Source organism: Methyloversatilis sp. XJ19-13, assembly GCF_024580155.1.
Lineage (GTDB): Bacteria > Pseudomonadota > Gammaproteobacteria > Burkholderiales > Rhodocyclaceae > Methyloversatilis.
Genome location: NZ_JANINH010000001.1, coordinates 222,026 through 277,922, shown reverse-complemented (window position 1 = coordinate 277,922; position 55,897 = coordinate 222,026). Strand labels below are relative to the sequence as shown.

Below are 55,897 nucleotides of genomic sequence, written 5' to 3'. Positions count from 1 at the left end.
CAGTTCCTGCGTGCCGCCGACCCGGGTCGAAACGATGGGCAGACCACATGCCATGGCTTCGAGAATCGTGTTCGAAATGCCCTCGCCCAGAGAGGGCAGCACGAAAAGGTCGAAGCACTTCATCAGTGCGGGAATATCGCTGCGTTCGCCGGGAAACCACACCTGCGCAGCCCGTCCGGCGTCGTCGACCATGCGCTGGCAGGGCTGGCGAGCAACGCCATCTCCGATGATCACAAGGCGCAAGGCATCACCACCCGGCTGCGCACAGGCACGGATGAAGGCTGACACGAGCGTCGGATAGTCCTTCACGCCCACCATGCGCCCCACACTGCCGATCACGAAGCAGTCCTGCCGGAAGCCTTCCGGCAACAGATCGCGCGATCGGACGGCAGGTGGGCTGAAACGCTGCTTGTCGACACCGTTGTAGATCTGCGTCACGCGCGACGCATCGACGCCGATGGCTTCAACCAGCCAGTTCTGCAGATCGCGGCTGACCGTCAGATATCGGTGCACGAACGGACGGGCGATGCGGCGCAGGCGGTTGTAGCGCGCGTTGCTCCCATCAAGGTCGAATACATCGCGACCGTGTTCGCCATGCACACGTATCGGCACCCCGGCCAGCCAGCCGACAAGAACGCCCTCTATCGCAGACAGGTTGCGGGTATGCAGGATGTCCGGGCGCAGTGCGCGCAGCGTACGCCACAGGCGGAAGTAATGCGCCGGATCCTTGCCCGGCTTTTTCTCCACGTCATGGAAGATCACGCGACCGGGCCGGATGCGCTCGACAAAGTCCGAATGCCCCTGCAGACACACCACATGGTGTTCGAATTCACCTTCGGGGAAGTTGTTGAAAAGGTTGACCATACCGTTCTCCAGGCCACCCATCCCGAAATGATGAACGACATGAACAATACGTGTCATGGCGAAACAACCTTATCGAGCACCGGTTCAAGCAGGGCAGCGAATTCCCGCAGAAGCGCCCGCGACTTTGCCCGGTCTTCCAGCTGCGGCGTGTACAGCACGACGCCGTAGCCTGCGTCGTCACCAGTCAGCAGGAGATTGCGTGCGAACAGCAGCTTCGCGGCGATACCGTTCGCGGTAGGGGTATCGCCTGCCACGTACCAGTCATGGATGAGCAGGCGCAGACGTGACGAGCGCAGTTCCGTCTCGCGCAGAGCATGCGGCGGGTCGGACAGGATGCGTTCGCCGACGTTCGACCACACGTCATGCTCTTGTTCAATCATGTAGTTGCCGGAGTTGATCAGTTCGGCGTCCTGACGCTGCCGTCCGTACCACGCGAGATGCACGACGATCACTTCGTCGCTGCGACGGTACCGCACGGTGGTTTCCCGGTCCGGATTCTGGAATTTCGGGCGCCAGTCGGTCAGCGGCGTGCCCTGATCGAGCGTCCAGCCCGCACCCGGCTCCACTGGCAGAACCAATCCGGGCAGCGGCGGCAGCGGACGCTGAGCGAGCTGGGCCACGTAAAGCAGCGGACCCGCCAACAGCACTGCAGCAGCGATGCCGACGGCTCCGATCCGGAGCGCCGACACCGGACGCCAGGCGGCCGAACCGGCCTCCGGCGGCACATCCTCCGCCTCGCGCTCCTGCCAGAAGGCCCCCACCCAGAAGAGCAGCAGCATGATGACGCCGAAGAACACCCAGCCGTAGATGATGTGGTCAACACCGGTGGCGATCTTCATGTCGGAATAGTGGGCGAGCAGCACGATCATCAGCGCCCGTAAGCCGTTGGCGATAACCGGAACGACAAAGGACGCAACGATGAAGGCTGCACGCCGCCACAGGGAGCAATAACTCACATAGGCGAACAGCGCGCCGACGGTGACCGAGGAGATGAGATAGCGCAGGCCGCTGCATGCCTCGACCACGGACCAACTGCCGGAGGGCAGTTCGAAGAAGGTGCCTTCGCGGTAGACCGGGAAATTCAGCAGCTGCAGCGCGCCGACGGTGAAATCCGCCGTGAAGTTCATCAGCGGCAGCATCAGGCTCTCGCCCATCGGCACGCCCAGAAACAGGAAGGCCAGCGGATAGGCAATCATCCATGCGATGCGCCAGCCCAGCACCGCAATGACCAGCGCCGGAATGGATGCAACGAAAGCGAGCTGGCGCACCACCTGCACGCCGGCGATCTCCGCTGCCAGCCAGCCCGCGAGACACAACGCGAGTGCGGCCAAGCCCCAGAGAAACGGCTGAGGCGACACGTTCGACAACGCCACCCGCTTGCGCCAGACCAGCCAGGCAAAGATCGGCACCACGAGAAGGCCATGCGCGAAAGTCTCGGAGCGCCACCAGATTTCGGCCATGGAACAGGCCGTATCCCAGTAAAGCGCAAACAGGACCGCCAGCAGCAGCAGGAAGACCGGACCCGCGCTGCGCCACGTACCGTTAGCCGGGCGAACTTCAGCCACGGGGGTGGAGGATGCCGGGTTCAGCATTGACATGAATTTCCTTGTTGAGTGATGGCAGCCCCGCGTCGCGCGCGGGCGCGGCGAGGCATGCGTCCAGGGCGGCCAGTGCACTGTCCCAGCGATAGACCTGTTCGATGCGCGCACGGGCGTGCGCCCCGATAGCGGCGGCATGCACCGGATCAAAAAGAGAAAGCACTGCGTCGGCGAACGAGCGTGCATCCGACGCGACGGCGAAATCGCGCTCGGCTTCGGCGTCGAGACTGCCGGCGCAGGTCGTCGATACGACAACCGGCCGCGCCATGGCCATCGCTTCAAGCACCTTGTTCTGGATGCCACGCGCCACACGCAGCGGCGCCACGGCACAGGCTGCGTGTGCAACCCACGGCCGGACGTCGTCCACCCGGCCGGTCACCGTGACATGACCAAGGCGTTCGAGATCACGCACTTCGGCCGCCGGATTCATGCCGACGATGTAGAAACGCGCCGAAGGCTGCACGGCGAGGATGAGCGGCATCACGTCGGTGGCGAACCAGCTCGCAGCGTCGATATTGGGCCAGTAGTCCATTGCGCCGGTGAATACGATCGCTCGCCCCGATGCGGGATACGGGTTGGCACCGACCTGCGACGGGTGGAAAAAATCGACGTCCACGCCATTGGGCACAGCGGTCACGCGTCCTCGCAGCGCCGGGGCAAGCGACTCGAACAAGGCAACCTCGGCCGGCGTCACCAGCAGACTCATGTCCGAAGCATCGACCACCCGCGTCTCATACTGCAGAAGGGTGCGCGCCTCCCGGCGGTAAAGCCAGGACATCGGCCAGCGGTGACGTGCTGCGTACTCGGACCACTTCTCCGAGTCGACATCGACCAGATCGACGATTCGCCGCAATTGCGGATGACGATCGAGGTATTGCGCCATGGTCGAACAGAAGACGACCACCTTGCGGATGTCGTGTCGCGCAATCGTGTCGTCGACCCAGCGCTGCATCGCCGCCGAGCGATAGTAGGCAACGCTAAGAGACTCGCCCGTCGTCAGCGCATGCAGGGATGCAAATTTGCGGGTGCGCGGATGGATCCGCTCTGTGTGAAGCTGGGCACAGGTTGTCGCGAGCGTCGTCACATGCGGAAGGTCTGCCTCGTCATCGACGAACGTACCCGCATGAATTTCGTAACGCCGGGCCAGATGCTTCAACAGATGATACGAGCGGATCTTGTCGCCCTTGTTGGGTGGAAAAGGCAGGCGATGAGCAAGAAAGAGCAGCGCTTCCATGAGGCCGCCCGACTCAGCCGAGATTGCGAACGATGAATGGCCCAAGGACGTTGGCGAAGCTGCGCGGCATGCGGCGCCAGACTTCGATCATCAGCTTGTACTTGGGATTGGACGGGTTGTTGCGCGGCAGGCTGTCGCGCTTGTACAGGCAGTATTCGTAGTGCAGCGGCGCTGGCTCGAAACCCCAGTTCTTCTTGAACGAATAGGAACCGGTGCCCTGCTTGCTGCGGCCGTAGTCGAACACCCTGATGCCGCGCTCGCAGGCGTGGCGCATCAGTTCCCAGTACTTGAAATCGTTCGCGGCCAGATCACGCGCCGCCTCGGCGTCGCCCGCGTAGTAGGGCAGGATTTCGTCGCGGAAGTAAAAGCTCATGACGCTGCTGAGCAAGGCACCGTCCGGCCCTTCGACCGTCATGACCGAGCAGCGCTCGCCGAAGGTGGCGCGCAGCGTGTCGAAGTAGCGACGCGACAGCGCAGGCGTACCGTGACGATGCACGTTGTCGGAGTACAGCTCGAAGAAGCGGGCATTGTCGGCATCGAACTTCGCGACCAGACCGTTCTTGATGCCCTTGCGCACCATCGCGCGCTGCTTGCGCGGAATGGCGTTCATGTTCGCCTCGACGTCGGGCGACAATTCCTTGCGGAAGGTGACGTACAGGTCCTCGGTCGGCCAGTCGGTGTGGCGCGCGGTGACGTTGCGGAATTCGAGGTGGTCGACGCCGAGCGATTGCGCGATGCGCTGCGCTTCGGTTTCGAGCGCCAGTGCAGCGGATTCGTTGTCTGCCGCCACGCCGCCATATACGCCGAACGGCAGCGACACCAGCGAGTGTCCGAACAGCCGGCTCTTGACCTGCGCCAGCGGCAGCACGCCGCAGACGCGCCCGGCCTGCTCGGCCAGCAGGTAGTGAGTGCGGTGGCCGAACACGTCACGCATGATGTTGCGCCACTCGAACAGGTGAAAGAAGCTTGCCGCCGGGCTCGCTTCCACGAAGGCGTTCCAGTTCGCGCGATCCGCATCGGTGGCGGCGCGCACACTCACACTGGCTGCAGTCATGAATTCCGCCTCAGGTCGCACGGGCTATTTCCGGAAACACCTCGTCCATCCGGCCCCAGCGGAAATCGCGCATCAGGCGCGCCAGCCGGACTTCGGTGCGGTCGAGGTTGATGTAGTGACGAAAGCGCGACTTCGCATCCACGCCGGCAATGCGCGGCTGTGCAGCGTCGATTTCCCACGGATGGCAATAGAACATGGCCGGTCGGCCGTCGCGCCGGTTCACCTGCTGCAGCAGCCAGCGCGAGGCCACGTAGGGCAGCAGCCTGAAATAGCCCCCGCCACCGGCCGGCAGATTGCGGCTGCCGACGCGCACGGTGGTGACCGGCACTTCCATCAGGCCGTCGCGCGAGGCGAACGGAAAGCGCGGCGCATCCGGCATGCCGTAGTGATCGTGCTTGACCGGATAGATGCTGGAGCTGTAGCGATAACCCGCTTCGGCCACGCAGTCGAGCGCCCACGGATTGGCGTGGCCGATCGAAAAGCTCGGCGCGCGGTAACCGCGCACTTCGACGCCGGTAATGTCTTCCAGCAGCTTCTTGGCACGCGAAATGTCGTCGAGGAAGTCGACCGGCGACTGGTCGGTGGCACGCAGGTGAGCGCTGCCGTGGCTGGCAATCTCGTGCCCGGCGCGGGCAATGCGTTGCACCATGGCCGGGTGGCGCTGCGCAATCCAGCCCAGCGTGAAGAAGGTGGCGCGGTTGCCCGACGCATCGAGCAACGCGAGGATGCGGTCCACGTTGCGTTCGACGCGGCACTCGATGCGATCCCAGTCCGCGCGGGCGATGTAAGGCGCGAGCGCCGACACCTGGAAGTAGTCTTCCACGTCGACGGTGAATGCGTTGCGGATGGCTGTCACGACGTCCGGCTCACGATGCGGCACGCGCCTGCAGCCAGGCGTAAAGATCGGCGGCGATGCGCGGGGCGGCGCCGCCGTCCCAGTACTCGGGGACGCGACCGCGCTTGCCGCCGGTCGCAAGCGTGTCGTCGATGCACTGCACGAACAAGTCCTCGTCCGAACCCACGACAGTATTGGTTCCCTGCTCCGCCGTGATCGGCCGCTCGGTGTTTTCGCGCAGCGTGATGCACGGCACCGACAGCGCCGTCGTTTCTTCCTGCAGTCCGCCGGAGTCGGTGATCATCACCGTCGCCCCATCCATCAGGCCGAGCATTTCCAGATACCCCAGCGGCGGCAGCGGTGCGATGCGCGGGTTGTCCAGCAAGGCGCCCAGACCGAATTTTTCGAGATTGCTGCGGGTACGCGGATGGATGGCGAACACCAGCGGCAGCCGTTCCGCTGCCTTGGCGAGCATGCCGGCGAGGCGTTTGAGCTGTTCCGGGTCGTCGACATTGCTCGGGCGATGCAGCGTGACGACGCCGTAACGGCCACCGGCAATCAGCGCGGGATCGATGCCATGTTCGGTCAGCGTCGACGCCGGGGGCACCGCCAGCGCTCGACTCGACAGCAGCGAGTCGATCATGACGTTGCCGGCAAAATGCACCCAGGATGCATCGACGCCTTCGCCCATCAGGTTCGCCAGTGCGCTGCGTTCGGTCGTGTACAGCCGGTCGGAAATGCGGTCAACCAGGACGCGGTTGATCTCCTCGGGCATCGCGCGATCGCCGCTGCGCAGTCCAGCCTCGACATGCACCACGGCGACATGCTTCTTCACCGCAACAAGCGCACACGCCAGTGTGGAATTCACGTCGCCGACGACCAGCACGCACGACGGCTTGATGTCGTCGACCAGCGGTTCGAAGCGCTTCATGATTTCGGCCGTCTGCACGGCGTGCGTGCCGGAGCCCACTTCGAGGTTGTGCTGCGGTGTCGGCAGGCGCAGGCCGCTGAACAGGCGTTCGTTCATAGCATGGTCGTAGTGCTGACCGGTGTGCACCAGCACCCACGGAATGGCGGGAACGTGTTCGTCGAAGGCGCGCAGGATGGGCGCCATCTTCATGTAGTTGGGGCGGGCACCGACGATGCACAGGACCGGCGCAATGGATACAGAGTGCGCAACAGTCATTCTGCGTCCTTCCCGTTGTCGAGCGAACGGTCGGCAAGCTCGCGCAGCATCGAAATGGTCTGTTCGAGCGAACGCTCGATGCGCAACAAGCGATCTTCGAGGTAACCGGCCTGCTGAGCATTGACAAAATCCCGCAGTCGCTGCGCCGAAGGCGCATCGAGCTTGAATTGCGAAAGATCCATATCGAACAGCTCGGGCGTGCCGATCATGTGGGAGCCACCGAAGGACGCCCGGCTTGACGACGCCAGAGGAACACCCGAGTCGCCATGTTTGGCCACGGCAGCCGCTGCGGCCGCATCCCCGGCTTCATCGCGGATCTCACTGACGACCACCGCAACCTCATCCGGCGAGAACGAGGTGGCGCCGGTCAGGAATCCTGCCAGCATGAGCCGGTCGCACAGCGTATTGATGCGGCGCGGCACCCCGTCGGTGGCCTTGAAGATCGCCTCGTGCGTGCCGGCCAGGAAGGCCGGTGACCCGCGCCAGCCGACATGCTTGAGCCGGTGTTCGATGTAGGCCTCGGTTTCGGCCGGGTCCATCGGCCCGAGGTGATAGGACGCGATCACCCGTTGCCGCAGCTGCTGCATGTCCGGGCTCTGCATGGTTTCCCGGAATTCAGGCTGACCGACCAGAAAGCTCTGCAACAACGCATGTTCGCCAAGCTGGAAGTTGGACAGCATGCGCAATTCTTCGATGGCGCGCGGCGTCAGGTTCTGTGCCTCATCGACGATCAGCAACGCGCGCTTGCCCGCTGCGGTCAGCGACAGCAGGAACATTTCGATCGACAGCAGCAGGTCTGCCTTCTTCAGTTGCTTGTTCGGCAGGCCGAAGGCGGCCGCAACCAGACGCAAGGTGTCTTCGGCATCAAGATGGGTGCTGACCAACTGCGCCGCTACGACCTTCTTGACATCGAGTTTCTGCAGCAGGCTGCGCACCAGTGTGGTCTTGCCGGCGCCGATTTCACCCGTGATGACGATGAAACCCTCGCTCTGGTGCAGCCCGTATTCAAGGTAAGCGAGCGCGCGGCGATGCCCCTTGCTGCCGAAGAAGAAGGATGGATCGGGGTTAAGCTGGAAAGGCTTGCCAGAGAGGCCGTAGAAGGATTCGTACATGTATTCGCGACGTGTCAGGTTCGACGCAGGAACCGCTCCGGCACAAGGCGCCAGCGTGGTGTTCAGTTGAATCGCGTCGTGAGAGTCGCGATCACCGCATTTTCATCGACATCGCCCGCCGTGACTGTGGCACGCGTCATGCGCAGACCAATAGATCCGCTGCTGCGTGTTCCAAGACGCGTCGTCCAGGTGGCGTTGGCCACATCGCGGTTGGAACCGATGCCACTGCTGGAACTACCGTCGGACTTCGAGGTTGTCAAAGACAGATTGATCGACGAACTGGCGGTCAGCCGGTGCGAGTAGGATGCTGTCCATCCGATCTGCCGTATCACCGGCGAAAGCGCAAAATCGTCGCCGGAAATGGGGCCCAGCCCCCCTATACCGCTATCGCTTTCGCTACGGAAAAAACTCAGGCTGACGGTATTTCTGACACCGGTGTGCACCACTGTCATCTGCATGCGCGTCTGCAGGAACTGCCGATCGCTGAGAATGGGGGTCAGACTGGTCTGAAACCGCTGCAAGCCGTTATCGCGAAGAAAGGTTTCTATCATCCGGAGACGCTGGTCCGGATCCGCTTCGCTTGCAAAGGGCTCGAGCTGCGCAAGCGACTCCGCGAGATCGGTCACACCGTTCTGCGCAAGTATCTGCTCCGCACGCGTAGTCAGGTTTCTCATGTAGCTGGCGGACAGGGCGAGACGCGGCAGACGGTGGGAAGCGCGTAGCGATGCCGTGGTCGAAAAAGGGCGCTCATCAACATCACCGCTGAAGGACGTACGCGGTGTGGGGTTCCAGGTCGCCCCGAATCCGTAAGTATCGCCGTTGCGCTGGTTGGCGAAATTTGTGTCCTCGAATCCGTAGCGCGCAGCCAGGCGGATTGTTGTATCGGGTCGATAGATCAACGAACCTGTCACGCGCTTACGGTCGGTCGAACGGGATAGATCCGACGAAGTCTTGGTCGTGCTGACATCGACCTGCCAACCGATCTTCGCTGGCGTGCTGGCGAGCGTTCCGGTAAATGTTTCCGAAGTGAGCGTGTTGGCCGTGGTGGCACCGGACGTTTCGCTGCGCACAATATTGTAGTTGGACCGCCAAGTGGCTACGTCACCCAGACGAACCGTTCCGCGAAAGGATGGGGTCAGCGAATAAGTACGAGTACGACTGAGTTGGTCGGGTGCAAGCTGGTTATCTGTCGGTACAGCATTGAATACCGACTGAGAGCGCTGCGCGGAAATCGCCGTTGCATTGAGAAAGAACAAATCGTCTATCGCTTCCCAACTGCCCGTGCCGTTGAAGTCGTGCGCCACTCGCGAATCTATGGTGCCATCGAGATAGTCGATATAACGCGGACGGTAGGTCGCATCCAGCGAGAGGCGAGGACTGCGTCTCGTCAACGTGAATTGCGGATTCAGTTCCATGACCGTATCCGACTGCGGCGAAATTGCGGAAACTCTTACGTTGTCGCTTACCAGGACACGCGATGTGAGCGCCGTCGTAACGCGCCAGTTTTCAGCGTGGGCAACCTCGGCAAACAACGCCATAGCGCCAATTGATGCGCCAGCACAGAAGCGCTGCCAAAGAACACGTTGCCGTGCCACACTAGGCCACCTTGTCGGCCATGTCACCGCGGACTGCGCCACTGTAGCCATAACCGTAACCGTAGTAGCCATAATAGCCATCTGTCCTAGCGTAGCGGGCTTTATTCAATACCATCATCTTGACAGGACAGCTTCTGATCTTGGACAGCGCCTGCTTGACCATGGTGTGCGTCGTTCGACCGGCTTCGACCACCACCAACACCTGACCCATGGATTGTGCGAGCACCAGGGACTCGGTCGTCACCATCAGCGGGGGCGAATCGAAAATGATGATCCGGTCCGAATAACGATGCGCGAGCTCGACGAGCAAGGCGTGCATCGAGCCGCTCGCCAGCAACTCGGTAGCGTTTTTGTGCGGCATACCCGCAGGCAACAAGGTCAATTTCTCAATATTTGTGCTGAGCAGTACATCAGGCAATGCAACGCTTTCTTCGAGCAGCACATCCATGAGCCCATTGGCCGGGGGCAGCCCGAGCAGATTCAGCACCGATGGGCGCGCAACATCGGCATCAACGAGCAGGACTCGGTTGTCGAGTTCCATTGCTATGCTCATGGCTAGATTGATCGACGTAAAGCTTTTTCCTTCGCCCGGTACCGAGCTGGTGACCATGATCAGGTTGCCGTTATCAACTGGGGCCGCACCCTTGCCATGGGCATTAGCGAGAATAGGACGTTTGATGACCCGGAATTCCTCTGCAATCTGCGAACGCGGTTGCGACGGGACAACGAAGCCGAGCATTGCCAGCCTTTCCAGATCCACCGTTACCTGACGGGAACGGCGATCGACACGAGAACCAGAATCGCCTCGCTCTTCGAACTTGGACGTCGGGGCATGGGTCTGTTGCTTTCGCGCATCGACAAAACCCTCGGTGTCAACAGGTTCAGGTAGCGGCGCGGGCAGCTCGCCAACATCGCCTGCGGCTCCAATGTCTACGCCCGCTTTCCGAAGATTGCCCATCCGCTCAATTGCCTGCTCGATGATACTCATCGCCACTCCTTATGCCGCTCGCATTGCAAATGAAACGAAGCCCAGAAACGCACCGTACGTTGCAATCAGGCAGCCGATACCTCCATAGAAAAAAACATTCCGGCGACGCTCGAGTTTCTTACGTTCATTTTGAAACAGCATGGATATCGACCCCAATACCGGCACTTCCGCCACTTCGGCAAGTCGCTTTCCGTCATTAAATACGGGACGAATTTGGGAGGTCAGGAAAGATGCGGCAAAGCCGCTAAGCAGCGCCACGACAATGATCACCGACAGCAGCAGCAGTCGGTTCGGCGCAACGGGCTGCGGCGCGACGCGAGGCGGCTCGATCAGCCTGAATTCCGCGACGCCGGTCGCATCCATTTCTTCTCCGATTGATGCAGATTCGCGCCGGGCAAGAAGTTGCTCGTAGTTCGACCGATGCACTCCGTGATCGCGGTTGAGCTGGGCGAACTCTGCTTCGATTTCCGGAGCCAACCGGGCCGCAGTTCTGATTGCCGCGTAACGGTTTTCGTACTCGGCAACCCGTGCCTTCATCGATGCAACGCTTGCTTCCGCCTCGGCCACAGCCAAGTTAAGCTGCTGTGCCATGATTTCCTGTACCGACTGCGCCCCGCCTCGATTGGGCTTACCCCCCGCCTTGACGACCGCTTCATCCTTCTTCCACTGCTCATATTCTTCGTTTTTCTGCTGCTCGAGCTGATCGATTTGTTTCTTAACGATCTTGATGTCCGGATGGTCATCGGTGTAGCGCTGCAGCAGTTGATCGACCTGACTTCGCAGAGCCTGGATCCGACCCTCGTCCTTTGAAATGAAACTGGTCGACTTCCGCGCACCCGGGTCTTCTTCCGCAGGCGCGTCCTCCGCCGCGGGACGGCCCGCATTGGCGATCTGCTGCTTGATTGCATCGCGTGAATTGATGGCTTCCTTCAGATCAAGTTGCGCCTGACTGAGCTGCTTCCGGATTGCATCTACCTCGGCGAAGTAATTCCCCTCAGACATCCCTGGCCGTTCCAAGTTTTTCAGCTTAAATTCCTTGAGCCTATTTTCCGCCTCGAGCAGCTTCGCTTCGTAGACCTTGATCTGTTCCTCGATGAATTTTCTCGCCTGATCGGCATCCTGTCTTTTTCCGCCCAGCCCCGACTCGACGAACAGGGTGACCATCGCCTGAACAACCTTTTGCGCCCGCGCCGGCTTTTCGTCCCGGAACGACACGAAGTAAAGATTGTCCCGACCTGATCCGCTCAATTTGACATCGCGCATCAGGTTGTCGATCAGGACTTCGCGCTCCGACTTCTTGGTCGCTTCCAGATCCAGATCAGCCATCCGGATCAGCTTTTCGATGTTCGGACGACTGATCAGCGTGCGGCTGAGCATATTTATCTGCTGGTCGATATTCGGCTGTATGGCAAGCCCCGACATCAGCGGCCGCAGGAGTGACTGAGTGTCAACGTAAATCTTTGCAGTTGCCTGGTACTGGTCGGGCAAAACGAGAACAACCCCCATGCCGACCAAGCCGACGCACCATGCGACAATCAGGCCTAACCATCGATAGCCCCACGCCGACCTTAAATAGTCAGAAACCTGACGTAGAAGATCATCCACCTAAAATAATTCCTTAGAAAACCAACAGATCAACAAGTTGAATTCAGAACCAACTCTGGGGAATGATCAGGATATCGCCCGGCTTGACATCCACATTTGCGCTGACGTCACCGCGGCGGACCAAGTCTTTCAGGCGCACGTTGTATTGTTTGTCGCCTTCGGATGTGCGCAGGATGGTCGCCGCGTTGCCGTCAGCGAAATCGGTGATGCCACCGACCGCAATCATCACGTCGAGCAAGGTCATCTTCTGCTTGTAGGCCAGCGCCTGCGGCTTGGCCGCCTCGCCGATTACGCGGATCTGCTCGCTGTACGGGCCGATGCCGCCGGCCACGATGACGCTGACGATGGGGTCGCGAATGTACTTGGACAGTACCTGCTCGATCTCGCGCGCCAGGGTCGTGGGATCACGACCGGCTGCCGGCAGGTCCTCGAACAGCGTGCCGGTGATCTTGCCGTCCGGCCGGATGGTGACCGTCGACGAGATTTCCGGGTTTCGCCAGACGACGATGCTGACCGAGTCGCCCGGGCCGAGGACGTAGTTGTAGCCGTCACTATAGGCCTGCGCCGGAGCAGCCGGGTAAGGCGACGATGTGCAGGCCACCAGCGCCAGTGGCGCAAGCAGCAACGTCAATTTGCGCAGGGCAGACATCAGAAAGGTCAAACGGAACATTGCATCCTCCAGAAGGACAGCGGCGGGACAAGCCACGAATCATAGCCAATGCAGCCCAGAGCGCACTCTATTGCATCACGGCTCATCAGATGTTGTAGCGCAGCGCATCGACGATCGGCGTGCGCGACACCCTGTGGGCCGGCAAAAGCGCGGCCACCAATGTGGCGATCAAACCGACCCCGAACGCCAGGAAAACCGTATAGGGCAGCACCCTGACTGTAGCGGTGTAGGCGACGTTGGAGTTCGGCGGCGGCGGCATCGGAATGCCGACCTCGCTGATCGCCAGCGCTGCAAGCGTACCCAGCACGACCCCCACCACGGCGCCGAACAGACCCAACATTGCGTTCTCCACCATGACCAGCCTGAACACGTATCCACGCGTGTTGCCCAGCGCCATCAGCGTGCCGAATTCTCCCACACGCTCGAAAACACTCATGTTCACCGTGTTGAACACGCTGAGCAGCACCATGATCAACACAATCCACTGCAGCACACCGAACTGCGTGCGATACAGCTCGACCGTCTTGGCGTAGAAATCAGACAGCTCCACCCAGTCCCGGATATCGAATCCCAGCGACTGCAGCCGCGGAACCAGCAGATCCTTCACCAGCGCAGTGTCGGCCGTACGGTGCAACAGCAATACGATCGAATTGGCACCGTCGCGCGCCAGCAACTCCCTCGCTGCCGCAATGGGAATTCTTACGGCACGGGTATCGAAATCTTTCGAAAAGCTTTGAAAAACGCCCACCACGTTCAGTTCGGTCGTGTTCAGGGCGCCGTCAGCAGTATTCATGATCAGCGTGACCGTGTCGCCGGGCTCAAGGGCCAGTGCCTTCGCCACACCGTCGCCTATCAGCACGCCCGATGCATCTTCGTCCTTCAGCTGCCGGCCCGCCGTGATCCGGACAAAGGTACCGAGGTGATTTTCCTTGTCCGGCTCCACGCCCTCGCCGACGATGGCCCAGTCCGCCTTGCCGTTGTTGAGAAGGCCGGCGAAGCGGATGCGCTGAAGCACGGTATCCGCTTCGGGCATCTTGGCCGCGAAGCGCGCGATCTCGTCGGCGTCTTCAATGACGTACTTTTCCGGCGAACGGGAGCCCTTCTCGTAAAAACCCTGCTTGAAAACCTGCACGTGCCCGAGCTGACTGTGGATCGTGGCCTCACCCAGCTGGGTCAGCACATCCGCCACGAAACCACCGGTCAGAATGAGACCTGATACGCCGAACACGATGGCCGCCAGCGTCATCGCGGTACGCGATTTCTGACGGAGGATGTTGCGCAGGGCAAGTTTGAACATGGCGGCTCAGCGACTCTGGCGCAAGGCGTCGACGATGTTCATGCGCGACGCTCGCCAGGCGGGATACAGGCTGGACACGAAGCTGCTGACCACTGCAACCAGCATCGCCTGCGCCACGATATCGAAGGTCAGCATGATCTTGCCGTCAAACCCCTCCTCCATGCCGGGCGGCGGCGGCAACGGGATACCCACCGCCGAGATCCCGACCGCCAGCAGACAACCCAGCACCACGCCCAAACCGCCGCCCACGACACCCAACATCAGGCCCTCGGACACGAAAATGCGCAGGATGCGGCTGCGCGTGAGGCCCAGCGCCATGCAGGTGCCGATTTCGCTGACCCGCTCCATGACGCTCATGGAAAGCGTATTCGAAATGCTCAGCACGATGATCATCAGGATGATCAGCCTCACCACATTGATCTGACTCGAGAACAAGTCGCGCGTCTTGTTGTAGAAGTCGGCGAGCTGATACCACGGCACAAGTTCTAGCTTGGCGGCGGGAAGAACCTTGCGCAATTCCTTGATTTTGCTGTCGGTGTCGTCGGTGCGTTCAAGCAGCACCAGCCACTGCTGTGCGCCTGAGACCTTGACCAGCTGTTGAGCCAGCGCGATCGGCATGCGCAGCGCAGAATCGTCGTATTCCTTGCTGACCGAAGTGAACAGACCGACGATGGGCGCCTCGACCGCATTGATACTGCCGCCGGCTGTCGTGGTCAGCAGCACGATGGTGTCGCCGACCTGGGCATCGAGATTGATCGCCAGGCCGCGCCCCATGATCATTTCGTTCGCACCGTCTGCTGAGAGGTTTCGACCGCGACTGATGCGGATCGAACTCGACAGCACGGCCTCGGCCTGCGGCGACACCCCCTGTCCGAGGAATGCAAAGGTGTTTTCGCCCTTGCTCGCCAGGCCATTGAAACTGAGTCGAGGCGCGATCACCTTGACGCCGCTGCTGGATTGCACCGCCGCACGCGCCGCCTCCTCGCCTTCGATCATGAAGCCGAACGGATCCGAGGTGCCGCGCTCCACATACCCCGGCCTGACCACCTGGATGTGGCCGAGTTGTGACTTGATCGTCGATTCGCGCATCCCGTCCATCAACCACTCGATGAATCCGGCCGAAAGGATCATGGCGACAACCCCGAAGCTGACCGCTCCGATCGCAATCATCGTGCGCCGCCCCTGTCGCAGCACGCTGCGCATGGCCAGTCGCAGATCAAGCAGCCAAAACTTCATGCGGATTCTAGGGGTAAGATGCTAAGGTATTGCCAGCATAACAGTTTTTTACTTTCCAGCAGTCATAAGCCTTCAGGGCAGAAACCCGCTGGAGCGATTGCCGAATGGCAGGACGATGATGAATCACTCCGCATTTGACTATAACGAGGCATTCAGCCGGAATCTTGGCTGGTTTACCGAGGTTGAGCAGCAGAAACTGCGCAACAGCACAGTCGCAATAGCCGGACTCGGCGGTGTCGGCGGCATTCACCTGCTGACCCTGGCGCGACTTGGCGTCGGCCGCTTCCACATCGCGGACTTCGACACCTTCGACGTCGCCAACTTCAACCGGCAGGTGGGCGCCACGATGAGCACGCTTGGCCAGCGCAAGCTCGACGTGCTGGCCGCACAGGCGCGAGACATCAACCCGGACATCCAGCTGAAACTTTTTCCACAAGGCGTTTCGTCAGAATCTCCCGACGACTTCCTGCGCGGCGCGGATATATATATAGATGGACTCGATTTTTTCGCCTTTTCGGCAAGGCGCGCGACCTTCGCGGCATGCCATCGGCTGCGCATTCCGGCTGTCACTGCGGCGCCGCTCGGCATGGGTTCGGCTCTGCTCGTCTTTCTGCCTGACCGGATGAGTTTCGAGGAGTACTTCCGGCTCGAAGGTTGCGACGAAACCGAACAGGCGCTGCGCTTTCTCGTCGGTCTCGCACCGGCAGGCCTGCACCGCCCGTATCTGGTCGAGCCCTCGCGCATCGACCTGGCCGCGCGACGCGGCCCGTCGACCATGATCGCGTGCAATCTGTGCGCGGGTTTTGCCGCGGCCGAAGGGATCAAGCTGCTGCTCGGTCGCGGCGAGGTGCGCGCTGCGCCCTGGGGCCTGCAGTACGACGCCTTCCGCAACAAGCTGGTGCGTACCTGGCGGCCGGGCGGCAACAACAACCCGCTGCAACGGCTGATCATGTCCATTGGTCGTCGGCACCTTGCACGCAAGCCTGCGGCCTGACCTGCGCCTGACTTTTCGGACCATTTGAAACTTGAGAGGATGGCTTCCAGCAGCAGAGAGGAAGTCATGCGCAAGAGCCGTTTCTCGAAAGAGCAGATGGTCAAGATCCTGCGCGAGACCGACAAGGCACCGGTGGCTGAGGTGTCGAAGAAGCATGGGGTCAGTGAGCAGACGATCTACACGTCGAGAAAGCGCTTCGGCGCGATGAACGCCGATGAGGTCAAGCGTCTGCGCCAGCGCGAAGTGGAGAACGCGCGGCTCAAGAAGATGCTTGCTGAACGCGACCTTGAAATCGACGTGATGAAAGGCGATCGCATCAAAAAAATGGGCAGCACCTGCGCCCGTAGGGCGCAGGTGCTGCTTGCAGAAGGTAAACGGTTGTCGAGGCGGCGTGCCTGCGCGCTGCTCAACGTATCGCGCTCCTGCCTGGGTTATGTGTCGCGACAGGATGTTCGGGATCGGCCGGTGATCGAGCAAATGCGGAAGCTGACGGGTCAGTACCCACGGTACGGGTACCGGCGCATTCGTATCTTCCTGCGTCGCGCCGGACTCAGCCTGAGCATTGGCCGCACCTGGCGGCTGTGGACCAAGGCGGGCTTGCAGGTGCCGCGCAAGCGACCGCAGCGGCGGGTGGCAAGTCAGCGGGACCAGGTGCAGCGTGCGCCCGCAGCAAGCCATCTGTGGGCATACGACTTTGTGTTCGACACCTGCGCCAACACTCAGCACCTCAAGTGCCTGTCGATGGAATACTTCAGGAACCGGAGAGAAGCACGCGTCGTGACCCAACAATGGCGGCGCCATTGCAACGCAGTACGACCACACTCCGAACCGGGCTACCTGACCCCGGCGCAGTTCGTCGAATCCCTGTCAGGCAAGGACCATGAAGCCACTTTTCTCAAGTAATTCGTGGTCCGAAGAATCGAGGCAGCTCAGAAAGCTGATCCCCACACCAATGACGACCGGCAGGTGCCTGATTGGGCGCCAGAAGGTCGGGGGAGTCCATTCAACACCCAAGCGAGGCACCCAACATGCGCATCATCGAACAGATCCTGGACTTGGCCCGCTGGGCGCCGAGCGGCGACAACACGCAGCCCTGGCGCTTTGAAATACTGTCCGAAGACCATGTGCTGATTCATGGTTTCGACACACGCCACGACTGCGTTTATGACCTTGAGGGCCATGCCAGCCAGCTCGCACATGGCGCCTTGCTCGAAACACTGCGCATTGCGGCTACGGCACATGGCCTTAGCGCCGTATGGTCACGCCGTCAGGACACCCCGGACACCCACCTCCTTTACGATGTTCGTCTGGTCGCCGACGCGTCGATTACGCCGGATCCGCTGCTGCCGTTCATCAAGACACGCACCGTGCAACGCCGCCCGATGTGGGGAAAACGTCTGAGCGGAGCCGAAAAACAGGCGCTGGAAGCCGCCGCGCATCCGCTCCGGGTTCAATGGTTCGAAACACTGCCTGAGCGCTGGCGCATCGCGCGCCTCAACTTTGCCAACGCGAAAATCCGGCTTACGATACCCGAGGCCTACGAGGTGCATAAGCGGGTCATCGAATGGGGGGCGCGCTTCAGCGAGGACCGCATCCCGGAAGCGGCTGTCGGGGTCGACCCGCTCACGGCAAAGACAATGAAGTGGGTCATGCAAAGCTGGAAACGCGTCGAGTTTTTTAACAAATGGTTCGCGGGCACTCTGGGCCCCCGCATTCAGCTGGATCTGATTCCCGGTGTAGCGTGTTCGGCACACGCCAGTCTCGTAGCGCCTGCCCTCCAACCGTCCATAGAAGGCCGGATCGCCGCGGGCGCGGCGGTGCAGCGTTTCTGGCTAACCTGCGAGCGCCTTGGGCTTCAGCACCAACCGGAAATGACGCCGCTCATCTTCAATCACTATGTCCGCAGCGGCATTCCCTTCACCGACACGCAGAGTGCGCTGGCGCTGAGTCGCACACTGGACGCCAAGCTTGATGATGACGTAGCCACCAAAACACTGCACAACGCGAGCTGGCTATGCCGGATCGGTCGCCCGCAGAACACCCCGGGGCGTTCGACCCGAAAACCACTCCAGTCCATTCTTGAAGGCGCGAAAAGGAAGCGCTAGACGGTGTCCAGCGCGCACCTTGCACTGTTCGGGTCACTGCCGCTGATAGGAAAGGCAGGCACCTCTGGAGATGAGGCGTGCTGACTCAGATCGGACACGCGCCCGGTTCCGTCCACCCCCTGCCGCGCCGACCCCGGACAGGCGCAAGTGAACACCGGGCCGGTCGATTACAGAGCAGGCATGCACACCACCCAAAGAAAAAGGCCTGACTCCCCGCGGGAGTCAGGCCTTCTACGTCCTGCAATCAGGCTACGAACTCAGATCAGGCAAACTTGCGGCGGCGGCCGATGGCACCGAGCGCTGCGAACGACAGACCGATCAGAGCGAGGGAACCCGGTTCCGGAACGCTGACACGGAACGCACCCGACGCGTCGGTCTGGAAGTGGAAGTCGCAACGCGTTCCGCGATCGCCGGAACCATTGGCACCTTCCGTCTTGCCGATCGGACCGCGATCGTCGAAGCCGCACGTTGCGCCATTGACCGGATTGCCGCCCGCATCAACGCTGTATGTCGGCGTGAAGCCGACAACCGTGTTCGACGGATTGGCCTGTTCGAACGGGTCCGTGAGGTTGGTCGAATCCACGTACGTCAGGTTGAGCGCCAGTTCAGTTACATCGCCCAGGAAATAAGCATTGTTCAACGAAGTGACCTTGACCGTGATGGCGTTCGAGCCACTGCCCTGATGTGTCGTCACACCCGGTGCGTTGTTGTCCGGAGCGAACTGATCAAGACCTGTAATCGGCTCGAAATTGGGGTCGGTGTTGGGCAGACGCGTGAAGTCCGTGTAGTTGCCGGAAACCGAAGACAACACGCCTTCGAGAATCAGCACGCCGTCCGCGTAACCACCGCCGGTGATCTGATTCGCATCCGGCGTCGTGTCGGCATAGATGCGGAAGTAGCTCTCACCCGGTGCGAGGCGGAAAGCCGACGTTGCTGCCGAGCCGAGACCCTGGCTGAATTCGAAGAACGACGTGACGAATGTGAATTCGCGGCCGTAAATGCCCGGATTGTTCTTGAGGTCACCAGCAGCAAGACCCTGGATGCCGAACGCGCTCAACGAGCCCTGGGCAACCGTCTGAAAATACTGGTCATTGTCGCCTTGACCCGGCGCACGCGGAGCACCGATTACGTCAAGAATCGCACCGGTAGGGGTGCCAAGCGCATTGATGGCGAGTGCGTTGTCAGGCGCCCAGTCGAGCGACAACACGTTTTGAACTGCAGACCCGCCAAGCAAATTCACACCAGCACCGCCGCCGCCGGCCAGATCCATCAGTACGGCATTTGCACTTGCCGATGCCAGCGAGAGCGCAGTTGCCACTGAGGCAGCAATCAACGTTTTGTTGAACATTTTACATCTCCAGAAAAGATTGAATACCCGCCGGACGGGTTATTCCGCTGGCCGGCTCGAGACTACATAAGCGATTCTTGTGCCAGAAAATAATATTCTTATAATTCAAAAAGTTGCATTGCTCGCAACGGGCCAAAAAGTGAGGGTTGTAAAAAATATCGACAAGCTTTCGGTCGTTCATAAACGTGCAGCGGGCACGCCGCACCCGGATCATCACAGATGGAGTATCTGTGCCGCGACCACTGAAGAGGACAGCGCCGACATTTCATCGGCACATTTGCGCGCGCGTGTCACGGCACCTTGATGGGCAAGCATGTTCGATACGCCCGCGATGAGGCCCGAAGGCGTGAACCGATCCGCTCTAACGACCTCGCCCACGCCCGCGCCCTCGAGCGTCTGCATATTCAGAAACTGATCCAGATTGGATGCGACGCCGAGCACCGGCTTGCCGGCTGCGAGCGCCTGTTGCGTCGTCGGGCTACCTCCGTTGCATACGACCACGTCTGCCACTCTGCAGGCATCGAGCCCGGGAAGAAAGCGTGCCGAATACACATTGGTGATCTGCGCTGCCGCATCGGCCCCGGCCGTCGACATCAGAACCACATGGCCGGCTTCGGACAGCGCCGCCGCAATGGGCTGGACAAGATCCGCGCGACCGGAGCTGCCCAAGGTCATGTAAACGACGGATTTGTCAGGCGGCAGTGTGCGCATCCACGGCGGTGCTTCACAGGCGGGCGACCAGAGCAAGGGCCCGATGACGCGATGATTCGGCGGCGCGTCGCGGAGCTTGAACAAGGACGGCACATCGCAGTAAGCCACCGCATCGGCGTCGGTATAGACAGCCTGAAGGCTCCTGCCGAAACCACCCAGACCATGCTTCCTGCGCAGGGCATTCATCGGCTTTGCATGTTGCGCGAAGGCGAATGGGCGGACCAGGTTGAACAGTGGCGTCGCGACTGAAATCGGCAGAAAGCGCGTCAGCGGCAGGTCGGGCACCGGCCATGCACCCGACTGCACAAAATACGGGCTCCAGTAGGCGTTGCTCAGACTGACATATCTGACCTGTTCGAGCCGAGCGCTGACGCACAGCGACAGTCTGAAATCGCCGACGATCAGATCGGGACGCACATCCCGGATCAATGTCCGGTCGAGATCGACATAGCGATCAAGCGTGGCGAAGTCGTACAGCGGATCGCCGGCGGCCAGCCTTCTGGCGAAGATTTCCGGGGATTGCGCGTCGAGCGGCATGACCTCGAACGGTGCGTCCTTCCACGTCCAGGCATAGCGTACCGGCGCGGCGAGCACGACTTCATGCCCCATACCCGTGAATGCGTCGGCGAGCACCAGCGGACGGGACACATGGGCCAGTGTGGCACCTTCGGCGACCAGAAGAATCTTCATGATGTCATCCGGCACCGCATCCGGTCAGCGCTCAGAAGCTGTAACGCATTTCGCCGTAATAGCGATCCGATTCGCCATACCGACCGAAGAAGCCGTTCGAGTTGCCGCCGAAAAGATCCGCGCCGAACATGGCACGCAGATTCGACTGCACGCGCCAGATGACCTTTGGCCGGAACATGTAGTCGTTGCGCACCAGCGACTGCACCCACAGCACCTCGCCTTCCACCCGTTCGCCGAACTTGTGGTGGTACAGCAGCGACATGCCGTTCTCGCGCTTGGACGCCAGCAGTTCCGGTGGGCGATCGTTGTGATAACGCTCGAAGTACTGGACGTTGAAACGTGCTTCGTTCTCGAGCGGGAAGTCGAGGCCGACCGCGTAGTCGACCATGTTCTGCTTGACCAGGCCATCCGCGCCGGGCAACGACGTTGGCACACGACGATCCAGCGTCAGCACGCCTTCGGCGCGCAGCAATACGCTGCCGAAGTCCTTGCTCAGCGTGGAGCCGTACTGATGTATCCAGTCATGCTCAGGCGTATAGATCGCAGTGGGACCGACGATCTGACGGGCGAAAGTCGGGTTGACGTCGAGGCTGCGGTAATAGAAGGCCGACAGGTCCCAGCCCTTGACCAGCGTGCTCACGCGCAGACCGTAGTTCGAGTTGCTCAACTTGCGATCCGGTCGCACCTGATCGTTGTACACGGCTGTCAGCCCCGGGATTTCGGGCTGGACAGGGTAGTAGTCGCCGCCGAAACGGCCAATGTTGTCGACGCTGACGTAGGGTATCCACACTATTTCGGCGTGCACGTTGCCCATGAAGTACTCGGCGCGCGCGGCCCACTGCGGAATGCGCAGCTGGTCGAATTCGGGGTTGAAGAATTCGCGGGTGTCCTTGGCCGATACGACGTCAGCAAAGAAAAGGCCAACCATCTCGCCCCACACGATGTGCTGGCGTCCGAGTCGAAGTTCCATGTTGCCGAGCGGCACGTCGACGAACACTTCGCGCCACTGGAACTCGCTGCGCTTGTCGTCGCGCACATTCGCGTTGTAGAAGTCGTCTTCCCAACCATAAGCGAAATCGTAATCGACGCGGCCGAAGGCCTTCCACTTGATGCCCTGCCCGAAACTGCCGCTGCGCCCCAGCTCGTTGCGCCAGCGCGCCTTCGACCAGTGACTTTCGCCGGCGACCGTACGGGCCAGCTCAAACTGCGTGAAACCCTTCCAGCCGGAAGTCGCGGGCGCTGACGCTTCGCCCAGATCAGGCAATGCATTGCCTGCTTCCGACTTCGCCGGCGTGTCTGAAGCCGGCGCGTCGAGGAACAGGTCATCCAGGGGATCTGCGGCGCGCGCCGGGGGAAATGCAGAAAGCAGTGCGACCGCCAGCAATGGAAGGACCACGTTCCGCTTCATGGGGGGCATGACTCGTGACATCATCACGCCGCCTTGTCGGCAGCCGGCTTGGGCGGCTTGACATACGACCACTCACCCGGAGATTTCTGTACGCCCAGTGCGGTCAATTCGCCGTCCTCGATGCGGACCAGACGGTCGGCCATCGACATGACGCGCTTGTCGTGCGTGGAAAAAATGAAGGTTGTCTTCAAGGTACGGTTGATCTCACGCATCAATTCAAGAATGGCGTCACCCGTCTTGCGATCAAGGTTCGCGGTGGGTTCGTCTGCCAGCACGATGGTGGGCTGCACGGCCAGCGCACGGGCGATCGCCACGCGCTGGCGCTGGCCGCCCGACAATTCATTCGGCCGATTATTCATCTTTTTGCCCAGTCCGACCACGTCCAGGAAATAGCGGACGCGGCGGTCACGTTCTTCCTTGCCGACTTCCGGCAACTGAAGCAGCGGATATTCGACGTTTTCGTAGGCAGTGAGAACCGGCAGCAGATTGAAGGTCTGGAATATGAAACCGATGGTGCGCGCGCGCAGACCCGCCAGTTGATCGGGCGTCTGACCGGACACGTCCTGACCGTTGATCAGTATCTGCCCGCTGGTCGGCGTATCGATGCAGCCGATCAGATTGAGCAGGGTCGATTTGCCGCTACCGGACGGGCCGGCGATGGCGATGAACACGCCGTCCTCAATATCGAGCGTGATATTCTTCAATGCGGTCACCAGCTGGCCGCCCAGCATATAACTGCGGCTCACGTTCCGGATCTGGACGACGTTATTCATCAATACGCCCGGCTAGAGTTGAGGGCGGAACGCCCGCCACTGGAGACATCACGAATGGCATTGCTTTCCTGCATCCGTCCGGCTGCACGGCCGACATGCTTCCTGCTTTCTGCAGCAGTCCCGAATCGCCTGGCATCGCTTGCGCGAGGCATACTCGCTTCGGTCGCACTTGGTTCGGCATTTCTTGTTGCCCAGCCTGCCTTTGCTCAGGATGCCGCGAGTATAGTTGAAAAGGCGGACTCGATCCGCTTCCCGCGCGAGGCCTTCCAGGTCGAAGTCAGCATCACGTCAAACAGCGCGAGCGGCGAAGAATTCCGCAAGTTCAGGATCCTGTCCAAGGGCAGCAGCAACACGATCATCCAGACCATCGAACCGGCTTCCGAGCGCGGGCAGATACTGCTGATGAAGGAACGTGACCTGTGGGCATTCCTTCCGACCGTTTCGCAGCCTGTTCGCCTGTCGCTCGCCCAGCGGCTGACGGGTCAGGTGGCCAACGGTGACCTGGCACGTGCCAATTTTTCCGGTGACTACACTCCCAGACTGATCGGCGTAGAGAAGATCGACGGCGTCGATCACCAGGCACTGGAGCTCACGGCCGTGGATCGCTCGGTGACATACGCACGCGTGCTTTATTGGGTCCGGGCGAGCAATGGCGCACCACACAAGGCCGAGTTTTATTCGCTCTCCGGAAAGCTGCTGAAAACCTGCGTGTACGACGAATACAAGACCTTGGGCGGAAAATTGCGTCCGACACGCCTGACTATGCAGGATGCCCTCAGGGAAGGTGACCAATCTGTGCTTGAATACAGTGCATTGCAGTTGCGCGAACTCCCGGACAAGATATTCACAAAGGAATATCTGAAGAAGGTGGAGTAGCCGCATCCTGCCGTCACGTCGCGGAACGCATCCAGCGTCGTCTTTCGTGGTCAGATCATCATGTTTCTGCTCGAAGTCGGAAACCTAAAAGATAATTTCGCCAAGTATTTCTCGGTGGAAGCGGCCGTCAGCGACGAACTCAAGCATGAGGTATTTCGCGTCCGGCACGCGGTGTATTGCGAAGAACTCGGCTACGAAAACACCAATCAGAAACACGAAGAATCCGACGGCTACGATGCGCGCTCACTGCACATCGCGCTGCGTGCGCAGGCACACGGCCGCATCGTGGGCTGTGTCCGGCTGGTCCGGTGCGACCCGGATGCGCCGGAGAAATTGCTGCCGTTCGAAAAGCTCTGCACCGACGCCATAGATCGGTCGATCATCGATCCGGCGCGGGTGGATCGACGCGCCATGGTCGAGATCTCGCGCCTCGCGGTGTTGTCCGACTACCGCAAGCGCAAGGGCGACAGCGGCAGCCCGATGGCGATTTCAGAAGAAGACATGGGCACGCGCGATCAGCCGCGCTTCCCGTACATACCGGTCGGCCTGTATCTGGGCCTGCTCGTGGCGGCGGAACTGCACGGCATCGAACATCTGTTCACGCTCACCGAAGCACGGCTGGCGCGACACCTGTCGGCGCTCGGTTTCCGCATCCACCTGATCGGCCAGGCGATCGAGCACCGCGGCAAACGGGTGCCTTCGGTCATCTATCGCACCGAGTTGATGGCGCACCTGCCGGCCTTCATGCAGCCGCTGTACGACCAGATGAAGCAGGACATGTCGCGCCAGTACGCGTGCGAGCCTGCCTGAATCGAGGTCACGCAGCAGGCGGCAATCCCGCTACTGCCTGATCGCTTCCAGCTCGAACGTCAGCGCCACTTCGTCGCCGACCAGCCCCTTTTCCACGCCGTAGGTCATGCCCCATTCGCTGCGCCGTATCGTCGTGCGCGCCGAAATGCCCAGCGTGTGTTTCTTGTGGCCGAACGGATAACTGGCCGCCTTGTTCAGCGTCACGTCCAGAGTGACCGGCCGGGTCTGGCCGAGCAGCGTGAGCTTGCCGGCCAGCTTGCCGGCGGTCGGGCTGGTCGTTTCGTATCCCGTCGCTTCGAACACGATGTCCGGATGCTGCTTCGCATCCAGAAAGTCGTTTTCCCGGATGTGGTTGTCGCGCGCCTTGTGATTGCTGAACACGCTTTCGGCTGACACCACGACGCGGCCCGAACTCAGCTTGCGGGTCTGTTCGTCATAGACGAAGCTGCCCTTGCCCTTCAGGAACAGGCCGAGGATGTCCGCGTAGCCGATGTGGGCCACCCCGAACCCGATCGAAAAGTGATCAGGATCGATGTCATAGGTGCGCGGCTCGGCCTGTGCAGCCGTGGCGACTGTGCCGCAGGCCAGCGCGACGAGCAGCGGACGGTACAGGTGCTGCAGCAGCGGATGCATCGTTTTCATGGAAAGCCCTCCCGGTTGGAGTCGGAAATCCGACGAAGTCATGCGTGTGTCCGCCGCCGATACAGCCAGCGGATGTCGATGAAAAACGATGTCGCGAGCGCCAGCAACGCGCTGCCGAGCAGCGCGGCAGTGGTGCGCGCATCGACGGCCGGCAGCAGGCACACCAGCAGACAGGCCACCTGCACCACGCACACCGTCTTGCGGCGCAGGCTGTCCGGCAGCGGGCGATCGAGCCAGCGCCAGACCGGCATCGCGGCGACGAAGGCGTAGCGCATCGCGCCGATCGCCAGCACCCAGGGCGCGACCTTGCCGAGCAGTACCGGCGCCAGGCACAGCACTGCGATCAAAAAGGCGTCGAGTTCCATGTCGAAGCGCGCGCCGAACTCGCTGGCCGAATCGAAACGGCGGGCGACCCAGCCATCGACGCCGTCGAGCAGCAGCGCCGCGAGCGCCAGCATGGCGAAAGGCGTCGCCTGCGCCGCAAGCGCAGCCGGGCTCGCCAGCGTGCCGGCCAGCACGGCCACCAGCAGCGCGCGGAACAGTGTCACGCGGTTCGCCGCGCCCAGCGGCCGGCGTCTGTCCGGCCTGTGCCGCAGCAGCAGTGCCGCCATCACCACGTACACACCAAGTGCAGCACCACCGACCCGCAGCGGCAGATCAAGCGCATGCGTGAGGACGGCTGCAAGGATGGCGAGCAACGCACCACCCGTCAGCAGATCCACCCACATCGATGGCACCGCGTCCAGCGGTCGCGCATTACCCAGTCCTGCTGCCAAGCCGATCTCCCTTAACGCTGTCCGGAGGACTGCATGTCATTCGCCGTGCAACCTTCCGGTGGTGGCGACACGTCCATCGGCCTGCATACTTCCACTTGCGTTTCGATACCCTGAAGCACCTAATCGTTCGCTCACGATGAAAAACCATGCCAACTGACATGTCCATCGACCCCACGTCCGCATTCTGGACCGTCGCGCCCGGCACCGGCGAATTGCGCACCGAAGTGCTGCCAGTGCTGCGCGCCGGTGAAGTACGCGTGCGCGCGCTGTACAGCGGCATCAGCCGCGGCACCGAAAGCCTCGTATTCCGCGGCGAAGTACCGGCAAGCGAGTACCAGCGCATGCGCGCGCCGTTCCAGCAAGGCGACTTCCCGGGGCCGGTGAAGTACGGCTACATCAGCGTCGGCATTGTCGAGGACGGCAGGGGCGAACAGGCTGCCGCGCTGCACGGCCGCACCGTGTTCTGCCTGCACCCGCATCAGCAGCGTTACGTGGTGCCCGTCGACGCGGTCGTACCGCTGCCCGACGGCCTGCCGGCTGCGCGCGCGGTACTCGCCGCCAATATGGAAACCGCCATCAACGCGGTGTGGGACGCCGCGCCCTCGGTCGGCGATCGCATCGCGGTGATCGGCGCCGGCGTGGTCGGCACGCTGGTCGCCTGGCTGTGCGCGCGCATCCCGGGCACCCGGGTCGTACTGATCGATATCGACCCGGGTCGCGCCGCGCCGGCCGCGGCGCTCGGCCTCGCCTTGCGCGCGCCGGACACGGCCGAATGCGGCCGGGAGTGCGATCTGGTCATTCACGCCAGCGGCAGCGCCGCCGGTCTGCGCAGCGCGCTGGCGATCGCCGGCTTCGAAGCCACCGTGATCGAAATGAGCTGGTTCGGTCAGCAGGCGGTCGCGTTGCCACTGGGCGAAGCCTTCCACGCAAAGCGCCTCACGCTGCGTTCCAGCCAGGTCGGTCACCTGCCACCCGCGCGGCTGCCGCGCTGGTCTTATCGGCGGCGCATGGAACTCGCGCTGTCGCTGCTCGTCGACCACAGTCTGGATATCCTGATCAGCGGCGAAAGCGATTTCGCCGATCTTCCCGACCTGATGCCCGCGCTGGCCGCGGATGGCGCGGGTGTGCTGTGCCACCGCATCCGCTACCCGGCCACCTGACATCCAGCCCTGTTTCTTACACCAAGGATCTCCCATGTACAGCCTCACCGTCCGCGACCACATCATGATTGCGCACAGCTTCCAGGGCGAAATCTTCGGCCCGGCGCAGCGCATGCACGGCGCCACCTATCTGATCGACGTGTGCTTCCAGCGCGCCGAACTCGACGCCGACGGGCTGGTGATCGACATCGGACTCGCCAGCACCGTGCTGCATGACGTGCTGGCCGACCTGAACTTCCGCAATCTGGACGAAGAGCCGGCGTTCAGCGGCAAGAACACCACCACCGAATTCATGGCACGCGTGGTGTTCGACCGCATCGCAGCCGCCACGCGCGACGGCCGGCTGGGCGACAGTGGTCGCGGGCTGGACCGGCTGAAGGTGACGCTGCACGAATCGCACGTTGCCTGGGCCGGCTACGAAGCGGATCTGTGACGCTGCATTTCATCGTCGCGGGCGACCCGGCGCAGCACACCGGCGGCTACCGCTACGACGCACGCATCGTGGCCGCGCTGCGCGCGCGCGGCTGGACAGTCGAGGTGACCGGCCTGCCCGGCCGCTTCCCGGACGCCGACGACACGGCGCGCCGTGCTTTGCAATGCACGCTGGCCGCACTGCCCGACGGCAGCGCCGTGGTGATCGACGGTCTGGCACTGGGCGGCATGCCCGACGTCGCGGCAGCGCACGCCGGGCGGCTGCGCCTGATCGCATTGATCCACCATCCGCTGGCCGACGAGACCGGTCTCGACGCCGACCGGCGCAGCGCCCTGCTGCACAGCGAATGCGCAGCACTCTCGCACATGGCCGGCATCGTCACCAGCAGCCGGTTCACCGCGCGCCGGCTGGCCCGGTACGGCGTCGGCGGCAGACCGCTCGCCGTCGTCGAGCCGGGCGTCGATGCCGCGCCGCTGGCCGCTGCCGACCAGCAACCGCCGCGCCTGCTGTGCGTCGCCACGATCACGCCGCGCAAGGGCCACGATGTACTGGTGGCGGCGCTGGCATCGGTCGCCGACCTCGACTGGACCTGCGACTGCATCGGCTCGACCACGCGTACGCCGAGCCATGCAGCGCAGGTGGCCGCGCAGATTTCCGCCGCCGGTCTCGACGCGCGCATCCGCCTGCACGGCGAATGCAGCGACGCCGCACTGGCCGCCGCCTGGCGGGCGGCCGACCTGTTCGTGCTGCCGTCGCATTACGAAGGCTATGGCATGGTGATCACCGAAGCGCTGGCACATGGTCTGCCGGTGCTCACGACGACTGGCGGCGCGCTGGCCGACACCTTGCCGCCGGGCAGCGGTGTCGCCGTACCTCCGGGTGACGCCCCGGCTCTGGCGGCCGCACTGCGCCACCTGATCGGCGACGTGTCGGCCCGCCACGCGCTGCGCGCAGCCGCACGCGCCCGGCGCGCCGACCTGCCTGACTGGACCGCCGCCGGCGACGCCTTCGCCGCCGCACTGCGGAACCTGCTTGCCATGGAGGACCACGCCGCATGAGCGCCCCGCCCCGGCGCCTCGACGTACCGCACCCGGACACGGTTTTCGACGCCGGCTGGCTCGCTCTGCGCCGCCCGGCCGACACCGCCGCCCGCGCCGACCGGCTGAACCGGCTGGCGCACGACTGGCTGTGCAGCCGGGTCGGCCGGCCGCTGCGACTGATCGATCTGGGCAGCGGCAGCGGCGCCAATCCGCACTACCTCGCGCCCCGGCTGCCCGGACCGCAGCACTGGCAATTGGTCGATCACGACCCGGCGTTGCTCGAGCTGGCGCAAGGCAGCTGCGGCGCGCTGTGCGACGGCGACGGCCGGCAGGTCGGGGTCGACACGCTGCTGCGCGCACTGCACATGCTGGCCGAAGACGACTTCGCCGGCAGCGATCTGGTCAGCGCTTCGGCGCTGATCGATCTGGTCGACGAAGGCTGGCTGGTCCGCTTCGCCGACGCCTGCGCCGATGCGGGCTGCGCGGTGCTGATCACGCTCAGTGTCGATGGTCACTGGGCGATCGACGATGGCGAGGCGGCTGATCCTGATGACGCCTTCGTGCGCACCGCATTCAATGCACACCAGCAAAGACACAAGGGCGCCGGTGCAGGCGATGGTGCGGTCAGGACGTCAGGCCCGGCACTCGGCGCGCGCGCCGCGCCGCGGCTGGCCACGCTGCTCGAGGCGCAGGGTTATCGCGTCACGCTGGCCGACAGTCCCTGGTTGCTGCACACCGACGACGCCGGCCAGCGCGCACTCGCGGCCGCCCTGCTCGACGGCTGGCGCGGCGCAGCCGCTGAACAATGCCCGCATGCCGCCGCGCGCATCGAGGCCTGGCACGCGCGCCGGCAACTGGCGCTGGCGCGCGATTCGACCCGGATCGAAGTCGGCCATTTCGATCTGTACGCCGAGCCGGGTGTCCGCACATGAACCAGGGGCGCCTCCTCTGGCGCTATGCGATCGGTGCCGCGCTGCTGATCGGGCTCGCCGTCACGCTGGACAGCGCAGCGATCGGCGCGGCCATCGGCGGCGCATCGCCCGGCTGGCTGATCGCCGCCATCCTTCTGAGCGTGCCGCAGGTGGCGCTTTCGGCTTGGCGCTGGCGCTACACCGCCACGCGCCTGGGCGCGCCACTGGGCAGGCGGCAGGCGTACGCCGAGTACTACCTGGCCACCTTTCTGAACCAGGTGTTGCCGGGTGGCGTGGCTGGTGATGCCGCGCGTGCCTGGCGACATGCGCGGGATCTGGATGCCGGCCATGCCGCCTGGCAGGCGGTGGTGATCGAGCGCGCATCCGGCCAGTGCGTGCTGCTGCTGTGCGCGCTGGCTGCACTGGCCGCATCGGTGCCGCTGCGGTCCGCGCTGGCGCAAGCCATCGACGGTCGACCCGGCAGCGGGATCATCGGCGCGCTGCTGGCCGGCGCCCTGGTGGTGGCGGTGGGCGTGGCTGTGCTGCTGCGCCGCCGAGGTCAGCTGTCCGGGCGCATCGCTGCCGTGCTCGGGCGCGGCCTGCTGGCGCGCAACGTGTGGCCGGTGCAGCTCGTGGCGTCGGCGGGCGTCGTGCTGAGCTACATCACCATATATATATGCTGTGCGCGCATGATCGGCGTGACGCTGCCGACGGCCGATCTGTGGCCGCTGGTGCCCTGGGTGCTGTTCGCGATGGCGATCCCGCTGTCGGTCGCCGGCTGGGGCGTGCGCGAAGGCGCAGCCGCCCTGATCTGGGCGGCTGCGGGGCTGGACCCGGCGCAGGGCGTGGCGATTTCCGTGACGTACGGTCTGGTGGTGCTGCTGTCCAGCCTGCCCGGCGCGCTCGTTCTGCTGCGTCAGCGCGCCCGCATCGCGTCCAGTTCCAGATCGAACAGCGTGTCGCTGCCGCAGGCATAGCTGCGACAGCGCGGCCGCAGCGCCTCGTCGAGCGTGCCGATCGGCGGCAAGGTCAGACCCGGTCGGCCGGAGCCGATCAGCAAGGGCGCGACCATGACGTGCAGCCGGTCGAGTGCGCCGGCCTGCAGAAAGCGCGACACGGTCACTCCGCCTCCTTCGATCAGCACCCGCTTCAGGCCGCGCGACGCGAGCAGCGCGAGCACCGACTGCGGCGCGAATCCGTCTGCATCCGTGGTCAGCTCGACGCGCTCGACGTGCCCGGCGGCGGACACATCGGCGCACTGACCGGCTGCGACCACATGCAGCGTCGGCGCATCCGCCTGGTCGAACAACGGTCCGCTGCTTTGCGCGCGCCCGCGCGGATCGAGCACCACGCGCACCGGATGCGGCCCGGCGACATGGCGCACCGTCAGTTGCGGCTGATCGGCATCCGCCGTGCCGACGCCCACCACGACCGCATCGACCACGGCACGCACCCTGTGCAGGTGACGACGCGCCTCGTCGCCATTTATATAGTGCGAATGACCGCTGTCGGTGGCGATGCGTCCGTCCAGGCTCTGGCCGATCTGCGCGATGGCGAGCGGCGCGCAACGCGCCACCAGCGGCAGAAAGATGTCGAACAGCGCCGCCGCAGCGGGGCCGGCCGGCGGGGTGCTCGTCCACCCGCCGCCCGGCGCCACGTCGAGCGTGACATGCTCATGACGGAAACTTGTCAGCCCGATTGCGGACCAATCGACGCAACGGGCCTGAAGGACGAGGGCCCATGCTTCATCTTCGGCGACTTCGGTCAGCGACATCCGCAAAGCATTCCTTCATGGGGTGACTGCCTCGACACGACAACGGACGGGCAACGAGCGCCTTCAGACAACATCGATATCGAATCCAACATCAAATCGGAAACACGACATGCGCCAAGCCGAACGAGCCCTGTTTGACCTGCGACGCGGCGTCCCGGTGCTGCTGGCCGACCTCGGCAGCGACACTCTGATCCTGCCGGTCGAAGCACTGACCGACGATGCGCTGGCCGATGCGCAGCTGCTGACCGGCAGCGTGCCGCAACTGGTGCTGTCGCGCCATCGCCTGGCATCACTCGGCCACCTTATCAGCGATGAGGCGCAGGCGCTGACGTCGACCGGCGTGACCGACAGCGCGCTGCTGCGCCGGCTGGCCAGTGCGCGCGACGCCCGGCTGCCGGACGGCCTGCGGCGCGCGCCGGCCGGCACGGCTGCCGCGGCTGCGCGGCGCCTGCTCGGACGCGCACAGCTGCTGCCGGCGGCCGTCGCCTGTCCGGTGCTGCCGGCGCGCGCCGCAGGCCGTCCGGCCGCCGGGCGTCCCCCCCCGCGCGGTGCTGCGCCGGGTGCCCCGGGCGCGCGCCGCCCGGCGGCCGGACGGCCGGCGGCGCGCCCCGGCCGGCACGGCTGCCGCGGCTGCGCTGCGCCTGCTCGGACGCGCACAGCTGCTGCCGGCGGCCGTCGCCTTTCCGGTGCTGCCGGCGCGCGCCGCGCTGGTCGCCGCCGAAATCGCCAGCGGCAACCTGCTGTCGGTCAGCACGCCCGACGTGCTCGCGCTATGCGACGGCGGGCATGGCGTACTGGCGCGCATCAGCGAAGCACGCATACCGTTGGCCGACGCCGACGAAGCCCGCTTCGTGCTGTTCCGCGAAGCCGACGGCCTGCGCGAGCACGTCGCCATCGTCATCGGCGATCCTGACGACTGGGCCGAGCCGGTGCCGGTGCGGCTGCATTCGTCCTGCCTGACCGGCGATTTGTTCGGCAGCCTGCGCTGCGACTGCGGCGAACAGCTGCGCCGCGGCGTCGCGTCAATCAATGCGCAGGGCGGTGGCGTGCTGCTTTACCTGTCGCAGGAAGGGCGCGGCATCGGCCTGGCGAACAAGCTGCGCGCCTATGCGCTGCAGGACGACGGCCTCGACACGATCGACGCCGACCAGGTCATCGGCTTCGGCGACGACGAACGCGATTTCCGCATTGCGCACCAGATCCTCGACCAGCTGGGCGTATCGCGCGTGCTGCTGCTGACCAACAATCCGGGCAAGATCGACGCGCTGCGCCATGCCGGCATCAATGTGGTGGCGCGGCAGGCAATCTATGGCGACCTGACGTCGCAGAACCAGCGCTACCTGGAAACCAAGGCGCGCCGGCAGGGACACAGCCTGGGCGAACTGCTCGGCATGCGGCCGCTGGCCGACGGCGCGGGTCGTGCCTGAGCACATGCTGGGCGGCTCAGTGCGGCGCCGGCTTGAGCTGCGCCAGATCGAAGTCGTGCGCCTCGTCGATCAACTGCGCCAGCCGGGCAGCGAAGTGATCGACCAGCCGGGCGCCCAGTGCGGCGCTGGCGTCCTGCGCGTTCCCGGCGGCGCCCGAGCCGTGCAGGTCCTGCGCCATCCAGCCGAAACCCGCTTCCCCTTCCGGACCGAGCAGGCAGCCGTCGGCAGCCATCCGCGCGCCCAGACTACGGAAGTCGCCGAGCGCCTCGCGGCGCACCGCGTGCGGGGCCAGATGCAGCATCATCGACGCTTCCAGCGCGCCGCCGTGCAGGCCGTGACGAAGTTCGTCTGCATCGAGCACGCCCGACGGCAGTGCGAAGCGGAAGTAATTGGCGCGCACCACCAGCATGCCGTGTGCGGCACGCAGCTTCAGCGCGGCCAGATCGACCAGCGCCTTGTTGCCGCCATGGCTGTTGAACAGCACCAGGCGGCGGAAACCCGCGCGCGCCACGCTGTCGCCCAGTTCGCCCAGCACGGCAAGCGCGGTTTCCGGGCTCAGGCTCAGGGTGCCGGCGAAACCGGTGTGTTCCAGACTGAGCCCGACCGCCAGCGGCGGCAGCACGCACACCGGCACATCGGCGCGCACACGCGGCAGGGCTGCCGCGACCAGTCCGTTCGCGATATCGAGATCGGTGCTCAGCGGCAAGTGCTCGCCATGCTGTTCGATCGCCGCCAGCGGCAGCAGCGCCACGCCATCGCGTGCGGCGCACCGCGCTATACGCTGCGGCGTCAGGTCCTGCCACCACGGGCTTTCGCCCGACTTCCCTTCCCCTGCACCGTCTGCCATGCCGTGTCTCCGTTGTATGCCCTGTCGCTGCCCGTCCGGCCCGATACTACCGGGCGGTCCGACAAGACAGCGAAATCTGCACCACGCCTGCTGCCCCGACCACGCAGCGTGAGCCACGAAATCAGAGCCCCCGAGGCCCGAGCCCAGTGATGCCCCACCCGACCGCGCCGCTTCAAAGCCTTCTTCGACTGTTGCTTGCGCTGATCGTGCTCAACGCGCTGCTCGCGTTCGGCAATCTGTGGCCGGGCGCCTGGCCGCGGCCGGAGGCACGTCTGTCGGTCGACCTGTTCGCCGGCCTGCTTGCGCTGGTGCTGTGGGCGCACTGGCGCGGCGCCGTGTCGGCGCGCGTGACCGGCGTCGTCGCCGCGCTCGCCAGTCTGTGGGTGCTGCTGCACTACATCGACGTGACCATTCCGGCGCTGCTCGGCCGGCCGGTCAATGCCTGGTGGGATGGCCGGCACCTGTGGCAGCTGGCCCGCATGGGTGGCGAATTCGCCGCCGGCTGGCAGATTGCCGCCGTACTGCTCGCCACCTGCGCCGGGCTGGCACTGCTGTTCATGCTGGTGCGCGCCTGCGTGCGCGCAATATCCGCGGCGGCCGCCACGCCACGCTGGCAGTTACCGCTGGCCGCGCTCGGCAGCGCCGTGCTGCTGACGCACGGCGCGGCGTCGATTGCCCACCATGACCTGCAGCGGATGTTCGCGCCGCCGGTCGGCACGATGGTGGCGGCGCAGGCCACCCTGCTGAGCCGCGCGTTGTCGCGCAGCGCGGGCGAACGACAGCTCGGCGCAGGGCCGGCGTTCGACGGCGACATCGCCGCGCTCGGCGGTGCCGACGTGTTCGTGCTGTTCGCCGAAGCCTATGGCGCGATCACGCTCGACCGGCCGGAACTGGCCGCGGCGCTGGCCGAGCGGCGCCGCGCGCTGCAGCAGGCACTCGACGCCAGCGGCCGGCAGGTCGTGTCGGCGCGCGTCACTTCGCCCACTTTCGGCGGTGCATCCTGGCTGGCGCACGCGGCGCTGCTGTCCGGCATCGACACGCACGACCCGGACGACTACGCGCTGCTGCTGACCACGCAGCGACCCACGCTCGTCAGCCACTTCGCGCAGCATGGCTACCGCACCATAGGCTGGATGCCCGGCCTGCAGCGCCCCTGGCCCGAGGGTGCCTTCTACGGTTTCGACCGCCTAGCAGACGCCGACAACACCGGCTACGCCGGCCTGCCCTTTGGCTACTGGCGCATTCCGGATCAGGTGTCGGTCGCGCTGCTGCAGCAACAGGAGCTGCCGGACGCCGAGCCCGGCCTGCGCACCGTGTCGCTGCGCAGCGCCGACCCGTCCGTGCCGCGCACACCACGCTTCATCGTGTTCCCGACGCTCACCACGCACGCGCCGTTCCGGCCGGTGCCGCCGTATCTGGCCAACCCGCAGCGACTGCTCGCGGCCGACGCGTTCTCGGATGAGGACGTCAGCCGGGCGCTGACTGCGCCGGTGTCATGGACCGACCCGACGCCGGCCTACATCGACGCGATGCACTACCAGTTCGACTGGCTGACCCGCTGGCTGCGTGAAGAGGCGCCCCGGCACATGCTGCTCATCGTGATCGGCGACCACCAGCCGATCGGCGGTGTCACCGGGCCAAATGCGTCATGGGAGGTGCCGGTGCATGTGATCGGCACCGACGGGGCCTTGCTGGCGCGTCTGGAGGAGGCCGGATTCCGTCGCGGGCTGCAGCCCGACGTGACGGCGATCGGGCAGATGCATGGCCTGACGCAAACGCTGATCGACGCATTTGCCGGCGACTTCAGCCGGCCGAACGCCCGGACGCCCTGAGTTTTGCCGGAGTGAGACCGAGCCGGGCGTGCAGCACGCGGGTCATGTGCGCCTGATCCGAAAACCCGCACGAGGCGGCAACTTCCTTCACCGCCAGATCGCCGATCGTCAGCAGTTCGCGCGCCCGCTTCACACGCTGGTCGATCACGAAGGCGTGGGGGGCGCGCCCCTGGGTTTCGCGGAACCGTCGACTGAAGGTGCACACGCCCAATCCAGCCGCTTCCGCCATGTCTTCCAGCGTCAGCGCCTCGTGCAGCCGCGATTCGATCAGATCGAGCACGCGCCGCAGCTGGGCGGACGACAATCGCCCCGGATCGTTCGATGAACGGAAGCGCACATCGGCGTAGTTGCGCAGCAGGTGCACCGCAAGCTGGGTGCCGAGCGCCTCGACGTACAGCGGGCCGCCCATGCCGTTCTGCTTCGCCTCACTGGTGATGGCGTCGGTGATGGCGACCAGCGTCGGGTCCTTCGCGCACAACACATCACGCAGCCTCACCTCGGCCACCGAGCGTTCGGTCACCTCGCCGGCCACGCGATCCATCAGCGTGTTCGACAGGTAGACGTGCGACACGTCCAGATCATGCGTCCAGCGCCAGTGCGACGCCTGCGACATCGTCAGCAGCGATGCGTCGCCCGGCGCACAGTGCGCGCGCGACCAGCGCTCGTCGAAGCAGCGGTTCATGGGTGTCTGGCCAGCGCTGTAGCGCACGACCATGAAGTGATCGAGCGGGGGGATGGCCACGTCCAGCCCGGTGTAATGATAGGCCCGGTGGGAAACGCCCTTCCAGCCGAGCTTGTCGCTCGACGACAGTACGGTTCCGGGCACCCAGTCAAGCAGCTCTTCCGGTGTGATGGCGCGTCCCATCGATTTTCTCCTCCTGCCGGTCCGGTGCGGCCGATCGCCTGCCCTGAACGGTGTTGTCGGGGCGGCTTCCGCGTTCGACACGTGCCGACGCCATGCATTCCCCGGATCGAGCTTACCAGAGCGTCGCCGGCCCGGCTGTGACCGGGTCGCGGCGATTGCGTGCCGCTGCCGACATGAAAACGGGGACCCGAAAGGCCCCCGTTCCGTACGTACGCGACCGGCGACGCCTTACTGCATCCTGAACCCGGCGTAGTTCGACGCCGTCACCTCGTCACACTTCTGACGATAGGTGCCGACACCGCCGATGTAGGACAACAGGCGGCGCGGTTTGCCTTCGATGTTCGAGCCCATGTACCAGGAGTCGGTCTTGGTCACCAGCGTCGCGTTGGCAATCTCGTCGTGGTGCTCGACCCACTTGTCTTCCGTTTCCTTCGTCGGCTCGATCACCTTCAGGTCATGGCTTTCCATGTACTTGATGCAGTCGGTCACCCAGTCGACCTGCTGCTGCAGGCAGGTCGTCATGTTGCAGAACGCCGCCGACGGCGCCAGCGGCGCGGCGGTGGTGAAAAGATTGGGGTAGCCGTTCACCATCAGGCCCATGGTGCTGCGGATGTCCTTGTTCCAGTCTTCGGTCAACGAGCGGCCGCCGCGACCCCGGATGTCCATGCGGGTCAGCGCGCCGGTGCCGGCGTCGAAACCGGTGGCCAGGATGAGCACATCCAGCTCGTGGAGCTTGCCGTCGGCCGTCTTCACGCCTTCCGGTGTCACGCACACGATGGGCGAGGCCTTCACGTCGACGATCTCGACGTTCGGGCGCAGGAAGGCTTCGAGGAACTGCGTTTCCAGCGGCACGCGGTGGGTGCCGAAACCGTAGCTGGTCGGGATCAGCTTTTCGGCCAGCACCGGATCCTTGATGCGTTCGCGCATTTTCTCGCGCACGAATTCCGAAACCTCGTCATTCACCTTCTGATCGGTGAACATTTCCGGATAGAGCGTGAGCCAGAAGCTCAGCGAGCCGTCGGCCCACACCTTCTCCATCAGTTCGCGGCGCGCTTCCGGCGTCATGTTGTAGAAGCTGTCGCCGGCGAAGTCGTAGTCGAAACCGGCGAAGGTGCCCTGCACACGCTTGCGCATGTCGTGGAAACCTTCCTTCTGCGCCGCGCGGTCGCTGTCGCCATATTTCGGGTTGCGCATCGGGATGATGTACTGCGGCGTACGCAGGAACACCTTCATGTGGCCGACCTGGCTCGCAATGGTCTGGATGACCTGGATGCCGGTCGCGCCGGTGCCGACGACGCCGACGCGCTTGCCGGCGAGCTGCACCGGCTCCTTCGGCCAGCGTGCGGTATGGAAGATCGGGCCCTTGAAGGTTTCCTGCCCCGGGAAGGTCGAGGTCAGCGGCGCCGACAGCATGCCGGCGCACGACACGAAATACTTTGCGTCGAGCACTTCACCGGAATCGGTGCGGACATGCCAGCGGTTCGTCGCCTCATCAAAGCGTGCGCCGACGACACGGGTGTTGAAGCGGATGTCCTTGCGCAGGTCGCAGCGGTCCGCGATGAAGTTCAGGTAAGCCTCGGTCTCCGGCTGGGCCGGGAAGCGCTCGCTCCAGTTCCATTCCTTCGCCAGTTCTTCGGAAAACCAGTACTGATAGATGTAGGCCTGCGAATCGACGCGCGCGCCGGGGTAGCGGTTCCAGTACCAGGTGCCGCCGACGGCCGAACCGGCTTCGATGGCCACCACGTTCAGGCCCTGCTGGCGCAGCCGGTACAGCTGGTACATGCCGGCCACGCCGGCGCCGATCACCACCGCGTCGAAAGTCGTCACCTTGCCCTGCGCCTCGGTTGCCTTGGCAGCCACGGTCGATGTATTCATCTTGTCTCCTCTTTTATGGGTCTGCGAGCCGGTCACTGGCGCGCCGCGGGTGGTGCAAGACTAACCGTCTCGCCGGACGAATGCCATTGGAGCCCGACTGTAGAGACAAGCGCGCCGCGAGGCTTGAACAAAAGCGGCGATTGCTTGAACGAAACGGGCGGCGATGATGCGTTCAGCGCTTTCGGCGGACGAACTTCACGAGGCTCAGCTGCGCGTAGTTAACGGGCTTTCCTTCGATTGTCGCAGGGCGAAAGGTCGAACCGCCGACGCGGGAACGCACGTAGCGCACCGCCGAATCTTCTATTTCGTGTCCCTTGATGACCAGTACCTGGATGGTCTGCACCTGCCCGAGCTGGCCGATGACGAACGCCACGGCAACCAGCGTTTCTTCCTTGTTCCATATCGCGTCGGGCCAGTGCGCATTCTTTCCCCACGCGACACGCTCGGGCCCGACCTTGGGCACGCCAGCGAACTCGGCGGCCTTCCACGCCAGATCGGCTTCGGCGAACGCCGGATCCTGACGTGAAGCAAGTTCGATCACGGCCACGATCCGCTGCGGCGTGAACACGTGGGCATAGTCGATCTCTTCCATGGACATGAACCCACCTGCATCGACCTCGGGCGGCGCGGCGCGGGCCGGCAAGGCAAGGCAGCCCAGACAAAGCAAACAGAGCAGACGACCAATCACAGCGCCTCCACGATTGAACGAAACGGAATCCGGATTATGACGTGGAGCGCCACTGCAACGGGAACACAGAAGGAGCGAATGCGCGAAACACAGTCAGGCTTCTGCACGGGCCTCGGTGGTCAACGCCATACGAACATATGCGTATTGCCTTGCAGTACGTCCTCTGAACAAAATATACACAGCAGGCATGGCGCATTCTCGGCCCCGATCCGGGCACCGTGACGACCGGGTACCTGCACGATCCGCTGCACAAAAACTGGCGGCATCGATCACCATTCCTTATGCCGCCGGAGATGCCGAAATGAAGTCGATCACCTTGATGGCCTTCCTTGCATTCACCCTCGCGGGCGCAGTGCGCGATGCACCCGCCGCGCCCATCGTCGTCAGCACCCTGCCGTCGTGGAACGGCAGCGCCAGCATCGGCGACTTCGGCTCTTCCGGGTTCTCCGCGTGGGGCCAGTTCTTCGTCGCACCTACGGGCACCAACCGCCTCATCGACTTTACCTTCCTGCTGAGTGACGCAATCCAGGGCGGCAACACGAATCCGGTGCCGGTCGTGATGCAGGCGTATCTGGTGCAGTACAACCCGCTCACCCGCCTCATCATCGGCCCGACGCTGTACAGCAGCGCCGAGATCACTGTTCCGGTCACGTCGGCACTGCAGTTCGAGCTGTACAAGTTCGAGGTCGATGCGGCGATCATCGCCGGCAGCACCTACATGATGTTTCTGTTCGCGAACAATTTCGAGCTGCAGATCCCGGACGATTCGCGGCTGCGGCTGGCCACGTCGGACAGCGACCTCGCCGGCAGCGCGTACAACATTCCGATGTCGGCATTTGCCGATCTGGATACCGCACTCGCCTCCCCCTGGCGATTCACGGCCGGAACCGACCTCGCCTTCTCGGCGACCTTCGACAACCGCCCGACCGCGCCGGTACCCGAACCCGACGCACTGTTGCTGCTGGCGACGGCGGGCGCGGCGGGACTGTGGGCGGCGCGCCGGCGGCAAGCAGGCTCGAGGACACGGGCTACGCCGGCGGCACCGGATCAGCCTGACCGCACCGTCGACGCAGGGCCTTCGAAATGACCACAGCAAACCGGCTGCTGCGCGTGTTGGCCATCGCATTGCTCCAGGCGGCAGGTTCGGCGGCGCTGGCCGCCGATGTCACGTGGACCACGCCCGGAGACGGCTTCTGGGACGACCCGGCCCATTGGCCCGGCGGGGTGCTGCCGACCGACGCCGACGACGTCACGGTCGATCTCGGCGGCGCTGTCGCTATCGTGCGGCAGCTGCCGGGAGCGCCGTCCTCCCCCCTGTCCCGCTACACCGTCGCCAGCCTGCTCGCGAAATCGCCGTTCGAACATGCCGGGGGCTCGCTGCTGGTCAGGGGCGACGCCACCTTCGATGACACCTTCAACTGGAGCGGTGGTGTCATTCATGTGGACAGCTCGATCCCGAGCGGCACGTGGACCTTCCGGAAAGGCCTGCACCTGACGGCACCCGGGCTGGTGGGCATGAACGCCGGCGCGGTCGAACTGCAGGGCACCTCGATCATCGAAGGCGGCGTCGGCATCCTGTTTGGCGCCGTGCCGGTGCACATCGCATCGGGCGCGACCCTGGACATCCGGTCGGGCGACCGGTTTGCCGTGCAGAGCAGCCTGATCAACGACGGCGCCATCGACCGTACAGCCGGCAGCGGCACATTCGAAATCTTCCTGCGCGGCGGCGGCAATCAGGGCGCGGTGCGCAACCGCACCGGCGTGCTGTCCTTCATCAGCGGATTCGATACGCTCACGCATGCAGGCAGCTTCTCGGTCGATGCCGGCGCGGAACTGCGTTTCTCGGGCGCGCACAGCTTCGCGAACACTCTCTCCGGTGCGGGAAACGTCACCTTTTCCCAGTTCCACGACTTCACCGTCGACGCCTCCCGCTTCGCGCTCGACGGGACGATCACGCTGGAGAACGGTGCCAAGGGCGTATGGAGCGGCGACGGCAGCATCCGGAACCTGCGCTTCAACAGCGCGAACTTCCTGCCGCAGGGGCAGGTGACCGTCCTCAACCGGGCGCGGGTCGACGGCATCGGTTTCGTCATCGGCGGCGCGAGCAGCCGCACACGGTTTGCCGACGGACTGGACCTTCATGGCAACTTCATCGTCAATTCGGGGCTGGTCGAACTGGGCGGCGATACCGCGGTGCAAGGCAATGTGGGGCTCGGCGTCGGCAATGACGCCACGCTGACCGTGCTGTCCGGCGCCTCGCTGCGGGTCACCAACGACGCCACGCCCACCGGCACGGGTGGCATCTTCGGCCCCGGGCGGTTCATCAATCAGGGTATCGTCCAGCGCGATACGGGCACCGGCGAATTTGCATTCAGCATGAGCGAGTTCATCAATGAGGGCCGCCTCGTGCTGAAGTCCGGCCGGGTGTCTGCGGCCGTCGATTTCCAGCAGACCGCCGACGGCACGCTGGCGGTGGATCTAGGCGGCTTCGCGGGGCCGTTTGCCGTCGCCGGCGATGCCCGTCTCGACGGCCTGCTCGAAGTCCGCTTCGCCGACGGATTCCTGCCCGCACTCGGTGACACCTTCGAACTGATGACCTTCGGCGCGCGCAGCGGCGCCTTCGCGCTCTCCACCGCGGGCGAAGCGGGGCGCGCCGGCTACACCTATGCCCTGCACTACGCCGACCACTCGCTGGCAATCGAAGTCACGGGTCTGGCCGCGCCGGTTCCGGAGCCGGCGACCCATGCGCTGTTCGCGGCAGGATTGGCGCTGGTGGTGAGTTTCAGGTGTCGGTCGAGCGGTTGAGGCGGTTGGCGTCAGAGCTGCATCGACAACCGCCTTCGGCTGCGGACAAGCTCCATTTTCGCGGGGCGGTGGGCGGTGTTGACGACCACCCAGAATTGACCCACCTGCTGCGCGAAATCGACCGGAATCATCTTCAGCCCGTAGTCGGGCGTCTTGAAGCGCGGCATCGCAGGGCTCCGTGGAAGCGATGACCGATCATAACAACGGCATGTAAACGGACGATTAAGCGGGTTTTTCTACAGCCTCAACGTCTGAATTCACCGGCCTGGCGCGGCTTGCCGCGACAGGTCCGGTGGAATGATGGGTTGGGCCTCTGCTTGCCGGGCATGGCTTATTTCCCGGCGACAGCGAGTAACGCCTTCGGATTTGTACTTGCGATAGAGAGCAACGTCCGAGCCGCTCCACTGGGCTGTTTGCGGCCCTGTTCCCACCCTTGCAAAGTGCGAACCGACACGCCCATGAGCGCAGCGAACTGCGACTGAGACAACCCGGTTTTCTTGCGCGCCTCAATGACTGGCGACGACACGACACGGACTTGCCCAGCCTTCATTTCGCGCACCGACTGCAACAACTCCGCAGCCAAATCGCGCTGCGCTTCATAGGCCTCCAACTCGGCGGGGGCCAGCGGCTTAATCTTCGAGGGCACGGCGAATCTCCTTGAGCTTTGGACCCGTGAGGTTGTCTGTCTTGGACTTCGCGTAAAGCGTGAGTAAGACGACCTCACCTTCCACGGTGCGCGTGAAGTAGATGACCCGCACACCGCCAGACTTGCCCGAACCTGCTCGCCCCCACCGCACTTTGCGGATGCCACCGGACTCGGGCACGACGTCTCCGGCGTTTGGGTGTCCCGCGATGTACGCAGCGAATGCACCGCGTTCTTCCTCTGTCCAGTACAGCGGCCACTGCTTCTGGAAGAGCATCGTTTCGGCGACTGTGAGCATGTGCGGACTGTACTCCTAAAGCGCATAGCTGGCTACCGCCGCCGAGATGCCCAACGGTTGAGCTGAGCGGCGCGCACGCGTTCACATGAGCTTGGCACTTTATCGTCCACGCGTCCGCTCCAGCGAGGTGTTAGGCGTCATTCCGTCACCACGAGTTTCACTTGCGTCCCATCGGGCAAGTCTTTGGTCTGGCGATGAATATCCGCAAGTATTGAATAGTGGACGCTCAAGTCCGTCGGTTCGACGTTGTCCAGCGTGTATTTGCCACCGAGCATTGGCGGAACCTTGAACCCGTAGCATTGCGATTCCTGTAGCGGGGGGAATGCCTCAGCGCACTTGTCCACGAGTGGGATCATGAGCCAGTTGTTTGCGTTGTCATCACGGTCGAGGAGTTCCGCGAAGTGATCGCGGCTATCGGCAACGCGAGAAATCTGGCCTGCACCCGCGTCGAGCATGTGAACCGATCCGTCATCAACTACTAGAAACGCATCGCCGAAGCGGTTGACGAGCCAGAGCGTAAATGACTCCGGAATGCTCCCTCCCCAGCCCGAAAGCAATTGTGGCCAGTCTTTGCTGCGCTGATCAATGAGGTAGTCGTTGATGTTCATGCAAATGACGCCTAACGACGCTGTAGAAAAACCCCATCCCGGGGCAAGTTGCTGCGACCGGCGCTTGCCGGCTTGAATTCATTCTTCATCGCATCAATCCCGTTTCAGCGGTTTCATCCTCGTCTCCTGACGCCCTTTACAGGGCGACTTCTGCATGGCCCGATCGGGGCGCTTCCCGCCCGCCAGCTTACCTAATTCGCGTAGCCATGGTGCCCAAGCTTTTCGATGTTGTGCACCATGCAATAGAGCTTCCATTGTCCATCGACCTTCGTACGCCCACGCAGCGTGAAGCGGTCGAGCCGCTTGTTGTGCCGCAGGTTGCCGAACAGCGGTTCGACCCCGGCAAGGCGCGCCTTTCATCCCGCTTGCCGTGCTCGGAGTCGATGCGCCGCTTCATCCGCTCGGTGAAGCGCCCCGGGGCGCTTCAGACTGGTTGGGCGTCACTTCCACTTGAGATCGAGCTTGCGGTTCGAAGCAGCGCAGTCGCGGAGGTACAGATTGATGAGACTCTGGTACGGGATGCCAACGTCTTCAGAGATGGATTTGAAGTAGTTGATGCACTCTTCGTCCAAGCGGATGGTGATTTGCTTCTTGAGCTGCGGAGCGTAGGGGTTCTTCGTTGACTTCGAGAAGTCGTATTCAGCGCGCATGGATTGCACCTTTTCAGTAAGACGCGGCCTCTTGCTTAGTGGCCTTTCGAGCCGAGATGATGCGAATTGCGTTCTCGGACCTGCGATAGCAATGGCACACGACAAGCAGTTTCAGGCCTGAGCTGTAGCCCAGGAGGATGAACCGCTCTTCATCTTCGGAATGGTCTGGGTCCGCGATCAGCCTCGCCCGTTCGTCGTAGAAGACCGTCTTGGCCTCTTCGAAGCTCACACCGTGCTTCTTGATGTTGGCCTTGGCCTTCGGGTCGTTCCACTCGAAGTGAAGTGTAGTCATGAGGCGACTGTAACCACGATGTAGTTACGCGTCAAGATCTTGGGATGCGCTAGCCGGTGACGTTCAACGGTTGAGCTGAGCGGCGCGCACGCGTTCACATGAGCTTGGCACTTTATCGTCCACGCGTCCGCTCCAGTGATGGAATGGACTCCCCCGACCTTTTGGCGCCCAATCAGGCACCTGCCGGTCGTCATGGGTGTGGGGATCGGCCTTCAACCGGAGGAGTCCGCCATGAATGCTACTACCGTCGCTGTCGATCTTGCCAAGAGCATCTTTCAACTCGCCGTCGCCGATGATCAATGGCGGCTCACCGAGTCTCATCGCCTCACCCGCAAGCAGTTCGAAGCCTGGTTCGCCAACCGCAACGTCTCTCTCGTGATCATGGAGGCCTGTGGATCGGCTCATCACTGGGCTCGCTGGCTCACTTCACTCGGCATCGAAGTGCGGCTGCTGCCCGCCGCCTATGTGCGCGCCTACGTGCGCCGCAACAAGACCGACGCCGCCGACGCGCGCGCGCTGCTCGAAGCCGCCCGCGCATCCGACATCGAGCCCGTGCGCGTGAAATCGGTCGAACAGCAGGCATTGCAGGGCCTGCATCGCATCCGCTCCCTGTGGATGGCTACGCGGACGGCACGCATCAACGCGCTGCGCGGCTTCTGCCGCGAATTCGGCCTCGTCATTCCGGTTGGCGCGCGCACCGGCATTGAGGCGATCAGCCGTGTGCTGGCCGATCCTGCCAGCGCTGTTCCGACTCTCATCCGAGAATCGATGAAGCTGCTGGTAGAGGAAATCCGTCTTCTTGAAGCGCGCATCGCTCGGCTTGAGCAGGAACTGTCGTCTCTGGCGCGCCACAGTGACGCCTGCACCCGGCTGCTCACCATTCCCGGTATCGGGCTGATCACCGCCACCGCCATGGTCGCCGCCACCGGCGGCAGCGTTGCCCACTTCAAGGATGCGCGTCACTTCGCCAGCTGGTTCGGGCTCACACCCAAGGAGTTCTCCTCCGGCTCGACCCGAACGCTCGGGCACATCTCCAAACGGGGCGATCGTTACCTGCGCATGCTGCTCACGCACGGCGCCCGCGCCTGCCTGAGAGCCGCCGCACTCGCGGCCAAAGCAGATCGCGCCCTGGACCCGCTCAGGCAGTGGGCCGTGACACTTTCGGCGCGCACCCACCACAACAAGGCCGCCTGCGCACTGGCCAACAAGCTCGCACGCATCTGCTACAGCGTGCTGCGTGACGCGACCCGCTACGGTGAGCCGCAGCCCCGACTGGCTCGCAAGTTCGAGCGCACGAGCTGGCCGGTCGCCGCCTGAACAACCCTTTTCAGTCGATATCCCGCCACCCCTTGCAACGAGACTGATCATCCATCATGGCCAAACGGGTCACACCCACGGGGATGTACGCCGATAACCCTTCCGGCAGCTTGCGTGCCGCTTGTAGCGATTGGCGATCCCCGCGCAGATTCCATGTCGGCACGGGTCACACAGAACCCGCTTCAGATGCCGGATATACGACTGCAAGTGATTCACCCGACTACGCCAGACTATTGATCAGCCTTGATTCTGGGGGGAGTCCATACACGAATTGTTAGGTGCCGGCTGAGACAAGCAAATGACTGAAACCCGCAGCGTGCCATTGGGTATAGGGCATCTTGTACAACCCATCACGCATAAACGTGTATGGAAACGCATACTGGCAATTGGGACAATGGAAGACTGGCTCTGCTGGGACGAAGTGATTGACGGACTCTCGCGAGCCGCAGAGATTTGAAAGATCATCGTAGAGCGTATCGCATTCGTAGCAGAAGACCATTGGTCTTCCGCAGTCAGGACAGCCAAACGGATACAGATCTTCGTCGCCGCAGCAGTTGAATTGGCCAAAGTCTAGGTCTTTCTCTTCAACAACCAAGGACATTGTGCGGCACCTAACGACGCTGTAGAAAAACCCCATTCCGGGGCAAGTTGCTGCGTCCGGCCATTGCCGGCTTGAATTCATTCTCCATCGCATCAGTCCCGGTTCAGCGGTTTCATCGTCGTCTCCTGACGTCCTCATAGGGCAGCGCCTGCATGACCTGATCGAGGCAGTTCCTCGGCTGCCAGCTTACCTAATTCGCGTAGCCATGGTGCCCGAGCTTTTCGATGTTGTGCACCATGCAATAGAGCTTCCACTGCCCATCGACCTTCGTGCGCCCGCGCACCGTGAAGCGGTCGAGCCGCTTGTTGTGCCGCAGGTTGCCGAACACCGGTTCGACCGTGGCAAAGCGCGCGCCGATCATCTGCTTGCCCTGGTCAGAATCGATGCGCCGCTTCATCCGCTCGGTGTGCGATGCGCTGCCATCGCGCTTGCCGCGGAAGAAGGCGACCTGTCTCACCTTCGTCTGGTGCGGCGTGCGCAGGCATCGATGTCGCTCGGCACATGGCACGCAGTCGCGCTCGGCCCCGGTGTACTTGGTGGCGGCGTAGCCGTTGATCGTGCAGTTGCCGCCGTTGCGATACAGCCGCTTGCCGGCCGGGCACAGGCAGTGGCTGCGGTCGTCGGCTTGCTTGAAATCGGTGTTGGCGTAGGGCTTGTTCTTGCTGGCTGTGCGCGCTGCCTTCGCCTTGGCGCTCTTGTCCCACAGCGGGTCGGGCCTGGCCTTGTGCTTCGCCTGTTCGGCGTACCTCGGATCGCGTTGCCGGTAGCCGTTGTCGCAGATCCAGGCCGGGATGTGTCGCTTGTCCAGCTCGGCCAGGTTCTTCTCGGAGTGGTAGCCGGCGTCGGCGCAGATCGCCGTGTCCGCCGTGCGCTGCGCGGCGGTGGCATCGACGACCGGCAGCAGCAGTTCCTGCTCGGAGCCGGTGCCGTGCGCCTGCGCGTCGACGACGATCTGGTGCGCGGCATCGACCGCGGCCACACCCGTGTAACCCTGGATCACGCCCTTGCCAGTGGCCATCTTGGCCGACTCGTTGTCGGTGCGATTACTCAAGCGCACGGCGCCCTTGGCGCCGCGCCGCTCGTCCGGGTTGGCCGCGAGCCAGTCGCGGATCTTCTTTGCTTCGTCGGTGAGCCGCTCACGGGTGCGCGCTGCGCGCACGGCCTCGTCGTCGCAGCCCGCTGCATCGCGCGCCTTCTGCTCACCCATCATGCGCTGCACGGCCGCCTCCATCTTCGCCGCCTCGCGCTCGAAGTCGGCACGCGTACCGCTCTTCGCCTTCGATGCATTCGACGGCAGCTTCACGCCGTCGATGGCAAAGAGCTCGCGCCCGATCAGGCCCTGGCGGTCGCACACCAGCAGCACCTGGGTGAACAAGGCTGCGGCCTCATCCCCCAGCTCAGCCACGAAGCCGGCAATCGTCGTGAAATGCGGCGCGCTGTCACCGGAGACGGCCATGAACAGCACGTTGTTCCGGCACGCGCCGGCAATCGAACGCGAACTGATGAGCCCGCGCGAGTAGCCGAGCAGCACGATCTTGAGCAGCACCGCCGGATCAAAGGCCGGCGCGCCGCCGGCGTCGTTGGTGAAGCGGGAACGGAGGGTGGAGAGGTCGAGTTCATTGTTGACCAGGTGACAGAGCGCGAACTCGAAGGTGCCGGGCAGCACCTGCTGCGCGAAATCGACCGGAATCATCTTCAGCCCGTAGTCGGGCGTCTTGAAGCGCGGCATCGCAGGGCTCCGTGGAAGCGATGACCGATCATAACAACGGCATGTAAACGGGCGATGAAACGGGTTTTTCTACAGCCTCAACGTAGAGCTAACCGGCGATGCGCGGCTTTATCGCGCAGCGTCCAGCGACCGAAGGGAGCGCGGTTGAGCGCCATGTTATGCGTCGGCTGCACTACGGAAGCTCCCGAACAAGAGGTTCTGCGCATGCGATAACGGTGGCGCTCATGTTGCTGGTGTAAACGAGCCACTCTCGACCGCACCAAATGTTGATTCGTTCACTTTTGGCGTGGGACAACCACCCCCCGGAAAGTACCTCGAACAGAAGTTTTCCCTTTTCATAGGTGCCGTCGTTCCAATAATTCTCGAGGTCAGACTCCTCAAGCACCCTGTGTCTCGTGAGGCCACTCCAGAAATACTCGATGTATCGACGCGCTGTCGGATCGGCGCGGCACCAAAACTCAACAACAATCCGGAGCCCGCTGTCGCCCCAATTGAGTTCGGAGATTTCTGACTCATCCCAAACGTAGGACGGTCCGATGGAGCGAGTCTCAAGACGCATAACGAATAGGGTTTATCCCCCGCGAGACGACGTTTTCTCGAAGCGCCATGGTCAATCGCGGGGGATAAGCCATGTTGAACTGAACCGCCGCTCAGGCGGTGATACTGAGGATTGTATGCGCGGGCGATGCCCGTTGAATAGCGTGAGGTGTTTCCGGGTGCCTGCGGTCGGTTCGTTCGACGTGCGGCCGTTGCTCGATGGCGTGGTCAGTGTGTTGAATCGTGTCATTTCCGGACGAAGGTCGAGCCGGATTGAGCTGATCTGGCCGCTTCAAGCAAAGGGTGCCCGCCAAGGCCGTCGGCGACCTCGTCAATGCCTTACGTGGGGATGACGGAGGGCTTCCGATCATGGCGGTCCGTCGCGCACACGCGCACCGGGGTGCATTCGTGCGATGGGCGCAGGGCGCATGGTCCGCGGCGCATAGATCTCGACCGCACACCAGCGCCCGCTGTGGCAATGCGGACAGCGCTGCAGATCACGTGCGCTGACCCGGCGCAGAAACGCCTGAGCGGTTTCGATGGCGGGCGCCTGCGGTTCAGGTACTTGCAGTGCCGCACGCGCCTGCGCCATGCGCACGCCCTTGTGACGGGGCGCCAGCAGCCCGTAGTGACGGATGCGCTTGAAGCCACGCGGCAGCACGTGGCGCATGAAGCGGGCGATGAAGTCCTGGGCCGGCAGGCTCACCATGCGCCGTCGCTGATCGGGGCCGGGGCGCACGCGCAGCCGGATCTCGTCGTTGTCGATGCCGAGGATGCGGTCGTTGGAGATCGCCACCCGGTGTGTGTAGCGCGCCAGATAGTCCAGTACCTGGGCCGGACCTCCGGCGGGTGGCTTGGCGTAGACCACCCAGTCGTGCTCGCGCAGTGCGCGCAGCCTGCGTGCGCGCTCCGCTTGATTGCGCGCCGGGTCCCGGTCGAGCACGCCCGCTTTGTGTGCGGCCACAAGTGCGCCGATGAACTTGCCGCGGAACAGCCGTGACGCGGCCTTGACCGGGAACAGGAAGTGGCTGCCACGCACCGGTGAACGCCAGTTGCCCTGCGCGTCCAGCCCGCCGCAGCTGACCAGGGCGTGCACATGCAGATGGGTGCGCAGATCCTGCCCCCAGGTGTGCAGCACCAATGTCACCGTGGGCTCGGCCTTGAGCCAGCGCACACTGCCGGCAAGCTCCAGCAGCGTGCTCGACGCGCAGGCGAACAAGGTGTCGAACACCCAGCGCGCATGTGTGCTCGCCAGCGCATTGAGCGCATGCGGCAACGTGAACACCCAGTGCGCGTAGGGCACCGGCAGCACTTCGCGCACGCGCGCCGCACGCCAGGCCTCCTTGGCCTGTGTCTGGCACTGCGGGCAGTGCCGGTTGCCGCACGAGCGATACCGATAGCGTTCGCACCCACAGTGCTCGCAGCACTCGCGTACCCCACCGAGTTCGCGGGTCCGGCAGGCCACGATGGCTCGCCAGGCGCGCCCCTGTTGCGCATTCAGTGCATGGGTGTCTCTATACGCTGGACCGTACCTGCGCAGGATGTCGGCCAGCGTGGGCCGATGCATGACCAAACACCTACAGTTGCCGCAGCAGATCGAGCGGGCTGTCCTGCGGCTTGGCCCCCGGACGCGCAAGATGCACGTAGCGCTGTGTAGTGGACAGGTGACCATGGCCAAGCATGCTGGACAGCGTGGCCAGATCCACCCCCGCTTCGAGCAGGTGTGTGGCAAAGCAGTGACGCAGCACGTGGATGCCGCCCGTCTTGCCGATGCCCGCCCGCGTACGCGCCTGGTAGAACATGCGCTGCGCGCTCTTCACGTCCAGTGCTCTTTGCTTGTCGCGCGCAGCCGGGAACAGCCACGATTGCGGACGACAGGCCTGCCAATACAGGCGCAACGCCGCCAGCAGATGGCCGGTGAGCAGCGTGTAACGATCCTTGCCGCCCTTGGCGCCGACAATGCGGATGCACATCCGATCAACGGCCGAATCGATGTCGGCCACGCGCAGCGCGCACACCTCCGACACGCGCAGGCCGGCCGCATAGGTGGTCATCAGCAGCGTGCGGGCCCGCACCCCATTTGCAGCTGCGAACAGCCGCGCAAGCTCCTCGCGCGACAGGATCTGCGGCTGTCGCTGCGGGGTGCGTGCGTAAGGAATCGTCAGCGCATCGGCTTCGCGCCCGAGCACCGTGCCGAAGAAGAACTTCAGCGCGCACACCGCCTGATTGACCGTGGCGTAGGCCAGGTGTTGCTCGCGTATGCGGTGCAGCAACCACGCCTGAACCTGCGCAGCATCCAGTCGATCCGGGCTGCAACCGTAGTGGCGCGACAACTGGACCAGCACCGAAACATAGGCGCTCTGCGTGCGCTCGGCCAAGCCGCGCAACACCATCGCGTCAATCATCTGCTGACGTAAGGGGTTCATCGCACTTCTCCTCGAAAACGGGAACAGTCCCATTCCAAGGTAGTGCTTCACCTCTGCCGAATACGCCCGAAATCGACGATCAGCGCCCACCGCGACAGCGGTTTAGTTCAACTTTGTTTTCGGGCGCAGTTTTGATGGATAACTCCTGGGAGTGCTGGATAACTCCGCACACCGAAACAGGAATTTATGCATTTACATCAATGATTTGATGCACTCCGCGATGACCTGAACGGTCATTAAATCGCCGACAAAAGCAGCAGTTCGTCGAAAGCATACTTGTCACCACCCGTTACGTCTATTGCGTAGCTCGATCGGGTAAGCGTGCGTAAATCTTTGGTGCTATGCCGCGATGGCCTGGGCGAGCTCGGTCGAGCGCGTGAGCTGCTGTGCAGCGAGGATGAGGACGATGGCCAGCAGGTGGCCGGCATAGAAGGCGAGCGAGCACGGCGCACGCGATGTGTGTGTGTGGGTGCTCCGGATCTCACGTACTGGCACGTGGCGATGATGGCCGCGATCGCTGCGGCAATGAGCGCGTTGGCGATCGGCATGCCGGGATTGAGCATGAAGAAGGCGACGAGTGCTGCAGCTGGCCAGACTGCTGTGTTGTCGGGTTGTCGGTTCGGGAACCGGTGCAACGAGAACTGCCAGACGATGCCGGCAAGGCCGAAGGATGACGGCGACTGGATGAAGGCGACGGCGGCGATGACGGTGAGCGATCTTGCGATCGAGGCGGGTGTCGGGTGCCTCGCCTCTTCCACCAGTTAGGCGACGGCGGCGAAGCTGAACAGGATGTTGCCGGCCCACCATGTGCTGAAGCCACTGTTTGCGAAAGCGATCGCGTAGATCGGCTGTATCGCTGAGCCAGCGATAGCCAGGCGCCTGGCGGTCTGCAGTGCCTTGTGGGGGTTGAGCGTGAGTGCGAAGGACAGACCGAACAGCGGGAACGCGAGAGGCCGACCAGCAAGGCCGGAAACGAAAACGGCCCGCCGTGATGGCGAGCCGTCTGAAGGGGTGGTGGCCTGGGGCGGAATCGAACCACCGACACGCGGATTTTCAATCCGTGCTTCAACGGCGGCAATCAATGCTGCTGTGTTAATCGAAATTTTCCATAAACCCGGCAAGGTCGCCGTCGACGTTTCGGGCCTGCGCACGATGTGCGCCGGGCTGCAGATGCGCATAGCGGCGAACCATGACTCGCGTTTTCCACCCGCCGAGATCCTGAACGACATCGAGCGACGTGCCGGCTAGTACGTGCCAGGTCGCCCACGTGTGCCGCAGATCGTGCCAACGAAGATGAGCCATGCCGGCACGACGCTTTGCCTTGTACCAGGCAGAGTTCGACGCACGAGTCATCGCCCTGCCCTTGTAGGTGAAGACATACCGAGGATGCTTGCCGAACTGGTGACGAAGCACATCAAGTGCTGAATCGCTCAAGGCCGGCGCGAAGGGATCGCCGCCCTTCATGTCATTCCCATCAAACAACAGCATGCCGCGTTGAATATGGACCTGGTCCCACGTCAGCCGGATGACGTTCGACATTCTCAAGCCCGTTGCAAGCGAAAACACAAACGGTCCCCTGAGGTGCTCCGGCAACTCGGCGAACAACGCCTTCGCCTGATCCTGCTGCAGCCACACAGTCCGCCCTCTCGGCTCCGGCCGAAGCTTTACCGGTGGTGGCTTCTCGATCCAATCCCAATCGAACGCAGCACGCCGAAGGATCGCGCGGACAAGCGCAAGGTAACGATTTACCGTGCTGACGCCGGAGCCTTCGGCTCGTCTGGCTGTCGCAAGTGCACGGATAACGTCCGCAGTCACTTCCGTGAGAAGAAGGGTACCGAGGTGCTCGTCAATCCATGCAAGTTTCCTCACGTCTTCGTTCGACGTTCGCTTGTGGCATGTCTCCTCCTGCCACCGCTGTGCAGCATCGCGCCAAGTCGTCATAGCGACAACTCACGGAAACAGTCATCGAGGAATCTCAACGCAGTCAAATTGACTGAAAAGGCGGGGAGCCTTTGAAAATTCATCCTTGCTAAGCAGTGAAGTCGGAGGAATCTTTGGTGCAAGAAGACGAGCGGCGTCGATACAGGACTTAAATGTCGAGAAGGTTGGGCCCAGAGAAGGTGTAACCGAAAGCTCTTCATTTCCACTCCCGGCGTAAGCAGTTACCACCAATACAAGTATCCATTGGCTCATAAAAATTCCCTTCAAATAAACGACACGACGCTATGCAAACGGCAAAGATAAAGAATAGCTTTATCGGCCATTCGGGTGAACTCAAGTCTTGAGGCGGATATCCCGAAATGAATATCTTTATGTGACTACGCGTGACCGGCCATGCTGCGCATCGCCGAAAGTCAAAGGCGACGACGTGTGCATGTCGCACACCTCGTCCAGCTCGAGGCCGGACCCGGGCCGTTGGCCCGCTTGGTGTTTGCGGGCGTTGCCCGGAGCCGGCTGCGCCGGGTTTCGGTTGCCCTCCGCTTGACCGCATGCACTGCCGTCCCATCCGCTGATTTCCTCGCACATCGCTACCAAGGTTTGAAAGCAGGCAAGAACTCGCGCCAGCGATGAAGCCGCTGGCACGCCTTCTTGCGTGCTTTTTTGATGGTGGACGCTTCGCGTGCGTTCGCGACCCTTTCGGGCGAGGAACTCAGCGGATGGGACGGCAGGAGGCTCCGCAGCCTGTCTATCGGAAGACACCCGAAACGTACGCGGGGCTCCGAATCTAGCGGCTAGGTCGGCTTACAAACGAAAGGACAAAGACATGCGTTACACACTCACTGTGAATTATAGCGGCACGGATGAAGGCCACAGCGACGCCTTCGAGAACCTGGGCGAGGCGATGGATCGTCTGACGGTCGAACTGCGTTCGCCGGACACGCGGAGCCATAAGCAGGTCCAGCTTGTGCGCGACGGCGAAGGCCTTCCGACGATGACGCTTTGGGCCGCTACCGTGCCTTCGGTGGCTTCGCAGGTCGAACAGATGACGGAGGCTTGAGCCATGACGACGACTAAGGAGAAGAAGGCAACAGTTCGCATCAATGCCAAAGCGAAGGAACTGCTTGCCCAGATCGCCGCTTTTCACGACACAACGCAAACGGAATACCTGGAGGCGCTGCTGCACTACGCGATATCGCAGCACAAGCGGCCGGGATCTTGGGAGACGACGTGCGAATTTGACTTCGCCAATTACGACAGACGCAACGAGCACGCTTTTGCGGACATGTGGTTCTAAGGGGACATGATCATGACGACGACTACCGAGAAGAAAACAGCGCCGGTCAAGGCGGTGAAGAAGGCGCCTGTGAAGGCGAAGCGGCCGGAACTGGCGAGCGTGGCCAGCGTGGTGTTGGTGCCGCTCGCTGACCTGGTGGAGGTATCGAACATCCGCGAGGCGATGGACGAAGAAGGGATCGCGGAGCTTGCGCGCGATATCGAGGCGCGCGGGCTGTTGCAGCCGATCATCGTTACGCCGGCCAGGGGGAACAAGTACCAGATTGTCGCGGGGCACCGACGCACGGCTGCAGTGCGGCGTACCGCCGCCACCGCTGTGCCGGCCGTGGTGATCAAGCTCAACGGTGCGGAGACGACTGCGGCGCAGCTGGCGGAGAACGTCCAGCGCGAGAACCTTTCGACGCTGGACGAGGGGCGCGCGCTGCTGGCGTTGAAGAAGGAAGGCATGAACCTGGCGCAGCTGGCGGAGCTCGTGAACAAGTCGCGCTCCTGGGTGTGCAAGCGGATCGCGTGCGTCGAGGGGTTGCCGTGGCCGATCGAGGAGCTCATCCGCGAGGGCGTGACGGAAGATCCGGAAATCATTCTGGCGTTGAAGGAACTGACGGCGCTCGACTGGTGGGCGACGCGCCAGGCGATTGATCGACTCAAGGCCGGCGAGGAGAACCGGGACTCGCTGCGCGAGCTGGTGAGGAAGGCGAAGGAACCGAAAGCTGACCTGGTTGCGCAGATGGACGGTGCGGAGGGTGATGGCGACGGGGACACGGCGGGAAAGCTTCGGCAGACGGATGCAGATGCGTCGCCCCAGGCGCGGGCAGCGCAGGCGGCTGAACGTGATGCGATGGAGCGGGAGCAGCGGCGAGGGAGCAGAATCAACCTGCAGTGCGCGACGTGGCAGTTGCTGAGCCTGGCGACGCTGGACGAGGAGCCGACAGATGAAGAGTTCGAGATCTATGCCGAGCTCGAACCGGAGGCGCGGGCCTATTGGTGCGAAGTGATCAACGATGCCCTGGGCGGTGATCTGTTCGAGAAGATGATGAAGCGGGCGGCGGTCGCGGCCCTGGAGGAAGAACCGGATGTGCTGCCGGTGATGCTATGGGTGGCGATGCAGCCGAAGCCGTTGCCGGAGCGGGAAGAGGATGTGTTGAAGGGGTTTTTGCAGGGGTTCAGGAAGGTTTGCGTTTCGCATGCGAAACGGGAAACTTAAAAGATGAAGCCGGCGAAAGCCGGCTTCCCTTTTCATCAGAATTGCTTTGGCAGACCCGCCTGCTTGAGTACCTGATTCGCGGTATGTCGCGACTTGATCGTGTAATCCACGGGAAAACGCGTTCCGCTATGCGGACTTTCCCAAATCTCGTGATCGCCCTTGCCGGGACGGACGTAAAAACAGCCTGCTTCCCGAAGAATTTCCTTCAGCTTCGCCGTGTAGCCGCTTCCCATGCATCAGGCCGCATGCCGATGCACCACACGGTGCGATAGCGACATGATTTCAAGCGGAATA

At 63.3% G+C, this 55,897-nt stretch carries 59 protein-coding genes (2 of these 59 cut by a window edge); 19 read left to right on the top strand and 40 right to left on the bottom strand.

The features are described from left to right. The 13 genes from NMQ14_RS01435 to NMQ14_RS01375 all read right to left on the bottom strand — a co-directional run. Positions 1-921, bottom strand: partial view of a TIGR03088 family PEP-CTERM/XrtA system glycosyltransferase gene (locus tag NMQ14_RS01435; RefSeq protein ID WP_257092804.1) — the 5' portion only. It extends 228 nt beyond the left edge of the window; the window shows 921 of its 1,149 coding nt (coding positions 1-921); it begins with the start codon at positions 919-921; the stop codon falls past the left edge of the window. Further along, entirely contained in the window at positions 918-2,462 is a 1,545-nt protein-coding gene (xrtA, locus tag NMQ14_RS01430) for an exosortase A (protein ID WP_257092802.1), read from the bottom strand. The genes NMQ14_RS01435 and xrtA overlap by 4 nt, the downstream gene beginning before the upstream one ends. After that, on the bottom strand, positions 2,422-3,696 hold the full coding sequence (locus tag NMQ14_RS01425; protein WP_257092800.1) for a TIGR03087 family PEP-CTERM/XrtA system glycosyltransferase: 1,275 nt from the start codon (positions 3,694-3,696) through the stop codon (positions 2,422-2,424). The genes xrtA and NMQ14_RS01425 overlap by 41 nt, the downstream gene beginning before the upstream one ends. 13 nt (positions 3,697-3,709) lie before the next feature. Beyond that, complete coding sequence (locus NMQ14_RS01420) at positions 3,710-4,771, bottom strand: FemAB family XrtA/PEP-CTERM system-associated protein (RefSeq protein ID WP_257092798.1); 1,062 nt, start codon at positions 4,769-4,771, stop codon at positions 3,710-3,712. Next, positions 4,761-5,606: an XrtA system polysaccharide deacetylase gene (locus tag NMQ14_RS01415; protein ID WP_373457163.1), complete on the bottom strand. Its 846-nt coding sequence runs from the start codon at positions 5,604-5,606 to the stop codon at positions 4,761-4,763. Before NMQ14_RS01415 ends, NMQ14_RS01420 begins: the two co-directional genes overlap by 11 nt. A gap of 10 nt (positions 5,607-5,616) precedes the next feature. Then, entirely contained in the window at positions 5,617-6,771 is a 1,155-nt protein-coding gene (gene wecB, locus NMQ14_RS01410) for a non-hydrolyzing UDP-N-acetylglucosamine 2-epimerase (protein WP_257092796.1), read from the bottom strand. Continuing rightward, on the bottom strand, positions 6,768-7,883 hold the full coding sequence (locus NMQ14_RS01405) for an XrtA/PEP-CTERM system-associated ATPase (RefSeq protein WP_257092794.1): 1,116 nt from the start codon (positions 7,881-7,883) through the stop codon (positions 6,768-6,770). Before NMQ14_RS01405 ends, wecB begins: the two co-directional genes overlap by 4 nt. Before the next feature lie 62 nt (positions 7,884-7,945). Continuing rightward, positions 7,946-9,421: a TIGR03016 family PEP-CTERM system-associated outer membrane protein gene (locus NMQ14_RS01400; protein ID WP_257092792.1), complete on the bottom strand. Its 1,476-nt coding sequence runs from the start codon at positions 9,419-9,421 to the stop codon at positions 7,946-7,948. Between the two features lie 58 nt (positions 9,422-9,479). Then, on the bottom strand, positions 9,480-10,466 hold the full coding sequence (locus NMQ14_RS01395) for an XrtA-associated tyrosine autokinase (RefSeq protein WP_257092790.1): 987 nt from the start codon (positions 10,464-10,466) through the stop codon (positions 9,480-9,482). Positions 10,467-10,475: 9 nt separating this feature from the next. Continuing rightward, on the bottom strand, positions 10,476-12,071 hold the full coding sequence (locus tag NMQ14_RS01390; protein ID WP_257092788.1) for an XrtA system polysaccharide chain length determinant: 1,596 nt from the start codon (positions 12,069-12,071) through the stop codon (positions 10,476-10,478). A gap of 43 nt (positions 12,072-12,114) precedes the next feature. Further along, positions 12,115-12,741 (bottom strand): XrtA/PEP-CTERM system exopolysaccharide export protein, encoded by a 627-nt coding sequence (locus NMQ14_RS01385; RefSeq protein WP_257092786.1) that lies wholly within the window; start codon positions 12,739-12,741, stop codon positions 12,115-12,117. 85 nt (positions 12,742-12,826) lie between these two features. Continuing rightward, on the bottom strand, positions 12,827-14,038 hold the full coding sequence (locus NMQ14_RS01380; RefSeq protein WP_257092784.1) for an ABC transporter permease: 1,212 nt from the start codon (positions 14,036-14,038) through the stop codon (positions 12,827-12,829). Between the two features lie 6 nt (positions 14,039-14,044). Then, complete coding sequence (locus NMQ14_RS01375; RefSeq protein WP_257092782.1) at positions 14,045-15,274, bottom strand: FtsX-like permease family protein; 1,230 nt, start codon at positions 15,272-15,274, stop codon at positions 14,045-14,047. 118 nt (positions 15,275-15,392) lie between these two features. Between NMQ14_RS01375 and NMQ14_RS01370 the strand changes: the two genes are divergently transcribed. The 3 genes from NMQ14_RS01370 to NMQ14_RS01360 all read left to right on the top strand — a co-directional run bounded on the left by NMQ14_RS01370 (position 15,393) and on the right by NMQ14_RS01360 (position 18,373). Continuing rightward, positions 15,393-16,268, top strand: a complete 876-nt coding sequence (locus tag NMQ14_RS01370; protein ID WP_257093208.1) for a ThiF family adenylyltransferase — start codon at positions 15,393-15,395, stop codon at positions 16,266-16,268. A gap of 66 nt (positions 16,269-16,334) precedes the next feature. Beyond that, entirely contained in the window at positions 16,335-17,171 is an 837-nt protein-coding gene (locus tag NMQ14_RS01365) for a transposase (protein ID WP_257093205.1), read from the top strand. A 125-nt stretch (positions 17,172-17,296) separates the two neighbouring features. After that, the gene (locus tag NMQ14_RS01360; RefSeq protein WP_257092780.1) at positions 17,297-18,373 is read left to right on the top strand and encodes a nitroreductase family protein; all 1,077 of its coding nucleotides are present in this window, start codon (positions 17,297-17,299) and stop codon (positions 18,371-18,373) included. A gap of 262 nt (positions 18,374-18,635) precedes the next feature. Here NMQ14_RS01360 and NMQ14_RS01355 read toward each other — a convergent pair whose 3' ends face one another. The 4 genes from NMQ14_RS01355 to NMQ14_RS01340 form a co-directional block, all read right to left on the bottom strand. Continuing rightward, positions 18,636-19,721 (bottom strand): PEP-CTERM sorting domain-containing protein, encoded by a 1,086-nt coding sequence (locus NMQ14_RS01355; RefSeq protein WP_257092778.1) that lies wholly within the window; start codon positions 19,719-19,721, stop codon positions 18,636-18,638. A 213-nt stretch (positions 19,722-19,934) separates the two neighbouring features. Beyond that, positions 19,935-21,122 (bottom strand): glycosyltransferase, encoded by a 1,188-nt coding sequence (locus tag NMQ14_RS01350; RefSeq protein ID WP_257092776.1) that lies wholly within the window; start codon positions 21,120-21,122, stop codon positions 19,935-19,937. A 31-nt stretch (positions 21,123-21,153) separates the two neighbouring features. Further along, positions 21,154-22,530 carry a DUF1302 family protein gene (locus tag NMQ14_RS01345; protein WP_257092774.1) on the bottom strand — a complete coding sequence of 459 codons (1,377 nt, stop codon included), beginning with the start codon at positions 22,528-22,530 and terminating at the stop codon, positions 21,154-21,156. Positions 22,531-22,553: 23 nt separating this feature from the next. Beyond that, positions 22,554-23,303 (bottom strand): ABC transporter ATP-binding protein, encoded by a 750-nt coding sequence (locus tag NMQ14_RS01340; protein ID WP_257079318.1) that lies wholly within the window; start codon positions 23,301-23,303, stop codon positions 22,554-22,556. A 54-nt stretch (positions 23,304-23,357) separates the two neighbouring features. On the opposite strand from NMQ14_RS01340, the gene NMQ14_RS01335 reads away from it, so the two are divergent. Both NMQ14_RS01335 and NMQ14_RS01330 read left to right on the top strand, forming a co-directional pair. After that, positions 23,358-24,179, top strand: a complete 822-nt coding sequence (locus NMQ14_RS01335; RefSeq protein ID WP_257092772.1) for an outer membrane lipoprotein-sorting protein — start codon at positions 23,358-23,360, stop codon at positions 24,177-24,179. A gap of 60 nt (positions 24,180-24,239) precedes the next feature. Beyond that, complete coding sequence (locus NMQ14_RS01330) at positions 24,240-24,989, top strand: PEP-CTERM/exosortase system-associated acyltransferase (RefSeq protein WP_257092770.1); 750 nt, start codon at positions 24,240-24,242, stop codon at positions 24,987-24,989. Positions 24,990-25,019: 30 nt separating this feature from the next. Here the strand turns inward: NMQ14_RS01330 and NMQ14_RS01325 are convergent, their stop codons facing one another. Both NMQ14_RS01325 and NMQ14_RS01320 read right to left on the bottom strand, forming a co-directional pair. Continuing rightward, entirely contained in the window at positions 25,020-25,631 is a 612-nt protein-coding gene (locus NMQ14_RS01325) for a YceI family protein (protein WP_257092768.1), read from the bottom strand. A gap of 38 nt (positions 25,632-25,669) precedes the next feature. Further along, complete coding sequence (locus tag NMQ14_RS01320; protein ID WP_257092766.1) at positions 25,670-26,407, bottom strand: CDP-alcohol phosphatidyltransferase family protein; 738 nt, start codon at positions 26,405-26,407, stop codon at positions 25,670-25,672. Positions 26,408-26,565: 158 nt separating this feature from the next. Between NMQ14_RS01320 and NMQ14_RS01315 the strand changes: the two genes are divergently transcribed. The 5 genes from NMQ14_RS01315 to NMQ14_RS01295 are packed head-to-tail and all read left to right on the top strand — an operon-like array spanning position 26,566 to position 30,928. Then, on the top strand, positions 26,566-27,567 hold the full coding sequence (locus NMQ14_RS01315; RefSeq protein WP_257092763.1) for a zinc-binding alcohol dehydrogenase: 1,002 nt from the start codon (positions 26,566-26,568) through the stop codon (positions 27,565-27,567). A 34-nt stretch (positions 27,568-27,601) separates the two neighbouring features. Then, entirely contained in the window at positions 27,602-28,000 is a 399-nt protein-coding gene (locus NMQ14_RS01310) for a 6-carboxytetrahydropterin synthase (protein WP_257092761.1), read from the top strand. Beyond that, on the top strand, positions 27,997-29,058 hold the full coding sequence (locus NMQ14_RS01305; protein ID WP_257092760.1) for a glycosyltransferase family 4 protein: 1,062 nt from the start codon (positions 27,997-27,999) through the stop codon (positions 29,056-29,058). The genes NMQ14_RS01310 and NMQ14_RS01305 overlap by 4 nt, the downstream gene beginning before the upstream one ends. Beyond that, a complete protein-coding gene (locus tag NMQ14_RS01300) occupies positions 29,055-29,972 on the top strand; it encodes a hypothetical protein (protein ID WP_257092759.1) in 918 nt (305 codons plus the stop codon). The genes NMQ14_RS01305 and NMQ14_RS01300 overlap by 4 nt, the downstream gene beginning before the upstream one ends. Beyond that, positions 29,969-30,928: a lysylphosphatidylglycerol synthase transmembrane domain-containing protein gene (locus tag NMQ14_RS01295; RefSeq protein ID WP_257092758.1), complete on the top strand. Its 960-nt coding sequence runs from the start codon at positions 29,969-29,971 to the stop codon at positions 30,926-30,928. Before NMQ14_RS01300 ends, NMQ14_RS01295 begins: the two co-directional genes overlap by 4 nt. Here the strand turns inward: NMQ14_RS01295 and NMQ14_RS01290 are convergent. Both NMQ14_RS01290 and NMQ14_RS01285 read right to left on the bottom strand, forming a co-directional pair. After that, positions 30,868-31,725, bottom strand: a complete 858-nt coding sequence (locus tag NMQ14_RS01290) for a RibD family protein (RefSeq protein WP_257092757.1) — start codon at positions 31,723-31,725, stop codon at positions 30,868-30,870. The two genes, NMQ14_RS01295 and NMQ14_RS01290, sit on opposite strands and share 61 nt — an antisense overlap. 91 nt (positions 31,726-31,816) lie before the next feature. Continuing rightward, positions 31,817-32,005, bottom strand: coding sequence for a hypothetical protein (locus NMQ14_RS01285; RefSeq protein ID WP_257092756.1), 189 nt, complete (start codon positions 32,003-32,005; stop codon positions 31,817-31,819). 280 nt (positions 32,006-32,285) lie between these two features. Here NMQ14_RS01285 and NMQ14_RS01280 point away from each other — a divergent pair, with 280 nt between their 5' ends. Beyond that, positions 32,286-33,152, top strand: a complete 867-nt coding sequence (locus NMQ14_RS01280) for a GTP cyclohydrolase II (RefSeq protein WP_257092755.1) — start codon at positions 32,286-32,288, stop codon at positions 33,150-33,152. A gap of 16 nt (positions 33,153-33,168) precedes the next feature. Here NMQ14_RS01280 and NMQ14_RS01275 read toward each other — a convergent pair whose 3' ends face one another. After that, the gene (locus NMQ14_RS01275) at positions 33,169-33,999 is read right to left on the bottom strand and encodes a creatininase family protein (RefSeq protein ID WP_257092754.1); all 831 of its coding nucleotides are present in this window, start codon (positions 33,997-33,999) and stop codon (positions 33,169-33,171) included. Between the two features lie 149 nt (positions 34,000-34,148). Between NMQ14_RS01275 and NMQ14_RS01270 the strand changes: the two genes are divergently transcribed. Further along, on the top strand, positions 34,149-35,831 hold the full coding sequence (locus tag NMQ14_RS01270) for a hypothetical protein (RefSeq protein ID WP_257092752.1): 1,683 nt from the start codon (positions 34,149-34,151) through the stop codon (positions 35,829-35,831). Here NMQ14_RS01270 and NMQ14_RS01265 read toward each other — a convergent pair. The 3 genes from NMQ14_RS01265 to NMQ14_RS01255 all read right to left on the bottom strand — a co-directional run bounded on the left by NMQ14_RS01265 (position 35,803) and on the right by NMQ14_RS01255 (position 39,259). Then, complete coding sequence (locus NMQ14_RS01265; protein ID WP_257092750.1) at positions 35,803-36,696, bottom strand: helix-turn-helix domain-containing protein; 894 nt, start codon at positions 36,694-36,696, stop codon at positions 35,803-35,805. The genes NMQ14_RS01270 and NMQ14_RS01265 overlap by 29 nt on opposite strands. Positions 36,697-36,924: 228 nt before the next feature. After that, the gene (locus NMQ14_RS01260; RefSeq protein WP_257092748.1) at positions 36,925-38,571 is read right to left on the bottom strand and encodes an NAD(P)/FAD-dependent oxidoreductase; all 1,647 of its coding nucleotides are present in this window, start codon (positions 38,569-38,571) and stop codon (positions 36,925-36,927) included. 172 nt (positions 38,572-38,743) lie between these two features. Next, complete coding sequence (locus NMQ14_RS01255; protein WP_257092745.1) at positions 38,744-39,259, bottom strand: hypothetical protein; 516 nt, start codon at positions 39,257-39,259, stop codon at positions 38,744-38,746. 301 nt (positions 39,260-39,560) lie between these two features. On the opposite strand from NMQ14_RS01255, the gene NMQ14_RS01250 reads away from it, so the two are divergent. Beyond that, a complete protein-coding gene (locus tag NMQ14_RS01250) occupies positions 39,561-40,346 on the top strand; it encodes a PEP-CTERM sorting domain-containing protein (protein ID WP_257092743.1) in 786 nt (261 codons plus the stop codon). Beyond that, positions 40,343-42,064 carry a hypothetical protein gene (locus NMQ14_RS01245; protein WP_257092741.1) on the top strand — a complete coding sequence of 574 codons (1,722 nt, stop codon included), beginning with the start codon at positions 40,343-40,345 and terminating at the stop codon, positions 42,062-42,064. Before NMQ14_RS01250 ends, NMQ14_RS01245 begins: the two co-directional genes overlap by 4 nt. Positions 42,065-42,075: 11 nt before the next feature. On the opposite strand, the gene NMQ14_RS01240 is transcribed toward NMQ14_RS01245, so the two are convergent. The 7 genes from NMQ14_RS01240 to NMQ14_RS01210 form a co-directional block, all read right to left on the bottom strand. Then, positions 42,076-42,231, bottom strand: a complete 156-nt coding sequence (locus NMQ14_RS01240) for a hypothetical protein (RefSeq protein WP_257092739.1) — start codon at positions 42,229-42,231, stop codon at positions 42,076-42,078. Between the two features lie 164 nt (positions 42,232-42,395). Beyond that, entirely contained in the window at positions 42,396-42,710 is a 315-nt protein-coding gene (locus NMQ14_RS01235) for a DNA-binding transcriptional regulator (protein ID WP_257079639.1), read from the bottom strand. Next, a complete protein-coding gene (locus NMQ14_RS01230; protein WP_257092737.1) occupies positions 42,694-43,005 on the bottom strand; it encodes a type II toxin-antitoxin system RelE/ParE family toxin in 312 nt (103 codons plus the stop codon). Before NMQ14_RS01230 ends, NMQ14_RS01235 begins: the two co-directional genes overlap by 17 nt. A gap of 137 nt (positions 43,006-43,142) precedes the next feature. After that, positions 43,143-43,613 carry a DUF1851 domain-containing protein gene (locus tag NMQ14_RS01225; RefSeq protein ID WP_257092736.1) on the bottom strand — a complete coding sequence of 157 codons (471 nt, stop codon included), beginning with the start codon at positions 43,611-43,613 and terminating at the stop codon, positions 43,143-43,145. 191 nt (positions 43,614-43,804) lie between these two features. Next, complete coding sequence (locus NMQ14_RS01220) at positions 43,805-43,930, bottom strand: transposase (protein ID WP_257093203.1); 126 nt, start codon at positions 43,928-43,930, stop codon at positions 43,805-43,807. Between the two features lie 123 nt (positions 43,931-44,053). Further along, positions 44,054-44,263 carry a BrnA antitoxin family protein gene (locus NMQ14_RS01215; protein WP_257092734.1) on the bottom strand — a complete coding sequence of 70 codons (210 nt, stop codon included), beginning with the start codon at positions 44,261-44,263 and terminating at the stop codon, positions 44,054-44,056. Between the two features lie 13 nt (positions 44,264-44,276). Next, positions 44,277-44,555, bottom strand: coding sequence for a BrnT family toxin (locus tag NMQ14_RS01210; protein ID WP_257092732.1), 279 nt, complete (start codon positions 44,553-44,555; stop codon positions 44,277-44,279). 138 nt (positions 44,556-44,693) lie between these two features. Between NMQ14_RS01210 and NMQ14_RS01205 the strand changes: the two genes are divergently transcribed. Continuing rightward, positions 44,694-45,872, top strand: coding sequence for an IS110 family transposase (locus NMQ14_RS01205; RefSeq protein ID WP_257093201.1), 1,179 nt, complete (start codon positions 44,694-44,696; stop codon positions 45,870-45,872). A gap of 791 nt (positions 45,873-46,663) precedes the next feature. On the opposite strand, the gene NMQ14_RS01200 is transcribed toward NMQ14_RS01205, so the two are convergent. The 4 genes from NMQ14_RS01200 to NMQ14_RS01185 form a co-directional block, all read right to left on the bottom strand. Then, the gene (locus NMQ14_RS01200) at positions 46,664-48,202 is read right to left on the bottom strand and encodes a transposase (protein WP_257092730.1); all 1,539 of its coding nucleotides are present in this window, start codon (positions 48,200-48,202) and stop codon (positions 46,664-46,666) included. Between the two features lie 904 nt (positions 48,203-49,106). Next, positions 49,107-50,306, bottom strand: coding sequence for an IS91 family transposase (locus NMQ14_RS01195; protein WP_257092729.1), 1,200 nt, complete (start codon positions 50,304-50,306; stop codon positions 49,107-49,109). Positions 50,307-50,316: 10 nt separating this feature from the next. Next, positions 50,317-51,165 carry a site-specific integrase gene (locus NMQ14_RS01190; RefSeq protein WP_257092727.1) on the bottom strand — a complete coding sequence of 283 codons (849 nt, stop codon included), beginning with the start codon at positions 51,163-51,165 and terminating at the stop codon, positions 50,317-50,319. A 339-nt stretch (positions 51,166-51,504) separates the two neighbouring features. Beyond that, the gene (locus tag NMQ14_RS01185) at positions 51,505-51,660 is read right to left on the bottom strand and encodes a hypothetical protein (protein ID WP_257092725.1); all 156 of its coding nucleotides are present in this window, start codon (positions 51,658-51,660) and stop codon (positions 51,505-51,507) included. Between the two features lie 6 nt (positions 51,661-51,666). On the opposite strand from NMQ14_RS01185, the gene NMQ14_RS01180 reads away from it, so the two are divergent. After that, positions 51,667-51,930: a hypothetical protein gene (locus NMQ14_RS01180; protein WP_257092723.1), complete on the top strand. Its 264-nt coding sequence runs from the start codon at positions 51,667-51,669 to the stop codon at positions 51,928-51,930. Here NMQ14_RS01180 and NMQ14_RS01175 read toward each other — a convergent pair. Both NMQ14_RS01175 and NMQ14_RS01170 read right to left on the bottom strand, forming a co-directional pair. Continuing rightward, positions 51,927-52,316, bottom strand: coding sequence for a TraX family protein (locus tag NMQ14_RS01175; RefSeq protein WP_257092721.1), 390 nt, complete (start codon positions 52,314-52,316; stop codon positions 51,927-51,929). The genes NMQ14_RS01180 and NMQ14_RS01175 overlap by 4 nt on opposite strands. After that, entirely contained in the window at positions 52,258-53,034 is a 777-nt protein-coding gene (locus NMQ14_RS01170) for a site-specific integrase (protein ID WP_257092719.1), read from the bottom strand. Before NMQ14_RS01170 ends, NMQ14_RS01175 begins: the two co-directional genes overlap by 59 nt. Before the next feature lie 895 nt (positions 53,035-53,929). On the opposite strand from NMQ14_RS01170, the gene NMQ14_RS01165 reads away from it, so the two are divergent. From NMQ14_RS01165 to NMQ14_RS01155, 3 genes are read left to right on the top strand one after another with little or no spacing between them, the layout of a single operon-like run. Beyond that, entirely contained in the window at positions 53,930-54,163 is a 234-nt protein-coding gene (locus NMQ14_RS01165) for a hypothetical protein (protein ID WP_257092717.1), read from the top strand. A 3-nt stretch (positions 54,164-54,166) separates the two neighbouring features. Then, the gene (locus NMQ14_RS01160) at positions 54,167-54,400 is read left to right on the top strand and encodes a hypothetical protein (protein WP_257092715.1); all 234 of its coding nucleotides are present in this window, start codon (positions 54,167-54,169) and stop codon (positions 54,398-54,400) included. Positions 54,401-54,412: 12 nt separating this feature from the next. Then, positions 54,413-55,603: a ParB/RepB/Spo0J family partition protein gene (locus NMQ14_RS01155; protein ID WP_257092713.1), complete on the top strand. Its 1,191-nt coding sequence runs from the start codon at positions 54,413-54,415 to the stop codon at positions 55,601-55,603. Between the two features lie 35 nt (positions 55,604-55,638). On the opposite strand, the gene NMQ14_RS01150 is transcribed toward NMQ14_RS01155, so the two are convergent. Then, entirely contained in the window at positions 55,639-55,836 is a 198-nt protein-coding gene (locus tag NMQ14_RS01150; RefSeq protein WP_257092711.1) for a type II toxin-antitoxin system HicA family toxin, read from the bottom strand. 3 nt (positions 55,837-55,839) lie between these two features. Continuing rightward, positions 55,840-55,897: the 3' portion of a DUF1902 domain-containing protein gene (locus NMQ14_RS01145; protein ID WP_257092709.1), read on the bottom strand. The gene runs 176 nt beyond the window's last position; only the last 58 of its 234 coding nucleotides appear in the window; the start codon falls outside the window, past its right edge — the gene reads right to left on this strand; its stop codon occupies positions 55,840-55,842.

Bases quoted from the DNA above. Each gene is read 5' to 3' on its own strand.
- NMQ14_RS01150 (WP_257092711.1), bottom strand. From the start codon at position 55,836: ATGGGAAGCGGCTACACGGCGAAGCTGAAGGAAATTCTTCGGGAAGCA.
- NMQ14_RS01300 (WP_257092759.1), top strand. From the start codon at position 29,055: ATGAGCGCCCCGCCCCGGCGCCTCGACGTACCGCACCCGGACACGGTT.
- NMQ14_RS01195 (WP_257092729.1), bottom strand. From the start codon at position 50,306: ATGCATCGGCCCACGCTGGCCGACATCCTGCGCAGGTACGGTCCAGCG.
- NMQ14_RS01230 (WP_257092737.1), bottom strand. From the start codon at position 43,005: ATGCTCACAGTCGCCGAAACGATGCTCTTCCAGAAGCAGTGGCCGCTG.
- NMQ14_RS01225 (WP_257092736.1), bottom strand. From the start codon at position 43,613: ATGAACATCAACGACTACCTCATTGATCAGCGCAGCAAAGACTGGCCA.
- NMQ14_RS01350 (WP_257092776.1), bottom strand. From the start codon at position 21,122: ATGAAGATTCTTCTGGTCGCCGAAGGTGCCACACTGGCCCATGTGTCC.
- NMQ14_RS01290 (WP_257092757.1), bottom strand. From the start codon at position 31,725: ATGTCGCTGACCGAAGTCGCCGAAGATGAAGCATGGGCCCTCGTCCTT.
- NMQ14_RS01425 (WP_257092800.1), bottom strand. From the start codon at position 3,696: ATGGAAGCGCTGCTCTTTCTTGCTCATCGCCTGCCTTTTCCACCCAAC.
- NMQ14_RS01275 (WP_257092754.1), bottom strand. From the start codon at position 33,999: ATGGCAGACGGTGCAGGGGAAGGGAAGTCGGGCGAAAGCCCGTGGTGG.
- NMQ14_RS01355 (WP_257092778.1), bottom strand. From the start codon at position 19,721: ATGTTCAACAAAACGTTGATTGCTGCCTCAGTGGCAACTGCGCTCTCG.
- wecB (WP_257092796.1), bottom strand. From the start codon at position 6,771: ATGACTGTTGCGCACTCTGTATCCATTGCGCCGGTCCTGTGCATCGTC.
- NMQ14_RS01335 (WP_257092772.1), top strand. From the start codon at position 23,358: ATGGCATTGCTTTCCTGCATCCGTCCGGCTGCACGGCCGACATGCTTC.
- NMQ14_RS01180 (WP_257092723.1), top strand. From the start codon at position 51,667: ATGATGGCCGCGATCGCTGCGGCAATGAGCGCGTTGGCGATCGGCATG.
- NMQ14_RS01155 (WP_257092713.1), top strand. From the start codon at position 54,413: ATGACGACGACTACCGAGAAGAAAACAGCGCCGGTCAAGGCGGTGAAG.
- NMQ14_RS01295 (WP_257092758.1), top strand. From the start codon at position 29,969: ATGAACCAGGGGCGCCTCCTCTGGCGCTATGCGATCGGTGCCGCGCTG.
- NMQ14_RS01210 (WP_257092732.1), bottom strand. From the start codon at position 44,555: ATGACTACACTTCACTTCGAGTGGAACGACCCGAAGGCCAAGGCCAAC.
- NMQ14_RS01340 (WP_257079318.1), bottom strand. From the start codon at position 23,303: ATGAATAACGTCGTCCAGATCCGGAACGTGAGCCGCAGTTATATGCTG.
- NMQ14_RS01190 (WP_257092727.1), bottom strand. From the start codon at position 51,165: ATGAACCCCTTACGTCAGCAGATGATTGACGCGATGGTGTTGCGCGGC.
- NMQ14_RS01345 (WP_257092774.1), bottom strand. From the start codon at position 22,530: ATGAAGCGGAACGTGGTCCTTCCATTGCTGGCGGTCGCACTGCTTTCT.
- NMQ14_RS01165 (WP_257092717.1), top strand. From the start codon at position 53,930: ATGCGTTACACACTCACTGTGAATTATAGCGGCACGGATGAAGGCCAC.
- NMQ14_RS01285 (WP_257092756.1), bottom strand. From the start codon at position 32,005: ATGGCGCGACAGCACCAGTTGCGGCACGCTGCCGGTCAGCAGCTGCGC.
- NMQ14_RS01370 (WP_257093208.1), top strand. From the start codon at position 15,393: ATGAATCACTCCGCATTTGACTATAACGAGGCATTCAGCCGGAATCTT.
- NMQ14_RS01240 (WP_257092739.1), bottom strand. From the start codon at position 42,231: ATGCCGCGCTTCAAGACGCCCGACTACGGGCTGAAGATGATTCCGGTC.
- NMQ14_RS01250 (WP_257092743.1), top strand. From the start codon at position 39,561: ATGAAGTCGATCACCTTGATGGCCTTCCTTGCATTCACCCTCGCGGGC.
- NMQ14_RS01260 (WP_257092748.1), bottom strand. From the start codon at position 38,571: ATGAATACATCGACCGTGGCTGCCAAGGCAACCGAGGCGCAGGGCAAG.
- NMQ14_RS01360 (WP_257092780.1), top strand. From the start codon at position 17,297: ATGCGCATCATCGAACAGATCCTGGACTTGGCCCGCTGGGCGCCGAGC.
- NMQ14_RS01380 (WP_257092784.1), bottom strand. From the start codon at position 14,038: ATGTTCAAACTTGCCCTGCGCAACATCCTCCGTCAGAAATCGCGTACC.
- NMQ14_RS01270 (WP_257092752.1), top strand. From the start codon at position 34,149: ATGCCCCACCCGACCGCGCCGCTTCAAAGCCTTCTTCGACTGTTGCTT.
- NMQ14_RS01315 (WP_257092763.1), top strand. From the start codon at position 26,566: ATGTCCATCGACCCCACGTCCGCATTCTGGACCGTCGCGCCCGGCACC.
- NMQ14_RS01385 (WP_257092786.1), bottom strand. From the start codon at position 12,741: ATGTTCCGTTTGACCTTTCTGATGTCTGCCCTGCGCAAATTGACGTTG.
- NMQ14_RS01245 (WP_257092741.1), top strand. From the start codon at position 40,343: ATGACCACAGCAAACCGGCTGCTGCGCGTGTTGGCCATCGCATTGCTC.
- NMQ14_RS01365 (WP_257093205.1), top strand. From the start codon at position 16,335: ATGCGCAAGAGCCGTTTCTCGAAAGAGCAGATGGTCAAGATCCTGCGC.
- NMQ14_RS01215 (WP_257092734.1), bottom strand. From the start codon at position 44,263: ATGCGCGCTGAATACGACTTCTCGAAGTCAACGAAGAACCCCTACGCT.
- NMQ14_RS01325 (WP_257092768.1), bottom strand. From the start codon at position 25,631: ATGAAAACGATGCATCCGCTGCTGCAGCACCTGTACCGTCCGCTGCTC.
- NMQ14_RS01200 (WP_257092730.1), bottom strand. From the start codon at position 48,202: ATGCCGCGCTTCAAGACGCCCGACTACGGGCTGAAGATGATTCCGGTC.
- NMQ14_RS01330 (WP_257092770.1), top strand. From the start codon at position 24,240: ATGTTTCTGCTCGAAGTCGGAAACCTAAAAGATAATTTCGCCAAGTAT.
- NMQ14_RS01205 (WP_257093201.1), top strand. From the start codon at position 44,694: ATGGAATGGACTCCCCCGACCTTTTGGCGCCCAATCAGGCACCTGCCG.
- NMQ14_RS01310 (WP_257092761.1), top strand. From the start codon at position 27,602: ATGTACAGCCTCACCGTCCGCGACCACATCATGATTGCGCACAGCTTC.
- NMQ14_RS01400 (WP_257092792.1), bottom strand. From the start codon at position 9,421: ATGGCGTTGTTTGCCGAGGTTGCCCACGCTGAAAACTGGCGCGTTACG.
- NMQ14_RS01265 (WP_257092750.1), bottom strand. From the start codon at position 36,696: ATGGGACGCGCCATCACACCGGAAGAGCTGCTTGACTGGGTGCCCGGA.
- NMQ14_RS01395 (WP_257092790.1), bottom strand. From the start codon at position 10,466: ATGAGTATCATCGAGCAGGCAATTGAGCGGATGGGCAATCTTCGGAAA.
- xrtA (WP_257092802.1), bottom strand. From the start codon at position 2,462: ATGTCAATGCTGAACCCGGCATCCTCCACCCCCGTGGCTGAAGTTCGC.
- NMQ14_RS01375 (WP_257092782.1), bottom strand. From the start codon at position 15,274: ATGAAGTTTTGGCTGCTTGATCTGCGACTGGCCATGCGCAGCGTGCTG.
- NMQ14_RS01405 (WP_257092794.1), bottom strand. From the start codon at position 7,883: ATGTACGAATCCTTCTACGGCCTCTCTGGCAAGCCTTTCCAGCTTAAC.
- NMQ14_RS01160 (WP_257092715.1), top strand. From the start codon at position 54,167: ATGACGACGACTAAGGAGAAGAAGGCAACAGTTCGCATCAATGCCAAA.